This window comes from Streptomyces sp. P5F9 (assembly GCF_057961495.1).
This window is the reverse complement of the sequence record NZ_JBXVPZ010000021.1, coordinates 1-49609: the sequence shown is the minus strand read 5'-3', so window position 1 is coordinate 49609 and position 49609 is coordinate 1. Positions and strand designations below refer to the sequence as shown.

The window sequence follows — 49609 nt, the reverse complement described above, 5'->3', positions numbered from 1 at the left end:
GGCGCCTGCTGGGGAGGCTGGCCGTAGGGGCCCGGCTGTCCGTACGGACCGGGCTGCTGAGGCTGCCCGCCGTACGGGCCCGGCTGGTTGTAGCTCATTTCTGGGTTCCCCTCCAGATGCTTATGTGATCCCGACATCCTGGCCCAGTCACAGGAAGCGCAGAGCGTCGGGGGGCGCACCGTTACAGAACAAACGCGTTTCGGGACACCCCCGCGACACCCCTAAACTGGGCCCGTGACCGAGAACGCTCAGCAGCAGCCACCAGCGCCCGACTCCGAACTGCCGACCCAGTACGCGCCGGCCGATGTAGAGGGGCCGCTGTACGAGCGCTGGGTGGAGCGGGGTTACTTCGAAGCGGACGCGAAGAGCGAGAAGCCGCCGTACACGATCGTCATCCCGCCGCCGAACGTGACCGGCAGCCTGCACCTTGGGCACGCCTTCGAGCACACGCTCATCGACGCCCTCACGCGCCGCAAGCGCATGCAGGGCTACGAGACGCTGTGGCAGCCCGGCATGGACCACGCCGGCATCGCCACGCAGAACGTCGTCGAGCGCGAGCTGGGCAAGGAGGGCAAGTCCCGCCACGACCTGGGCCGGGAGGCCTTCGTCGAGCGGGTCTGGCAGTGGAAGGGCGAGTCCGGCGGGCAGATCTCCGGCCAGATGCGCCGCCTCGGCGACGGTGTCGCCTGGTCCCGCGAGCGCTTCACCATGGACGAGGGTCTCTCCCAGTCCGTCCAGACCATCTTCAAGCGGCTCTACGACGACGAGTTGATCTACCGCGCCGAGCGCATCATCAACTGGTGCCCGCGCTGTCTCACCGCGATCTCCGACATCGAGGTCGAGTACCAGGACGACGACGGCGAGCTCGTCTCCATGAAGTACGGCGACGGGGACGAGACCATCGTCGTCGCCACAACTCGCGCCGAGACCATGCTCGGTGACACGGCCGTCGCCGTTCACCCCTCGGACGAGCGCTACAAGCACCTCGTCGGCAAGCTCATCAAGCTGCCGCTGACCGACCGTTCCATCCCGGTCGTCGCGGACGAGCACGTCGACCCCGAGTTCGGCACGGGTGCCGTCAAGGTCACCCCGGCCCACGACCCGAACGACTTCGAGATCGGCCAGCGGCACGACCTCCCGGCCATCACGGTCATGGACGAGCACGCCGTCATCACCGTCCCCGGCCCCTTCCAGGGCCAGGACCGCCTCGAAGCCCGCTCCGCGATCGTCGCCGCCCTGCGCGCCGAGGGCCGGATCGTCGCCGAGAAGCGGCCCTACGTCCACTCCGTCGGCCACTGCTCGCGCTGCAAGACGACCATCGAGCCGCGGCTGTCCATGCAGTGGTGGGTCAAGGTCGCCCCGCTCGCGAAGGCGGCCGGCGACGCGGTCCGTGACGGCCGCGTCAAGATCCACCCGCAGGAGATGGAGAAGCGCTACTTCGACTGGGTCGACAACCTCCACGACTGGTGCATCTCACGGCAGTTGTGGTGGGGCCACCGCATCCCGGTCTGGTACGGCCCGAACGGCGAGGTCGTCTGTGTCGGCCCCGACGACGAGGCCCCGACCGGCGAGGGCTGGCACCAGGACACCGACGTCCTCGACACCTGGTTCTCCTCCGGCCTGTGGCCCTTCTCCACCCTCGGCTGGCCCGAACAGACCGAGTCGCTCGCGAAGTTCTACCCGAACTCCGTCCTGGTCACCGGCTACGACATCCTCTTCTTCTGGGTCGCCCGGATGATGATGTTCGGCCTCTACGCGATGGACGGCACCCCGCCGTTCCACACCATCGCCCTGCACGGCATGGTCCGCGACCAGTTCGGCAAGAAGATGTCCAAGTCCTTCGGGAACGCGGTCAATCCGCTCGACTGGATGGACAAGTACGGCTCCGACGCGCTCCGTTTCACCCTCGCGCGCGGCGCCAACCCGGGCGTCGACGTCCCGATCGGCGAGGACTGGGTCCAGGGCTCCCGCAACTTCGCCAACAAGCTCTGGAACGCGACCCGTTTCGCGCTCATGAACGGCGCGACGATCGAGGGCGAACTCCCGGACGCCGACCGGCTGTCGGCGACCGACCGCTGGATCCTGTCCCGCCTGAACTCCACCGTCGCCGAAGTCGACGCGCTCTACGAGGACTACCAGTTCGCGAAGCTCTCCGACGCGCTGTTCCACTTCGCGTGGGACGAAGTCTTCGACTGGTACGTCGAGTTGTCCAAGACGACGTTCATGGCGGGCGGCGAACCGGCCGAGGTCTCCAAGCGCGTCCTGGGCGAAGTCCTCGACGTCACCCTCAAGCTCCTCCACCCGATCGTCCCGTTCGTCACGGAAACCCTCTGGACGACACTGACGGGCGGCGAGTCGATCGTCATCGCGGACTGGCCGAAGGACAGTGCATTCCGGGACCCGGCCGCCGAGAAGGAGATCGAGACCCTCCAGCAGGTCATCACCGAGGTCCGCCGTTTCCGCGCCGACCAGGGCCTCCAGCCCGGCCAGCGCGTCCCGGCCCGCCTCACCCTGGACGGCACGGCCCTGGCGCCCCACGAGGCGGCCATCCGCCAGCTCCTCCGCCTCCAGCCGGAGGGCGACGCCTTCGCGGCGACGGCCACCCTCCCGGTCGGCGGCGCCACGGTCGCCCTCGACCTCTCCGGCACGATCGACATCGCGGCGGAACGGAAGCGCCTCGCGAAGGACCTCGCCGCCGCCGAGAAGGAGAAGGCCCAGGCAACGGCCAAACTCGGCAACGAGGCGTTCCTGGCCAAGGCCCCGGACAACGTCGTCGACAAGATCCGCGGCCGCCTCTCCAAGGCCGACGAGGACATCACCCGCATCAAGGCCCAGCTGGACGGCTTGCCGGAGGCGTAAGGGTCTGTAGTCAGGTGGGGCCCCGGTGCGTATTCAGCACCGGAGCCCTGTCCCACCTAGGGGCGCGGGGAACTGCGCGACCAGCCCCCACCGGGCCCGCAGACGAAAGAACACGCCTACCTCCGTAGACTGACCCCTGTGACTGACAGCGACCCGTTCGAAGAGATCGTCGCCGCCGAGACAGACCGCGACCCGGATCTCGCGGTGATCGAGGCCGGCAGCCGCACCCTACGAGCCCAAGGCACCGGCGCCCCCCAGGCAGACGTCCCCGGCCGCCCCGAAGACCCCGCCCTGGACAAGGCCCTCCGCACCGTAGAGGCCGAGCTCGCCACCCGCTGGGGCGAGACCAAGCTGGAGCCGTCGGTCAGCCGCATCGCCGCGCTGATGGACGTCCTGGGCGACCCCCAGCGCTCGTACCCCTCGATCCACATCACCGGCACGAACGGAAAGACCTCCACGGCCCGCATGATCGAGGCGCTCCTCGGCGCCTTCGAACTGCGCACCGGCCGCTACACGTCCCCGCACGTCCAGTCGATCACCGAGCGCATCAGCCTCGACGGCGCCCCGATCTCCGCCGAACGCTTCATTGAGACGTACGAAGACATCAAGCCGTACGTCGAGATGGTGGACGCGCGGCAGGAGTTCCGCCTGTCGTTCTTCGAGGTGCTGACGGGCATGGCGTACGCCGCGTTCGCGGACGCGCCCGTCGACGTGGCCGTCGTGGAGGTCGGCATGGGCGGCAGCTGGGACGCCACCAACGTCATCGACGCCGCCGTCGCCGTAGTGACCCCCATCGATCTCGACCACACCGACCGCCTCGGGGAGACGACCGGCGAGATCGCCACGGAGAAGGCCGGCATCGTCAAGCAGGACGCGACCGTGATCCTGGCGCAGCAGCCGGTGGACGCGGCGCAGGTGCTGCTGAAGAAGGCCGTCGAGGTGGACGCGACCGTGGCCCGGGAGGGTCTCGAATTCGGGGTCGTGTCCCGGCAGGTCGCCGTCGGCGGACAGCTCGTCAACCTGCGCGGGCTGGGCGGCGAGTACGAGGAGATCTACCTCCCCCTGCACGGCCCGTACCAAGCGCACAACGCCGCCGTGGCGCTCGCCGCCGTAGAGGCGTTCTTCGGGGTGGGTGCGCAGCGGCCCGATCCGCTCGCCATCGACACGGTGCGGAAGGCGTTCGCGTCCGTGACCTCGCCGGGGCGGCTGGAGGTGGTGCGGCGGTCGCCGACCGTCGTGCTGGACGCGGCGCACAACCCGGCGGGCGCCCGTGCGACCGCCGAGGCCGTGGCGGAGGCCTTCGACTTCAGCAAGCTGATCGGGGTCGTGGGCGCCAGCGCTGACAAGAACGTGCGCGGGCTGCTCGAAGCGTTCGAGCCGATGTTCGCCGAGGTCGTCGTCACGCAGAACTCCAGCCATCGCGCGATGGACGTGGACGAGCTGGCCGGGATCGCCGTCGAGGTGTTCGGCGACGAGCGCGTGCAGGTCGAGCCGCGGCTGCCCGACGCCCTGGAGGCCGCGATCACGCTGGCCGAGGAGGACGGCGAGTTCGCGGGCGGCGGTGTGCTCGTCACCGGTTCCGTCATCACCGTGGGTGAGGCCCGACTGCTCCTGGGGAGGGGCTGACTTTCCGTGCGTACGCTCTGTTCTTCCACGCTGATCGGCGAGTTCTTCGTGATCGGCTTCGCCGGGCTCGTGGCCATGAAGGACCCGGACCTGGCCACCTCCACCGTGTGGACGGTGTGCGGGATCGCGATGTTCCTGTCCATCGCGCTGTGCGGCGTGGTGACCCGGCCGGGCGGCATCGCGCTCGGCTGGGCGCTGCAGATCGCGCTGATCGCGTCGGGCCTGGTCGTGCCGTCCATGTTCTTCCTCGGGGCGATCTTCGCGGCCCTGTGGTGGGCCTCGGTCCACTACGGCCGGAAGATCGACGAGGCGAAGGCGAGGTTCGCGGCACAGGCCGCGCAGGCCGACTCCCCTACACCTGACGCTGCGTAATGGACGCATGGACACGCCCTGTAGCCTCGGCCTTGTCGTGAGACGACCGTGACACGACCTTGAGCCGCCCCGCATCATCATGATCCGAAGGAGTCCCGTCGTGACCCAGCGCACCCTCGTCCTGCTCAAGCCCGACGCCGTACGTCGTGGCCTGACCGGCGAGATCATCAGCCGGATCGAGCGCAAGGCCGGCTGGCAGATCACCGCGCTGGAGCTGCGCACCCTGGACCAGGACACCCTGGAGCAGCACTACGGCGAGCACAAGGGCAAGCCGTTCTACGAGCCGCTGGTGGAGTTCATGGCCTCCGGTCCCGTCGTCGCCCTGATCGTCGAGGGCGAGCGGGTCATCGAGGGCGTACGCCAGCTGGCCGGTCCGACCGACCCGATCGCCGCCGCGCCGGGATCGATCCGCGGCGACTTCGGTGTCATCGTGCGGGAGAACCTGATCCACGCCTCGGACTCGGAGGAGTCCGCCGAACGCGAGGTGAAGATCTTCTTCCCCGGGCGCGGCTGAATCTCCATCAGTAACCCACATGCCTGACCAGGGGCGGCCGTGTTTTTCCGGCCGTCTCTTGGCATATGCGTGCCGATCGGGGGAACGAGTGCCCCCGTTGGGCCGTCTCCACAAGCGAGGCGGTGCCTCGCATGCTGACAATGGCGAAGACCCTCGCGCAGGGTTCGTGATGGCGCGTCTACGATGGAAGCCTTCACGTCACTGCACCCACTTCGCCGACCTGAAAAGCCCTCAGAAGCTCCCAGGAAGGCCAGACGAATCCTGATGGGGAACTCAATGTCGTTCATCGGCCGTGACATGGCTGTCGACCTCGGGACCGCCAACACGCTGGTGTACGTCAGGGGTCGCGGGATCGTACTCAACGAGCCGTCCGTCGTCGCGATCAACACCAACACCGGTGGCATTCTCGCGGTCGGCTCCGAAGCCAAGAAGATGATCGGGCGCACGCCCGGCAACATCGTTGCCGTACGTCCGCTGAAGGACGGTGTCATCGCCGACTTCGAGATCACCGAGCGCATGCTCCGCTACTTCATCCTGAAGATCCACAAGCGGCGCTATCTGGCCCGTCCCCGCGTCGTCGTCTGTGTGCCCTCGGGCATCACGGGCGTCGAGCGCCGTGCCGTCATCGAGGCGTCGTCCCAGGCCGGCGCCCGCCAGGTGCACATCATCGAGGAGCCCATGGCCGCGGCCATCGGTTCCGGCCTGCCGGTCCACGAGGCCACGGGCAACATGGTGGTGGACATCGGCGGCGGCACCACGGAGGTCGCGGTCATCTCGCTCGGTGGCATCGTCACCGCCCAGTCCATCCGCGTCGCGGGCGACGAACTGGACAACGCGATCATCCAGCACATCAAGAAGGAGTACTCGCTCCTTCTGGGTGAGCGGACGGCTGAGCAGATCAAGATCACGATCGGTTCCGCGTACGACCTCGACGACGACCAGCACACCGAAATCCGCGGCCGGGACCTGGTCTCCGGCCTGCCCAAGACCGTTGTCATCTCCGCCGGCGAAGTCCGCAAGGCGATCGAAGAGCCCGTCAACGCGATCGTCGACGCCGTGAAGACGACCCTCGACAAGTGCCCGCCGGAGCTGTCCGGCGACATCATGGACCGAGGAATCGTTCTGACCGGCGGCGGAGCCCTGCTGAAGGGTCTCGACGAGCGGCTGCGCCGGGAGACCGGCATGCCGATCCACATCGCCGAGGACCCGCTGGACAGCGTGGCGCTCGGCTCCGGCAAGTGCGTCGAGGAGTTCGAGGCGCTCCAGCAGGTTCTGGACGCCCAGCCGCGCAGATGACGTAACGCTTCGATTCCGCCGTACGGGATGATCTCCTCTCGTGCGGCGGATCGTTGATACGGAGGCATAGGCTCCGACACAAAGCCTTCGTATCCATTTGCCCGTACAACACCTGCATACCTGAACCTCTGCACATTTCTATGAGGAAGGCACGGCCGCCGCACGTGAGGGACACACGAGAGAGCCGGCTGCTCCTGGTGCTGCTGATCGCCGTAGCGTTCGCGTTGATCACGGTGGACATCCGGGGAGGGCAGGACTCGCCCGTCGACGGTGCCCGCCAGGCCGCGGCCACCGTGTTCGGCCCGATCGAGAACGGCGTGTCGTCCGCTGTGAACCCGGTCGGCGACGCGGTCTCCGCGGTCCGCGACTCCGGTGAGCGGCACGACCGGCTCGCCGTCCTGGAGAAGGAGAACGCGGCCCTCAAGGCGAAGCTCGGCAGCGACGACCGCAACCGCAGCCGCCTGACCCAGCTCGACAAGATGCTGAAGGTGGCCGGCGAGGGCCAGTACGGCATCAAGGGCGCCCAGGTCATCGCGATAGGAGCCGCGCAGAGCTTCTCCTGGACGATCACCATCGACGTCGGCGCCAACGACGGCATCAAGCGCGACATGACCGTCCTGAACGGCAACGGTCTGGTCGGCCGTGTCACGACCGTCGGCCCCGACGCCTCCACCGTGCTCCTCGCCAACGACCCCGACTTCACCGTCGGCACCCGCATGGAGGGCAACGACGAACTCGGCTTCGCCTCCGGCGAGGGCGACGGCCCGCTGCGCGTCGAACTCCTCAACGGCAAGGCCGAGGTGAAGAAGGGCGACCGGCTGGTCACCTTCGGCTCGCAGGCCGACAAGCCGTTCGTGCCCGGCGTCCCGGTCGGTGTCGTCTCCCGCGTCGACCCCTCCGGCGGCGGCCTGACCCGCACGCTGTACGTCACGCCGTACGTCGACTTCACCAAGCTCGACATCGTCGGCGTGGTCGTGGAGGCACCCAAGAAGGACCCGCGTGACACGGTCCTGCCCGCGAAGTCCAAGCCGACCCCGACCCCGACGGTGACCGTCACGGTCACCCCGTCCGCGAACGCGCCGGTCGACGGCCAGCAACAGCAGTAGGAGCCCTTCCCCATGCGTGTCAACCGGATCCTGCTCTCCGTGCCGCTGGTCGTCGTCGCCCTCGTGATCCAGGTGAGCGTCCTCGCCCGCCTCCACCTCCCGGGCGCCGTCCCCGACCTGCTGCTCCTCACGGTCCTCGGCCTCGCCATGGTCTACGGCCATGTCGCGGGCGCCCTCATCGGCTTCGGCGCGGGCCTCCTCGCCGACCTGGCCCCGCCCGCCGACCACGCGGCCGGCCGCTACGCCCTCGTCCTGTGCGTCATCGGCTACCTCGCGGGCCTGGCGAAACCGGAGAACGGCCGCCTGAAGTCGGCCACCGGCCCGATGGCCGTCGTGGTCGCCGCCGCGATCGGCGCCACCCTGCTCTACGCCGGTGTCGGCGCCCTCGTCGGCGACACCGCCGCCCGCCATGTCGGCCTGGGCAGCCTGCTGTTCACGGCCTCCCTGTACGACCTGCTGCTGGCCCCGTTCGTCGTCCCCGGGATCATGGCGCTGGCCCGGCGCGCCGACAACGACCCGCTCGCGGAGACCAACGCCGCCAAGTCGGCCGACATCTCCTCGGGTTGGCTCTCCTCCGGCACCGGCCTGAAGATCGGCGGCCAACGCGGTGGCCTGCGGATGAAGACCGCACGCGCCCGCGTGGCCCGTGCGGGACGCATCAAGGGGGTCAAGAGGCTTTGACCACCGGGGAGTTGGGCCACGGACTCACAGGTCCGTCGTATATGACTCATACACGCATCGTGTACGCGCACTGAGAGGGGGAGGCAGCACAAGTGACCAATATCCCGGAGACCGGTCGGACTCCACGGGTTCAGATCAGGCTCGTCGTCATCCAGATCCTTGTCCTCTCCCTCCTCGGCACCCTCGGCGGGCGCCTCTGGTACCTGCAGATCCGTGAGGGCGCCGCGTACCAGAAGGAAGCATCCGGCAACCACGTCCAGCAGGTCGTCGACCCCGCGGTGCGCGGTTCGATACTGGACGCGCGCGGTGTGCCCCTCGCCGACAACGAGACCCGGCTCGTGGTCTCCGCCTCCCGTACCGACCTGCTGAAGCAGGCGGACGACGGCAAGGCCGTCCTCACCAAGCTGGCCGGCGTGCTGGGCCTGAAGCCCGCGGACGTCATCCAGAAGGTCCGGCTGTGCGACGCGAAGACCCCGCAGCCCTGCTGGAACGGCTCGCCCTACCAGCCCATCCCGATCACCGACGAGGCCACCGCCAAGCAGGCCCTGCAGATCCGTGAGCGCGCCGAGGACTTCCCCGGCATCACCGCCGAGCCCGAGGCCGTACGGCGCTACGCGGCCCCCGGCGACGCCAACGCGGCCCAGGTACTCGGCTACCTCTCGCCGGTCACCGACGACGAGATCACCCAGGCCAAGGACAGCGACTCGCCGTATCTGCGCTCCGACCAGGTCGGCCGCTCCGGCCTGGAGCGCGAGTACGACAAGGAGCTGCGCGGCAAGGCCGGCGTCACCCGCTACGAGGTCGACAACCTCGGCCGCGTGATCGGCAAGGCCAAGTCCGACGCACCGCAGCCCGGTTCGAACCTCGTCACCAGCATCGACGCCCGCGTGCAGCGCGTCGCCGAGTATCAGCTCGACAAGGCGATGAAGACCGCTCGCACGCAGTTCGACAAGATCACCGGCGAGAACTACAAGGCCGACTCCGGTGCCGTGGTCGTGATGGAGGCCAAGACCGGCCGGATCGTCGCCATGGCGTCCGCGCCGACGTACGACCCGAACGTCTGGGTCGGCGGCATCTCCGCCAAGGACTACAAGCAGCTCACCGGCAAGAACTCCGACTACCCGCTCCTCAACCGGGCCATACAGGGTCAGTCGGCGCCCGGTTCGACGTTCAAGGTGGTCTCCACGGCCGCCGCGGTCGAGGCCGGCTACCAGTGGGACGGCGGGTACCCCTGCACCAGTTCGTACTCGGTGGGCGGCCAGGTCTTCAAGAACTTCGAGGGCGAGAACTTCGGCCCCATCTCGCTGGGCCGCGCCCTTGAGGTCTCCTGCGACACCGTCTTCTACGGCCTTGCCGACGCCCAGTGGAAGAAGGACGGCGGCATCAACCCGAAGAAGGGTGAGCCGAAGGACTACTTCTACAAGGCGGCCCACCAGTTCGGCCTCGGCAAGACGACGGGCGTCGACCTCCCCAACGAGGTCACCGGCCGCGTCCCGGACCGCAAGTGGAAGCAGGAGACCTGGGAGGCCAACAAGGCCTACTGGTGCAAGACCGGCAAGAAGGGCGGCACGTACGTCCAGCAGATCGCGTACGAGAACTGCCTCGAAGGCAACAAGATGCGCGAGGGCGACTCGATCAACTACTCCATCGGCCAGGGCGACACCCTCGTCACGCCGATCCAGGAGGCCATGATCTACGGCGCGCTCGCCAACGGCGGCACCGAGTACGTCCCCACCATCGGCAAGGCGATCGTCAGCGCCGACGGCAAGACGGTCCAGGAGATCAAGCCCAAGGTGAAGGCGAAGCTGCCGATCAGCGCGGCCACCCACAAGGGCATCGACAAGGCCCTCGCGGGCGTGGTCACCAGCGGTACCGCCGCCTGGAAGTTCCAGGGCTGGCCGCAGGACAAGATCGAGCTGCACGCCAAGACGGGTACGGCGGAGGTCTACGGCAAGCAGACCACCTCCTGGTTCGCCACGTATACCAAGGACTACACGGTCGTCATGACGATCGCGCAGGCCGGTACGGGTTCCGGCGCCTCCGGTGAGGCCGTGCGCAACATCTACAACGCGATGTACGGCGTCCAGGCCGACGGCTCCATCGACAAGAAGAAGGCGATGCTGCCCACGCCGCAGACGAGCCTCCCGAAGGTCCGCGCCGACGGCACGATCGCCTCCCCGAAGATCACCGCCGACCCGGCCAAGGAGCTGGAGAAGCAGCAGGAGAAGGCGACCGAGGGCGGGGTCACGCCCGCCGACGACACCCAGCAGCCGGCCGTCTCGCCCTCGCCGTCCACCACCAACAGCAACACCCGCAGGCGTCCGCGCAGAAGGGGAAACCGGAGGATGCTCACATGACCGGCAACAGCTTCTCCGTCTCCGGATACGGGCCCGACCGGGCCGGCTGGACACGGGTCTTCGCCCGTGACTCGCTGGCCCGCCGGCTGGACTGGCCGATACTGCTGTCGGCGATCGGCCTGTCCCTGATCGGCTCGCTGCTGGTCTTCTCGGCGACCCGCAACCGCACCGAGATCAACCAGGGCGACCAGTACTACTTCCTGATCCGGCACCTGATGAACACCGGCATCGGCATCGCCCTGATGATCGGCGTCATCTGGGTCGGCCACCGCACCCTGCGCGTCGTCGTCCCGTTCCTCTACGGCGCCTCGGTGTTCGGCATCCTGCTGGTGCTCACCCCACTGGGCTCCACGGTCAACGGCGCGCACTCCTGGATCGTGCTCGGCGGCGGCTTCTCGCTCCAGCCCTCGGAGTTCGTGAAGATCACGATCATCCTGGGCATGGCGATGATCCTCGCCGCCCGGGTCGACGCGGGCGACAAGCCCCACCCCGACCACCGCACGGTCCTCCAGGCCCTGGGCCTCGCCTCGGTCCCGATGATGATCGTCATGCTGATGCCCGACCTCGGCTCGGTCATGGTCATGGTCATCATCGTGCTCGGCGTCCTGCTGGCCTCCGGCGCCTCCAACCGCTGGATCTTCGGCCTGCTCGGCGCGGGCACCCTGGGCGCGATCGCCGTCTGGCAGCTGCACTTCCTGGACGAGTACCAGATCGCCCGCTTCGCCGCCTTCGCCAACCCGAGCCTCGACCCGGCAGGCGTCGGCTACAACACCAACCAGGCCCGCATCGCGATCGGCTCCGGCGGCCTCACCGGCGAGGGCCTCTTCCACGGCTCCCAGACGACAGGCCAGTTCGTCCCCGAACAACAAACAGACTTCGTCTTCACCGTCGCGGGCGAGGAGCTGGGCTTCGTCGGCGCGGGCCTGATCCTCGTCCTCCTCGGCGTCGTCCTGTGGCGCGCCTGCCGCATCGCCCGCGACTCGACCGAGCTCTACGGCACGATCGTCGCCGCCGGAATCGTCGCCTGGTTCGCCTTCCAGGCCTTCGAGAACGTCGGCATGACCCTCGGCATCATGCCGGTCACCGGTCTGCCACTGCCGTTCGTGTCGTACGGAGGTACGTCGATGTTCGCGGTGTGGCTCGCGGTGGGGCTGCTTCAGTCGATCCGGGTGCAGCGCCCGATGTCCGCCTGACCGCCGCCGTTGTGCGGGGTGCTACCTGCGTGTTCGCCCGGGTTTCCCTCGGGTTCATATGGGACGCCCCCTGCCGTTCCGCCCTGCGGGCAACTAGATTCAGGTCATGGCGGACACAAAGCGCGAGATCGAGCGTAAGTACGAGTCCGACGAGAGCGGTCTGCCCGACCTGACCGGCGTCGCCGGCGTGGAGACCGTCATCGACAAGGGCGTCGCGCATCTGGACGCCGTGTACTACGACACGGCCGACGAGCGCCTCGCCGCCGCCTCACTGACCCTGCGCCGCCGAACCGGCGGTTCCGACGCGGGCTGGCACCTGAAGGTGCCGGTCGCGCCCGGTGTCCGCGACGAGATCCGGGAACCGCTCTCCGACACCGTGCCGCGCACCCTCGCCGGCCTGGTCCGCTCCCGGGTGCGCGAGGCCGAGCTGCTGCCCGCCGTCCGCCTGCGCTCCGACCGCGACGTACGCCACCTCGTGGACGCCCAGGGCAAGCTCCTCGCCGAGGTCAGCGTGGACGCCGTACACGCGGAACGCCTCACCGACGGCGGCGGCACCGCCCAGTGGACTGAGATCGAGGTCGAACTCGCCGACGACGGCGACCCGGCGTTCCTCGACAAGGTGGAGAAACGGCTGCGCAAAGCGGGGGTGCGGCCGTCCTCGTCGGCATCCAAGCTGGCGCGGGCGCTGGCGGAGACGCGCCCGTCGGGGCCGGGAAAGAAGAAGCGCAAGGCGCCGCCCGTGCCCGAGGAGCCCGCGGACCCGGTCACGGCCGGCGACCACGTCCTCGCCTACGTCCGCGCCCAGCGCGACGCGATCCTCGAACTCGACCCGGCCGTACGGCAGGACGCGTACGACTCCGTGCACCGCATGCGCGTCGCCACCCGCCGGATGCGCAGCACGTTCCGCTCCTACGGCAAGGTCCTCGACCGTACGGTCACCGACCCGATCGGCGAGGAACTGAGGTGGCTGGCAGGTGAGTTGGGGGTGGACCGCGACCGGGAAGTCATGACCGAGCGGCTGGCGACGGTCCTCGGGGAACTGCCCCGCACCCTGATCTCCGGCCCGATCCGCACCCGCCTGCGCACCTGGGCCAACGCCCGGCGCGGCGGATCGCGCAGTCGGCTGATCGGCGTCCTGGACTCCAAGCGGTATCTCGCGCTCCTCGACACCCTGGACGCGCTGGTCGCCGAACCGCCCCTGCTGCCGGACGCCACCGGCAAGCCGGAGAAGGTGATCGGCAAGGCCGTACGCAAGGACTTCGGAAAGGTCTCCGCGCTCGTCGAGGAGGCGACGGAGGCGCCGCCCGGCCCGGACCGCGACCTCGCGCTGCACGAGGCCCGCAAGAAGGCCAAGCGCACCCGGTACGCGGCGGAGGCGGCGACGCCGGCCCTCGGCGCCTCGGCCCGCGCCCTTGCCAAGTCGATGAAGTCCCTGACCGGCCTGCTCGGTGAGCACCAGGACAGCGTGATGGTCCGTGTGACCCTGCGGGAGCTGTCCGCGGTGGCGCACGCGGCGGGGGAGAGCTCGTTCACGTACGGGGTGCTGTACGGGCGCGAGGAGCAGCGGGCGGCGGCTGTGGAGGCCGCGCTGCCGGGGATGTGGGAGGAGATCGGGTCCGGGGTGCCCGTCTGAGCCGTACGGGGGACCTCCGGGATCGCGTTAGTCTGGATGGTCACCCGTCCGTTCAGTACCGCTCACGAAGGTTCGCGAGATGCCTGCCGAAGTCGCTGCGGCCGCAGAGTCCGTGTTTCCGCAGCTCGAAGCCCTGCTCCCGCATGTGCAGAAGCCGATCCAGTACGTCGGCGGCGAGCTCAACTCCACGGTCAAGCCGTGGGAGTCGTGCGATGTCCGCTGGGCGCTGATGTACCCGGACGCGTACGAGGTCGGCCTGCCCAACCAGGGCGTCATGATCCTCTACGAGGTCCTGAACGAGCAGGAGGGCGTCCTCGCCGAGCGCACGTACAGCGTGTGGCCGGACCTGGAGGCGCTGATGCGGGAGCACAAGGTCCCGCAGTTCACGGTCGACAGCCACCGCCCAGTGGGCGCGTTCGACGTGTTCGGCCTGAGCTTCTCCACCGAGCTCGGCTACACCAACATGCTCACGGCCCTGGACCTGGCGGGCATCCCGCTGGAGTCGAAGGACCGGACGCTCGACGACCCGATCGTGCTGGCCGGCGGCCACGCGGCCTTCAACCCCGAGCCGATCGCGGAGTTCATCGACGCGGTGATCATCGGCGACGGCGAACAGGCCGTACTCGACATGACGAAGATCATCCGCGGCTGGAAGGCGGAGGGCCGCCCCGGCGGCCGCGAGGAGGTCCTCTTCCGCCTGGCGAAGACGGGTTCCGTGTACATCCCGGCGTTCTACGACGTCGAGTACCTGCCGGACGCCCGTATCGCACGCGTGGTCCCGAACAAGTCGGGTGTCCCGTGGCGGGTGAGCAAGCACACCGTCATGGACCTCGACGAATGGCCGTACCCGAAGCAGCCGTTGGTCCCGCTCGCCGAGACGGTCCATGAACGCATGTCGGTCGAGATCTTCCGCGGCTGCACGCGCGGCTGCCGTTTCTGCCAGGCGGGCATGATCACGCGCCCGGTGCGGGAGCGGTCGATCACGGGCATCGGCGAGATGGTCGAGAAGGGCCTCAAGGCGACGGGCTTCGAGGAGGTCGGCCTGCTGTCGCTCTCCTCGGCGGACCACTCCGAGATCGGCGAGATCGCGAAGGGCCTGGCGGACCGCTACACGGACGACAAGGTCGGCCTGTCCCTCCCGTCGACCCGCGTGGACGCGTTCAACGTGGACCTGGCGAACGAACTGACGAGGAACGGCCGGCGCTCGGGCCTCACCTTCGCGCCGGAGGGCGGCTCGGAGCGCCTCCGCAAGGTCATCAACAAGATGGTCTCGGAGGACGACCTCATCCGGACCGTCTCCACGGCGTACGGCAACGGCTGGCGCCAGGTGAAGCTGTACTTCATGTGCGGCCTGCCGACCGAGACCGACGAGGACGTCCTCCAGATCGCCGACATGGCGATGAAGGTGATCGCCGAGGGCCGCAAGGTCTCCGGCCAGAACGACATCCGCTGCACGGTCTCGATCGGCGGCTTCGTCCCCAAGCCCCACACGCCGTTCCAGTGGGCACCGCAGCTCTCGGCGGCGGAGACGGACGCCCGCCTCACGAAGCTCCGCGACAAGATCCGCGGCGACAAGAAGTACGGCCGCTCCATCGGCTTCCGCTACCACGACGGCAAGCCGGGCATCGTGGAGGGCCTGCTGTCGCGGGGTGACAGGCGGGTGGGCGCGGTGATCCGCGCCGTGTACGAGGACGGCGGCCGCTTCGACGGCTGGCGCGAGCACTTCTCCTACGACCGCTGGATGCGCTGCGCCGAGAAGACACTGCCCGCCTTCGGCGTCGACGTCGACTGGTACACCACCCGCGAGAAGACCTACGAGGAGGTCCTCCCCTGGGACCACCTCGACTCCGGCCTCGACAAGGACTGGCTCTGGGAGGACTGGCAGGACGCCCTCGACGAGACAGAGGTCGAGGACTGCCGGTGGACGCCGTGCTTCGACTGCGGGGTGTGCCCGCAGTTCGATACATGGCCACAACTGAGCGACAGCGGGAAGAAGTTGCTGCCGCTGACGGTCAAGAAGGACGCTCCGACCAGCGGACACACGCATTGACGTGAGTGAGGCGTTGGGGCGGATCGCGGAGGCTCTGGAGGGCAGCGGGGAGGAAGAGGCCGCTGCCGTTCTGAGAGCGCTCGGTGCTCAGCGCGGGCGGCAGGGGATCGCGCGGGAGATGCCGAGAACGCCTCTGCCGCCTTCTGTAAGCTCTTCGGCTGTTCACTCCGAGGTGGTGTGGGTCTGAGGATCTGCCAGCTCCGGAGATGGCCGTATGCGGCGGCCGTCGCCCGGGGTGGCAGATCCCTGTTCGGGAGGTGCCCCCTGGCTTCCTTGTCGCCAGGGGTGAGCTTCGACAGCCGCAGACCCAATTTCGCGCTTCAACAGGGTAGGTCCTGATGCCCGATGCGCCGGGAGCTTGAAGGGTCATGGTCGCTCACCGCCAAAGTCGTTGCGCCTACCTCGCTGTTTACCTCACGATTAGATCCAGCCAATGGCTGGTGAGCGACGTGGTGGGTCCTATCTCTTGCACGTATGATCTAGCCCTTCAAAAATATGATGCAGACGTGGGGGCGGGCCGGGACGATGAGCACCATGAAACAGACCAGCATGCACATCGGATCCCTGACCCTCGACGAGACCAACCCGAGGCTCATAAAGCGGACGGCCACCTTGGAAGAAGCCGTTGCTGCCCTCCTGGGCGACAGCCCGGAGAAGATGCTGAAGCTTGCAAGGGATATCTGTCAGCACGGAGTCAATCCGACCGAACTTCCTATTGTCGTCGTCGAAAACGATCAGAATGTCGTGGTCGAGGGCAACAGAAGGCTCGCAGTCCTGAAGCTTCTGACCCAGCCGAGCTTGGCGCCCACAGAGAAACTCAAGAGGCAGTTTGCCGCTATCGCGAAGAACAACGATGTCCCGCGGCGGATGGCTGTTGTGATTGCCGAAAACCGAATGCAAGCCGAGCATTGGATTCGGATCCGGCACACCGGGGAAAATGGCGGCGTAGGGATCGTCCGGTGGAGTCCAGGAGAGGCTAGCAGGTTCAGTGGGCGGTCCACTCCCACTGAGAAAGCTCGGCTTTTCATCGATGCAGCAAGTGCTTGGTTCTCAGATGACTCCGAGTTGGTGGAGAATGCCGCACTCGTACGGGATGGCCGAATTACAAACCTCGGCCGGATGATTGCCGACCCGGAAGTGAGGAACCGGCTAGGCATCTCGTTCGACGGTGATGTGGTGCTCAGTAGCTACGGAAAAGAGAAACTCAAGCCGGTACTGGCGCGACTGCTTCAAGACCTCGCCGGCCCAGTTTCGGTCGATCAGATCAAGTCCAAAGAGCAGAGAAAAGATTATCTACAGCAAGTAGAGGATCAACTGCCCCGGCTGGCCGATAGGCTCGAAGAGCCCGAAAAGTACTCGAAAGCTGTTGAAGACGAAGCTTCGCTCGCCGCATCCGATGAACCGGGAGATTCTGGCCTCTCAAAGCCACCTCGGCGGAGGCGGCCAGATTACGAGAAGAGGTTGTTTCAAGGGGTCACACTTCGGTATGTGAGCCTACGGACCACTGAGGTTCTTGGAGAGGTGCAGCGGATCAAAATTGACGACATGCCAAGCGTTGCTGCTGTCATGATTCGGGCAGTCGTAGACATCGTCGTTACAGAAGTCGCCCAGCAGTTGGGCTGGCGGCGGAACCAAGACACGCTCAAAGGTAGGATCGGTTCCGTGTTGAGCCAGGTGGACCCGAACAAGGATGATCCCAACCTGAGTAACGCCTGGCGGTTCTCGCAGCAGGATGACGGAGCGTTGGTCCTCAAATCTCTTCACTCCTTCGTTCACTCTTGGGAAAGTAGCCCCCTCTCGTCTGAGGTTCGGAAACTGAGCCTTGCTTACGGCCCTGTATTGATGAAGGCTGACGAGCTACTCGAAAAGAAGGGTCGATGAGATATATTAGCCCCCTTCGATACCCTGGAGGCAAGGCGCGACTTGCCCCATATATCGCAGGGTTGATTGCACGACAACGCCCGCGTCCCCGATCGTATGCGGAAGCTTTCGCAGGGGGCGCGGGTGCTGCATTGCGCCTGCTTGTCAATGGCGAGGTCGACCATATCTATATTAACGATCTAGACCCTGGGATTTCTGCCTTGTGGCGGTGCATTTTTCAGGATTCCGAGTATCTCGCCAAAATGGCGGAAGATGAAGAAGTTAGTGTGGAGGCATGGCATCACCATGCCGCTGTTTATAGAAACCCGGCAGGGAAGTCTGACAGGGAGCTAGGGTTTTCTACCTTTTTCCTTAATAGATGTAACCGATCGGGTATTTTGCGAGCTAGGCCGATTGGTGGGCTCGATCAAAATGGCACTTGGAAAATCGACGCTCGATTCAACCGAGATGCTCTAGCAGAGCGAATTCGATTCCTCGGGGAATATCGGGATAAGGTGACGCTTGCTCAGCAGGATGCGCGATCGTTCATCCAGTCTCTGGAGCCGAAGAGCACGGATGTTTTGCTTTATGTAGATCCTCCATATCTGGTTCAGGGCGATCGCCTCTATCTGGACTCGCTGGGGCGCGCAGATCATGAAGAGCTAGCCAATATTCTACGCGATACTAACCTGCGATGGCTTCTCACGTATGACGCGGATAAGAGGATCACTGAGGAGCTTTACAAAGGATTTCGGTGCGTTGAGTTTGACATTTTCCACACAGCTCAGATACAGCGTACAGGTGTCGAGTATGCGATTTTCGGCAACCGATTGATCCTTCCTGAAGTAAGTGGAATCATCGGTGAGGGAAACTTCCGCTGGATGACCTCCAAACGGAAGAAGAAGGTGGACGGCTAACAACGCTCCCAATGAGACTTGGCTTCTTGTGGCTTGCCCTCGCTCCGATCGTCTGCGGATGGGTACGGTCAGGGTCGTGTCTGGCGTGCGTCGGGTTAGTCACCCATGGGCGTGCGCTGGTTGATCGCGCGCGACTAGGGGAGCTGGTACGGGCATGGCTGTTGACACTGCTCGATCGGAAGAAGGGTTCACGTCGGCGAGGGCTACACGGGTGATGATCGCCGCGTGCCGGGCTGCGGGGCTCGACGATAGAGGCGCGGAGCTGATCCGTCTCGGGGAGAACGCGCTGTTTCGGTTGGCCTCCGTGCCTGTGATTGTGCGCGTGGCTCGGGGAGAAGAGTGGCTGCCCACGGCCCGCATTGAGGTGGCCGTGTCGCGGTGGTTGGACGGGGAAGGGTTCCTGGCTGCTCGCATCATCGAGGACCTTGAGCAGCCGTTCTTGATCGACGGCCACCCCGTGACCTTCTGGCATCTGATCATCGAGGGTGACCGCAAAGCGACATACGGAGAGTTGGGCGGCGTGCTGCGAGATCTGCACTCACTGACCGTGCCGGAAGGCCTTGTACTCCCGTCGTTCGATCCGTTCGACAAGCAACAGCTACGACTCGACCGCGCTGTGATCCCGGACGATGACAAGGTCTTCTTGCGGAAGCGGTGGTGGGAACTGCAAGACAGGTACGCCGAGTTGACGTTCGAGACGCCCAAGGGGCCGGTGCACGGGGATGCTCACGTGCAGAACCTCATGGTCGACGAACAGGGGCGCGTGATCCTGATCGACTTCGAGGCCTTCTGCTACGACCACCCTGAGTGGGATCTCATGGTCACCGCTGTGGAGCATTACAGCCTTGGCTGGCAGACTCACGAACAGTATGCCGACTTCGTGGCCGCGTACGGGCGCGACCTATACGACTGGCATGGGTACGGGACGCTGCGGGGCATCCAGGAGTTCGGCATGACGACATGGCTCATGCAGAACGTGCAGGAGGATGCGGAGACTGCGGCCGAGTACCGCCGGCGCATCGCCGGTCTGCGCAATGACGATGCGCCTCGGGACTGGCGGCCTCGGTAGGAATAGCTATTCCCCGTTGGGAGAGAACCCTGTCTCTACCTCTTGCCGGATATTGCTCTTCCGAAGGCGTCATTGACTCGCGCATTTACATCAGGTGATGAGGACACCAGCAGGGCAATTCCTGCGACAATTAGTGTCCATCGAAGACTATCTGAAGCCTGGGAATGGGCCGGAATAACTGGCAGCAGGGGGAGAAGCACGGCAAACCCTACGAAGGTTCCACCCGGCAGTGCGCGGCGCACCCAGGCTGCGACCGGATCTTGCTCATTCCCTGGTTCTGGGGCATGAGCAAGAAGCGCATCTCTGTTGCCTGCCAGCATGGCTAGAACTCCAAATTTTAGAGAGGTCGCCACTTCGTAGACATCCTCAGGCCTTCGTGCTTTAGCGATCTGCATTTTGTGTGCCCGAAATACTGCGGCAATACGTACGGCTTCGCTTCGGAATTGCTTCCACGCCTCCCAGTCGGCTCGACTTACTCGGCCTGGGAGCGTGAAATCGATGGTGGCCTGCGCTGCGATTCCCTCTAGCTCGTCTAGCCACTCGCGTACGACGCGGTTATTATCCCAATTGTTACACTCTTGCTGTAAGCGGAAGGCCAGTCGAAGTGTTCTGAGTGCCATTTCATCGTAGGGTCGACATCTAATGCTTCGGAGTCGCTGGTCGATGATTGACTTGAGTGGAATATAGCCAATGGAGACTGCCGAAAAGATGAATGCCGTCGCCGCTTTAGCCGCTGTTCCAGCTGACGGGAATGAAGTTTCGAGAAATTTCCTCGAAACCATTATTTGGTCTATGGAAATCCAGGTCAGGTAAAGGAAGTAAGCTGCAACAAGGGTCGCGAACAATCGTGGGCGAAAACGCCGTGTTGCGGTGATTAGAGGTATGCTTCCTTCGGTTGAGTTGATCGCAAGACCTAACAGCATGACGTATCCGCCGAGGAATGCGCCAAGGCTCCATGGCGTCACCTGACTTCTACTATTTCTGTAGGGGTCCAGATTTGCCCCCGTGATGAGCATTGCAGTCAGGATGACTGGAACTGGTATTTTCCAAGCGGGTGCATTTAGATAGTCAACTATGTTTCTGTATCGACCTGCCGCCCTTATTGCATCCCTAAGGTCGGAATTCGCTAGTCCTAGTTTTGCGGCCTTCCTTGCGTCATTCCTTACGAGTCCCCAGCAGTATGCCTTTGCGATATTGTGGCGATTGGCAAAGGGGTTGGGTATCGGCAATTTCTACCTCGCACTCCAAGAATGAATCAACAGGCAACCTAATCCTCGTCCAGACGGTTGAGTGCGTCGCGAACCTTCTCGTTGAAGGCGGCCACGGTGGGGTTCGTCGCGTGCAGGCTGACTTCGTTCTGGAAGTCGGTGACGTAACGCTGGAAGCGGTTGGACTGGAGGGAGTCGCCGCCGTCGACTGCGAGGCTCGCGGTGGTGACGGCGGCTTCCAACTCGCCGTTGAGTAGCTGGCTTTGGGCGAGCACCATGCGGCAGAAGCCCAGGGTTCGGGCGTACTTGGGGTCGGTGCTGTCCACCGCTCGCTGGGCCTGGGCGACGGCGTCTCGGCGCATTTTGAGATCGCGGAAGCAGTGGCAGAGTTCGCCCATCAGTTCTGCGGGGTCGAAGTAGCTGATCCAGGCGGGATCTTCGGCGGTGTCGGCACGCTCGAAGTAGCGCTCGGCCTCGTTCATGGCGCGACCCGCTGCACTGGGGTGGCCCGCGTTGGACAGGGCGCGGGCCTCCATCGCTGAACTCAAGGCCATGACGCGGGGTGTCGCCCGGCCTTTGGCGCTCTCGACTGCGGCGCGGGAAAGCTGGATGGCTTGGGCGTGGTTGCCCAGGTAGTTGGCCTGGTGGCTGAGGTTGCCGAGGATGCGGGCGCCGAACATGCGGTCGTCGATGACCTGGGACAGGCGCAGTGTTGAGGTCAGGTAGCGGTGGGCGAGTCGGTGGTTGCCGACGTCGTACGCGGTCCACGCGAGGAGCTGGGAGATCTCGGCGGCTGCGCCGAATAAGGAGGTGCCGACCTTCTCGCTGTAGCCGGCGTTCAACAGCGGCAATACGTCCTCGCGGAAGTAGTGGCGCAGTGCCTTGTGGCCGTGGCCTCCGCCGTACTTGAAGTCGAGTTGCATGAACAGGCCGGCCGCTTCTCTGATCGCGCGGACGTCGCGCATGCCGATGCGTCGGTGATCGGGTCTGTCGGCCTGGATGCCGTCGGGGCGCGCGATCATCCATGACAGGACGGCGGAGTTGAGGTCAGCGTCCGAGATGGTCAGGGGGCCCGAAGTGGGGGCGTCGGCGTGCTCGTGGGTGAGTCCGTCGAGTACAGACAGGACGTCGGGAACGGTGCTCGGGTAGCCAACAGGCTCGGGGGCCGTCGACTTGGTGTGGTCGAAGAAGCCAAGATCGCCCGGGGTGATGCGGCGGCGGAGCTTGTTCGAGAGAACGTCTGCCATGAGCGCCGCTGTCTGCGGCCTGATGCCTGCGCCTTCCCGCCAGCGCTTCACGGCAACATGCGTCGTTCCCAGGGCTATGCCACGTTGGGCGCCCTCGTCCGTCATGCGCTTCGCAAGGCCCTTGTTCGAGACCTTCGCTTCGTCCATGACTGCGATCAACTGCGCGTTTGGCTCTCGGCTCATGCTCCCCTGCCAACCCGAGAATGACGGCGAGTATTCATCGTGTCACAGGAGTAACGCCGTGGGGGGTTCAATGGCGAACCCCCTTTGCATTTGCCGGTGTTCATGTGGACCCCCTGGTGGACACTCCCTGCGGCGCGGTCCGCGTCGTTCACTGGTCGGCACAGATCGGAGGGCCAAAGGGCCCCTCAGTGCTCGGGAGGGAACGCGGTGGACGTGCAGCACAGCAAAGACTCGGCGAACGCCTCGACGACAGGTGCTCCACGTCGCTCGCCGTATGACCCGACCACCGGGCATTTCCGATCGTTGACGCTCTTCGCCGAATCGCCGGATTGCAGCAAAGCGGCCCGCGACATGGTGGCCTCCTACCTCCGGACATGGGAGTTGGGGCACGCCGTCGAGGACTCCCAGCTCATCGTGTCGGAGCTGGTCGGCAACGTCGTACATCACGCGGTGCCGGATAACTCCAGGGCGATTCCTGGGGCGGCCCGGCGAATTGATGTGTCGTTGATGACGTGGCCCGAGGTGCTCATGATCGGTGTCGCGGATGAGGACTCGGACCCGCCTGAGTTGGCGGCTGGAGAGTGGATCTCACCGGAGCTGGCGGGTGACTTCTCCGAGGCGCTGCTGGCGGAGCGAGGACGTGGGCTGTTGATCGTTCAGCGTCTGGCTGATGCGGTGTGGTGGTCGCCTGGTGTGAAGGGTGGCAAGACCGTGTGGTGTCGCCTCGACCTCGACCGGCTGTGGGCTGAGAACTCGGCCTGACAATCGCCGGGCCACCGCCTCTGTTTGCTCCCTCGCGATCGGGAGCGGGCGGCGACCCGGTTACCGGCCGGAGTTTGACCACTCCGGCCAACCAAAGGGGCGCGGTCTCTCGGACATCCGGGGGGCTCCCCTCCCGAGTGAGGGGCCGCGCTTCATATCCCCATATAGGCCGGGCCACCCACTGCCCTGGTAAGCGAACGGGTGGCCCGGCTGGGAACATGGCGGTTCCCGGTGCCTGATGGTACCGGGGCCGCCGTGCTGCGTTCTGGCCCTGACCCAAAAGAAGTTGACGATCCGTTACCTAGATCAGGGCAGAGGTGGGCAAGGTGACTGGCTCCGGTGAGGACTGGCCGAACGACGGTCTGGACGTGGCGGGCTCGGACTTCGGTTTCTGGGTGTCCGGCGTCGACTACATCGCGGGGTGGCGCGCGGCGCGCGAGGCTGCCGACCGACTGAACCGGGCGCTACTGGGCGCGGGCATCGAACTCTCTGCTGTGCGGGCTGTGGCCTCGACGACCGAGGATGGTCGCGGCGTCGTCCGCCTGGCGGGGTGGCCGGGCGCTGTGAATAGGCTCGCCGGTCTCCTGGAGGCACTCGTAGACGCCGACGGCGGTGCGCGATGAGGCGTGGTTTCGCTGGTGAGCGGTGCACGTGGGCACGTCGCCGGCCGCAGAAACTTTGGGCGGTGGCTGCCATGGGGCGAGTGAACAGGGGGCCTTACGCTCGCCGGCGGATCGGGCAGTCTCTTGGAGCCTGCCCGCGTTTAGCCCGATCGGCCCCCTGTTCTTCGAGGCTCGCCCCATGGGAGCTGCCTAAAGTCTCGGCAGTCGGCGACCCCAAGCCCCCAACACCCCTGCCTACGGCGGCCGTTCGACGCGTCGACTCCTCCGGCGTGCTGCGGTGCGGGGCGCTTGCCGACCGGACGGGACCGGCGGCCACGCCGCATGCCCGGCCGGGGCGGCCGGGCGCCCCGGCGCGCCGCAGGCGCGCCCTTGAGGAAGTGAAGGCTGTTTCGACCGATCGCTGTTGCAGCTCAGGGGCGGGTGCGTCGGGTGGGCTGTTTGTCGGCGGTGATCCGGTAGGCGAGTTCGGCACGGTCCGCACCGACGCGCAGCTCTTCGAGGATCAGGGGGCGGTCATCGGTGCCGTGCGCGGTGCGGGCCACGTGCAGGACCGGGGTCGCGTCGGGGAGTTGGAGGGTGGTGCGCTCGTCGGGCAGCGGCATGTGGGCTCGTACCGTCTCGGTCCACTTCAGCTTGTGGCCGGCCTGGGTGAGGACCCAGTAGATCGCTGCCGGGGGCTTGCACGGCTCCTTGCCGAGCAGCGGGACGGCCTCGGCGACCTCGAAGGGGATCAGCGTGCGGTGCATGGCGCGCGTCCCGGTGGCTGGGTCGATCAGAAGGCGGTCACAGCCGAACAGGGCTTCCTCCTCGTCGAGTTGGAGGAGACGGCCGGTGGCCTTGGTGGTGTGGGTGCGGTAAGTGCTGGGCTCCTCGGTCTCCTGCCAGATGTCGCCATTGGGCATCACGAACTTGCCCTCGGTGGTGCGGCTGATGCGGCGCTCGACAGTAAGGACGGGGTGTCCGCTGGAGCGCACAAAGCTGCCCTTGCCGTGCCGGACGTCGATCAGGCCTTCAGCGCGCAGAGCTGAGATCGCGTTACGGACGGTCGGCCGCGAAACGCCATAGCGGGCCATCAGCTGGGCTTCGGACGGCAAGAGGGAGTCCGGGGCGAACTCGCCGGACAGGATCGCTTCCCGCATCACGGCGGCGACCTGCTGGTAGAGGGCTCCGGGGCGCTGGATCTCCGACATGGCGGCATCTCCGGGTCGAGGTCGTAGTCACGTCGCACGTGCGACATCACTCGTCAGCATAAGTACTTGTGCTCGTGTCGTACAGAGCCTCATAGTCGTAACTCGTAAGGACAAGTGACGTCAGCATTAGAGCTGACATTCCAACTGGCCAGGGAGGCCACAGAAATGCAGTCCATTCCCGTGGACATGGCACGGCTCGGCGTACTGCGGTGCGCAGGCGTGCCCGAAGTGAAGTTCAGCAACTCCGAGACACAGGAGGTGAAGAAGGACCGGGACGGCAACCCGGTCTACTCCGTCGCGGTCACCGTACGGCCGGACGGGCGGCGGATCTCCGTCATCGAGATCGCCGTGAGCGGAGAGCCCAAGGGCCTCGAAGCGGGCCAGGTCGTCAAGGTCACCGGACTGACCGCGTTCATGTGGTCGATGGGCGACCGGCACGGCGTCAGCTTCCGCGCGGATGCAATCACGCCCCTGCACTCAACTGGTGCGCAGGGCAAGGGCGGTGACGCGTGATGGGGCCGATTCTGCTTGCCTTCGCGCTCGCCGTGCTGGCCTGGGTGCTGGTCGTCGGCGACCTGGTACGACGGCATCGTCCAGTCTGGCACTGGTACCTGATCGGCTACCCGGTGACCGTGTGCCGAGTCCTGGCGACCTGGCGCAAGGTGGCCATGCTCAACGACCTTGCAGTCTCGCGTCGTCCGCCGCACGGTCTGCTCGGGGACCTGGTGGTCAAGGGCGATCCGCTGCGGCCGATAGCACCCCGGATCTCCTTCCCCCGTGCCACCCGCATGGGCCTGACCCTGACGGTACGGCTGCACGCGGGCCAGACGCCCATGACGTACATGAAGGCGGCCGAAGCACTCGTCCACGCATGGCGGGTGCACGCGGTGCGGGTCACCTCGCCGGAACGCGGCCTGGTGCTGCTGACGGCGACGGCCGCCGATCCGCTTCAGCGGCCCGGCTTAGCCACCGCTCCGGCCGAACTCCTCTCGGCGCTCATCGGCGTGATGGAGTCCGGCGGGGCCTGGGTGATGAACCTGCGATTGGTGCCGCACTGGCTGATCGCAGGGGCCACCCGCTCAGGAAAGTCCACCCTGCTGGTGCGGCTGATAACCCAGCTCGCGACTCAGCCGGTCGCCCTGGTCGGCATCGACTGCAAGGGCGGCATGGAACTCGGTCTGTTCACCCGGCGGTTGAGCGCGCTGGCCACGTGCCGACGCGAAGCGGTCGCGGTTCTCTCCGCCTTGGTGGCCGAGATGCAGGAGCGTATGAGCGTGTGCCGGTCGGCCGGCGTGCGCTCCATCTGGGAGCTGCCGGACAAGCTCAGGCCGGTGCCGGTCGTCGTGATCGTCGACGAGATCGCGGAACTGTACCTGTCCGACGGTACGCGTGAGAGCAAGGCGGAAGCGGAGCAGTGCTCCACGCTGCTGCTCCGTATCGGGCAGCTCGGGGCGGCGCTCGGTCTGCACCTGGTCGTGGCCGGACAGCGCGTCGGCTCTGACCTCGGCGCCGGGGTGACCGCGCTGCGGGCCCAGCTCGGCGGCCGGATCTGCCACCGCGTCAACGACCCCGGCACCGCTGAGATGACCTTGGGCGACCTGAACAAGGACGCCGTGGCCGTCGCTCAGACGATCACTGCGGAGGAACGGGGCGTGGCCGTCTGCACGGGCCCCGGCGGCGGATGGAGCCGAGCCCGTTCCCACCTCACCCCGACGGAAGAGGCCGTGTCGACGGCACGGAAGTACTCCGGCATGACCCCCGAACTGCCCGCCCTCGGCCGCGCCCTTGCGGCGCTGGAAGGAGACGACAAGTGACCAGCGGAGATGTGATCAGCGAGGGTACGGCGTTCACGTTCGCGGTGATCTTCGGGATCATCACCGTCCTCCTCGTCCGCTCCCGCGACGTGCGGGCCTGGGAAGCGGTCTGTGTCGGCCTGTTCGGCGTCTACCTCGGCCAGACGCCGGTGGTCTTCACCATCCACAGCCTCGTGATCTGGATGATCAGCGGCTTCTCCCATACCTGAGCAGAAGGGACCCACCACCATGCCCATGTCTCGCGTGAGGTGCCCGTTCTGCAAGGGCGACGGAGCCCGCAGGACCTGGACCGGACGGCTGCGGCGCTGCCGTGTCTGCCGCGGTACCGGAACCATCCGCTGACCAACCCACACCACCTCCAACCAGGCAAGGGAGCGATTCCCATGACCGACCACGCGCCACCACCCACCCGCCGTGCCGCTACGGCGGCCCACCCCGGAAGGTCACCACCATCACCCCGGAGTACACCCCGGCTGACAGGCGCGCCGCCCTCGACCGCGCGGCGCGCCTGCGTCAGCTCACCGAAGCAGACCGCGACGCAATCCACATCGCCCAAGACCCTCAATTCCCGCGCTGGTTGGAGCAGATCACCGCAACCGGCGGCTGCGCCCACCCCGTCCACCTCTCCGGCTCGACCACCACCCTCGACGGCACGACCGGCGAAATCCTGCACCACTACGACACCCGCACCGAGCCCGGCGAACGCCTGATGGTCCGCTGCCGCAACAGACGCGCCACCGTCTGCCCGGCCTGCTCCCGCCTCCACGCTGGAGACACCTACCACCTCGTCCGCGCCGGTCTCCTCGGCGGCAAGAACATCCCCGCCACGATCCGCAACCGGCCCCGGCTCTTCGTCACCCTGACTGCCCCGTCCTTCGGACCGGTCCACCGCGCTGGGGAGATCTGCCGACCGCGCCGCGAAGGTGGAACCTGCGAACACGGGCGCTCCCTGAGCTGCGGCATTGTCCACACCCCGGACGCATCGGTTGTCGGTCAACCGCTGTGCGCTGATTGCTACGACTACCCCGGCCACGTGCTGTGGCACGCGCACGCCTCCAAGCTGTGGGACCGGTTCGTCATCGACGTAAGGCGGCGCCTGGCCTCCTCGGTCGGCATCGTTCAGTCCCGCTTCGCGGCGCACGCCCGGCTGTCCTTCGCCCGAGTTGCCGAGTACCAGAAACGGGCGGCCGTCCACGTCCATGCCGTCGTCCGCCTCGACGGTCCCAACGGGCCCGACGACGAACCCCCGGTATGGGGCACTGCGGACCTGCTCACGGATGTCGTACGCGCCTCGGCCCGACGGGTCCAGGTCCACACCCTCTACAGCCCGGCCGTGGGGGAACTGGCCCTGCGCTGGGGAGCCCAGGTCGACGCCCGGCCTCTGCATGCCAACGGTGATGGGCCCGACGATGACGCGGTCGCCGCGTACGTGGCCAAGTACGTCACCAAGGGAGCCAGAGAGACAGGCGCCGGCACCGACCACAGGGTCACCACCTGGTCCGACATCGACACGGCACCCGTCAGCGCGCACGTCCGCACCCTCATGCGCACCTGCTGGCGCCTCGGCAGCCTGGCCGAGTACAAGCCGCTGAACCTGCGCACCTGGACCCACACCCTCGGCTACCGAGGCCACATCCTCACCAAATCCCGTGCCTACTCGACGACGTACGCGGCCCTGCGCGCCGAACGCGCCCACCACATGGGCCATGCCGACATGCCCGACGCGATCACCGAACGGAACTGGCGCTACGTCGACTCCGGCCACACACCCGGCGCTGCCCTCATTGCAGCTGGAATCGCCGAAGATCTCGAACACTCCCGGCGGTTCTGCGCAGAGGCGGCTGAAGCGGGGAGGCGGAGCCAATAGCTGCCGCGTTCGAGCATGGTGCCCGAATTCCGGGTGCGACGCCAGAACATCGCTCTTCGTCTACCGAGACGAAAGGCATGATCGAGAGCGAGATCGTGATTGTTGACGACGACGGAAATGAAGAACCGTTCGATCCTTTGAAATGGTTCGACGGCGATCGGGATGGCTACGTCTGATTGCGCACGGAGTTCGGTGATTTTGCGTATCAAATTCCCATCCCGCTTTGTTGGGTTGCAAGGCGTTTCGGGCGGGCAGGGTTATCCCGTCTTGAATACCGGAGTTCTAAGTCATGGTTGCGTACGGGCTAGCCAAATGACTCAACCAAGCGGCTGCGTGGAGGTCTTCGCATGAGTCCTGATGGTGGCGGACCAGGGCCTGTTGGATCTTTGCCCTCTTCGAGTGGGGTGGAAATCGATGCGGAGTATGTTCGACGCGTGTACGAGCGCGCAATGGATTGGTATAAGGTTGCTGAATCGAAGGCGCAGTTGATTCTTACTGTAAACGGCGTATTGGTGACCGTGACTTTCAGTACCGGCGCCGGTCATATTTCGAACGGTCGAGATTTGGCTAAAGTAGCGGGTATTGAAACGTGGTGCTTCTTCGCTGTCGTCGTAGCAGCGCTCCTCGGGGCGGTAGCGTGTGCAGCCGCGTGCATGTGGTCGCGGCACGGTACGAACTACAAGGGGACGTTTGATCTCCTCGACGTGAATCCGGAGGATCCCGCTTCTTATCGGCCAGAGGTGTTGTGGTACTTCGGGGACTTGGCTCATCTGCAAATGGGGCCAGCTGCCTTGTTGATTAGTCAAGCGGATCGCAAGTTCGAGATAACGTCCCTCTCTTACAACGTGGTCCACCTAGCGCGAATTGTGCTCCGTAAGCATAAGTTCATAAATGCCGGATGGGCGTTGACTGCTTTAGGTATTGCTAGCCTAATTCTTGGCGGAGCTAGCATCTTTGTGCGTGCTCAAATCTAGTGGGATCCTCTGATTAATTCGATGGCTCCTGTATGTCGTTGACGGCCCCTCCTTTTCAGAGGGCGTCCGCGAAGTCGTCCTCTCGAATCACAAGCCGCTCGCGCACGTCCTTCGGGATCAGTAGGCGGAGATGAACCTTCGGGGCCCTTACCTTCGGCACCTTCGTGCGGGTGACCTCGCAACGGATGCCGACCCGGTACAAGTCAGCGCCCATGGCCTCCATACCGCCTTCCTGCCAGTGCTCACGGAAAGTCTTTCCGTCGTGGACGTTGACCCACCGGTCTTTCGCCGTCTCGGGGTCGATGGTTTCCAACTCTCCGATGAGCCTGTCGAGTGTCGCCTCTGCCTGTTCCTTCGCGAATCGGGTCTTCGTGTAGCGACCTCCGGGTTCAAGCTGCTTCATGTACAGCGCGATGGCCTCTTGAAGGCGCTTGATCTCCCGCCGTACCTCCGCACCCTCGGTGTACTGACGTACCTGTACGGGAAAGTCTCCGAGAACCTTGAGCACGTCCTCTACGAGGCGCTCGTAGACCTGGTTGGGGTTGGGTGCGCCCAGTCCGCCGCTCTTGCAGTTGCGGCACCGTAGGTAGTGGTAGGTCCCGTGCCCGTTGTTGGTGATCTGCACGGTCAAGTTCGTCTTGCAGTCGGCGCACAAGAGGACGCCAAGGAACTGAGTCGCTCCGCCAACACGGCGCGGAGGTTGGTTCTTGCTGCGCTTGTCGAGAGCTGCGCCGAGGGTCTCGAACTCCTCCTCCGTGAAGATCGGGGGAGCCACCTTGATTGGCCTGCCGTCCTTGCCGAGGACCGGCTTCGAGCGCCGTTGCCCTCCTTGCTTGTCCTCTTCTACTCGGTAGCCGAGTAGCGCAGGGTTGCGGAGCCGGCGGTGGAGCGTTGCCACTGTGAGGCCCTCGGTCATGAGGCCGGACCGCTTCAGGCAGCGCACCATGAACCGGGCGGAGCGGCCTCGAAGCGCCATGCGTCGAGCCCAGTGCAACGCCCTGTGTGCCTCGGTGTCGATGACGAGACCGAACTTCCCTGAGTCGTCCTCGCCCGTGACGTATCCGTACGTCGGCTTGCCGATGATCCAGTCTTCTTGGGTCTTCGCGTAGTCCCACAGACTCGTGACTCGGGTAGAGGTGTTGGCGGCCTCGATCTCGGCGATGCCGCCGATGATCGTGACCATGATCTTGCCGGCCGTCGTCGTGAGGTCGAGGCTGTCGTTCTTCGAGACGAGGTTCTTCCCGCGCTTCAGGCTCCACTCGATCATCGTGGAGAGGTCGGAGAGGCGGCGTACGAAGCGGTCGAGTTTCCAGAACAGAAGCTCATCGAACTCGGGGGAGCGGTTGTTCAGCCAGTCCCCGAGTGCCTTCCGCTTCCATGGTGGAACCTTCGTCGCTGACACGTTGAGATCCGAGGCGACGCCGACGACACGAGAGCCGCGCTCCCTTGCCAGGATGCGAAGGTCAAGCTCCTGCCGCACCGGTGACGTTGTTTCGTCCGTCAGTACAGAGAGGCGGATGGATAAGAGGGCCCGAGGGGCGTCCTCGGGTAGCAAGGCTTCTGCTTGCCTCAGCTCCTCCAGGAGCGCGCGGTCTGCGTCAGTCCACTCAGCCTCAACTGAGTACTGCCGCTGGTCAGTTGCTGTGTGCTTCCGTGTGCGTGTTCCCATGCGTACAACGGTAGGGACAGATATAAGCGTGTGTCCATATGCCCGCAGATGGACACGTCCATCCAGATCGGCCCCACGGGCAAGAAGTTGCTCCCGCTGACGGTGAAGCAGCCTGCGGGGAGCGGGCACACCCACTGAGGGTGTCGGTCAGCTGACGGGGTCCGAGGGGCCGTAGAGCGCGGCGATGTCCTTGGACCCCGCCCACCTGCTGTAGGTGGGCGACTGGGGCCAGCCCTCGGGGGAGTTCTGCCATTCCTCCTGGCGGCCGTACGGCAGGACGTCGATCAGGGCGAAGCTGTGGCTGAGCTGCTCGGTGCCCCGGCCGTTGGTGTGCCAGGTGCGGTAGACGGTGTCGCCGTCGCGCAGGAACACGTTGACCGCGAATCCGCCGTCGGGCGGTGCGCCGACATCGGCGCCGAACGAGCTGTTCGCGGTCGAGTACCACGGCATCCGGTTGCCGACCCGCTCCTTGTAGGCGAGCGCCTCGTCGATCGGGCCCTGGGTGACGATGACGAACCGGGCGTCGTAGTTGTCCAGGAACTCCAGGCGCGTGTACTGCGAGGTGAACCCGGTGCACCCCGGGCACTGCCATTCCTTCCCGGCGAACCACATGTGGTTGTACACGATCAACTGCCGCTTGCCGTCGAAGACTTCCGCCAGGCGGACGGGGCCGTTCTCGCCGTCCAGCGTGTAGTCGGGCATCTTCACCATCGGCAGGCGGCGCCGCTCGGCGGCGATGGCGTCCAGCTCCCGGGTCGCGGCCTTTTCGCGGGCGCGGAGGGAGGCGAGCTGGTTCTCCCAGGTCGTGGTGTCAACGACGGGCGGCAGTGCGTCGGCGGTCATGGTCCCTCGCTGAGCTCGTGGGCGTGGCTGTGCCTTGTACGGGGGTAGACCTCGCCGGGCTCCGGAACTCATCGGTCGGCGTGCCGCGGGGTGCCCGGAGGTCGGTCGGTGGACCTCCGGGCACCCTGATGAGGGGTCGGTCACGCCCCGCTGTTGATGACCCCCGGCGACGGCTGGAGTGTCACCTTGGTCCAGGGGATGGCGACCCCCATGGCGTCGTTGCAGTTCAGGGTGGCGTCGGGATTGCTGTTGTTGACGGCCACGCAGGTGGTCTCCCAGACCTGGCCCGTGGTCGTCATCACGTCGAACTTGATGGGGTTCCCGGCGTTGGCGCTGTGCCCGTTGACGGCGACTCCGCACACGAAGCCGACGTTGCGTCCTTGGGCGTCCAGGCCGCCCGCCGGGTAGTTGGCGTGGGTGCTGAGGTCGGTCCACAGGAAGGGGTGGGTGGTGGTGCCCGTGAAGTCGTGGATGCCCGCGTAGGTGCGTCCGCCGGTCAGGGCGACCCGCAGCTCGAAGTTGTTCGAGTCCTGCTGGGCGTCGATGTCGGCGCACGGCCCGGTGGCTCCGGTGGCTCCGGTGGCGCCCGTGGGCCCGGTGGGTCCGGTCTGGCCGTTGGTGCCCGCCGTGCCTGTTGCGCCGGTCGGCCCGGTGGCGCCGGTGGCTCCGGTCGGACCCGTCGGTCCGGTCGCACCCGTCACGCCCTGCCCACCCTGGGAGCCCGTCGCGCCGGTGGGGCCTGTGGGTCCTGTCGGTCCCGTCGGGCCGGTCGCGCCGGTGGCTCCCTTGTCGCCCTTCGGGCCCTTCGGACCGGTCGGGCCGGTCGGACCCGTCGGTCCCTTGCAGTCGCCGTTGCCGCCGGCCTCGGTCGCCTGGGACTTGTGGTGGTGGTTCGGCTTGCAGTGATCGCCGCCGCGACCGGTGGCCGCCTCCGCTCGGTCGGTCACGCTCCGCGCCGCCGCGGCGGCCGGACTGGCCACGCCGGCCGCCAGGACCAGGGCGAGCGAGGCCAGCGTGCCCGCCTTCCGGAATCTGTCCCGGGCGAGGGGACCGAGTGGCGAGGACGTCGGGAACTCAGGGTTCATCTGTGTGCTCCTTGGGGGACCGGTCCGGGTGATGTCCCGAATCCGAGTGCGAACGCGAGCTTGGCCTGAGGTAGCCCGGGTGACCGGTGTAGCGGTACGGAACGCGCCCGTATGTCGTCATATCGGACTAACTGGTGCGCTCTGATGGGGCGTTTTTTACCCGCGTTCACCCGTACGGCCTCGGCCGCCGCTGTTCGGGGGCTCTCGGCGCGGGCTTCCGCGTGGGTGGGCGGTCGAGAGGCGGACGCGTGCCACTGTGGCGCGCGTGATTCCGACGGGACGTCAGCGGGCCGGGACGGGTGAGGCCGTGAAGGAGCAGACCCTCTGTCTGTGCATGATCGTCAAGAACGAGTCGCTCGTGATCGAGCGCTGTCTGGAGGCCGTCCGCCCACTCGTCGACTACTGGGTGATCTCCGACACCGGCTCGACGGACGGCACGCAGGACCTGATCCGCAAGGTGCTGGACGGCGTTCCCGGCGAACTCCACGAGGACCCCTGGGTCGACTTCGGGCACAACCGGACCCGGAACATCCAGCACGCCCGCGGCAAGGCCGACTACCTGCTCACTCTCGACGCCGACCACGTCATGCGGCAGGACGCCCCGCTGCCCCGGCTGACGGCCGGCTCATACATGCTGCGCTACGACACCCCGGGCACCCAGCACCGGTTCAAGCACCTGATGCGGGGCGACTGGCCGTGGCGCTACGAGGGTGTGACGCACGAGTACCCGTGCACCGACGAGTCCGACACCCAGGAGAACCTGGACGCGCTCGTCATCGAGGACCAGGCCGACGGCGGTTGCCGCAGCGACAAGTTCGAGCGCGACGCACGGCTGTTGAGGCGCGAGATCGAGCGCGACCCGGACAACCCCCGCACGGTCTTCTACCTGGCCAACACCGAACGCGACCTCGGGCACGCCGAGTCGGCGATCGCTCTCTACGAGCGGCGCGCGGGGATGGGCGGTTGGGGCGAGGAGGTCTACTGCTCCCTCCTGGAAGCCGGAATCCTGAGGGCGGAGAAGGCCGACGACTGGCCGGGGGCGATGGACGCGTTCTCCCGGGCCTGGGACGGGCGTCCCGAACGGCTGGAGGCCTGCTACGAGTTGGCGTCCCGCCTGCGGGTCGCGGGCCGCTACCGCACCGCGTACGCCCTTCTCCGCGACGCCGTCGGCAGGCCGGAACCGGGTGACCTGCTCTTCACCAAGCCCTGGGTGTACCGATGGGGGCTCCTCTTCGAGTTCTCGATCAGCGCCTACTGGGTGGGCGAGTTCGCGGCCTCGGTCGAAGCGTGCGACCGGTTGCTGGCCTTGCCGGACCTGCCCGCCGCCGTCCGCCGTCAGACCATGACCAACCGGGAGTTCTCCGCCCCGCGTGCCGCCGCGGTCCCCCGGCCGTCGAACCTCGCACGCAGGCCGAAGGCCTCCCGGGCGGGCAAGGCGGCCAGGGGCAGGAAGAAGTAGAGGCGGGTACGCCGACGCGTTCGGCGCGGGGGTCAGTCCGAAGCCAGCCACACACCGACCCCCGCCAACGTCCCCTCCCCGGAGTCCGATTCCACGTCGCGTGCCAGGTCGGCGATCGTGACGGAGCGGAGGGCTTCCCGGCGGGCCGACTCGGCCGCGGCCATCGTGCGGGCGATCGCGCACGGCGTCGTACAGGCCTCGGGCGGGGTGGCCATCGGGCCGCGTCGGCGGATCTCCGTGCAGACGAAGGCCGGGTCGGGGCCGTCGATCGCCTCGACGACGTCGAGCACCGTGATCGACGCGGGGGAGCGGGTCAGGACGTAGCCGCCCGACTTTCCCTGGACCGATCGGACCAGGCCGGAGCGGGAGAGGGCCTGGAGCTGTTTGGCGAGGTAGGTCGGGGACACGTCGTGGAACTGGGCCAGGCGTGCGGCCGGGACCGGAGCCTGGGTCGAGGTCAGGACGACGCAGCAGTGCAGGGCCCACTCGACTCCGCCGGACATCTTCACTCGCTCATTTTACTCAGACGCCGATTGACTCGGACATCTGTTGTCCGGGTATTATCTCGGATAGAAAGTGTCCGAGTTTGGTCTCGGGGTGCCGTCGCGATCGGTCGGCGGTACATGTCGGACATCAGTCATCTACGGAAGGCATAGGCCATGAAGATCGCAGTCATCGGCGGTACCGGGCTGATCGGGTCGCAGGTCGTGAAGAACCTGAACGCGGCCGGGCATCAGGCCGTGCCGCACTCGCAGTCCACCGGTGTGGACATCATCAGTGGCGAGGGGCTGGAGGCGGCCGTCGCGGGCGCCGACGCCGTCGTCAACCTGACGAACTCACCGACCTTCGACGACGCCTCGATCGGCTTCTTCCAAGTGTCCATGGACAACCTGCTCGCCGCGAGCGAGAAGGGCGGGGTCGGGCACTTCGTCATCCTGTCCATCGTCGGCGTGGACCAGGTCCCCGGGCTGGACTACTACCGGGCGAAGGTCCTCCAGGAGGATCTCCTCAAGGGCGGGGCGGTCCCGTACTCCATCGTCCGCGCCACGCAGTTCATGGAGTTCATGGACGCGACCCTCGCCATGACCACCGACGGCGACACCGTCCGGCTGCCGCGTACGCCGATCCAGCCGATCGCCGCCGCGGAGGTCGCCGCCGTCGTCGCCGAGGTCGCCGCGGGCGCCCCGCTGAACGGCGTCCTCGACATCGCGGGCCCGGACGTCTACCCCCTCGACGAACTCGGCCGGCTCACCCTGACCGCCAAGGGCAGCGCGGGTTCCGTGGTCACCGACGACGCGGCGGGCATGTTCGCCGCCGCCCCCGGTGACGTCCTCACCGCTCCGGACGGCGCCCGCATCACCGCCACCCACTACACGGACTGGCTCGCCGGGCACTGACTCGCCTACGGCACCGGTGCCTTCGGGGTTCCGGCCGCGTGCAGGGACCCCAGCCGGGCCAGCGCCGCCGCGTCCTCGGTGTCCGGCTCCGCCGTGCCGACCAGCAGGCACTGGCCGGGGGCGCTCTGCACATCGAACGTCTGGTACGTGAGCGTGATGCGGCCCACGTCCGGGTGGTTGAAGGTCTTGGACTGGCGGCCGGGGCGGCTGACGCTGTGGTCCTGCCACAACATCGCGAACTCCTCGCTCCCGCCGAGGAGTTCGGCGATCAGTGAGCCGAGTTCACGGTCGTCCCGGTCGTGTCCCGTGGCCAGTCGCAGCGCCTCGGCGGAGCAGCGGGCGACGTGCTCCCAGTCGGCGAACAGGTCCCGGGCCGCGGGGTCCAGGAACAGCGAGCGGACCATCCTGCGGCGGTCGCCCAGGGGTGCCAGAAGCGCGTCGGCCAGCGCGTTCGACGCGAGCACCTCCAGGCGCCGGTTGATGACGTACGCCGCCGCCGTCGGGAACGCCTGCATGAGGTGGAGCAGCGCCGGGTCCACCTCGTCGGACGGTTCGGCGGGGACGGGCCTCGGGACCAGGCCGGCCAGGCGGTACGCGTGCCAGCGGGCGTCCGTGTCGAGGCGCAGGGCGCGGGCGATGGCGTCGACCACCTGGCCGGAGGGGCTGCGCTCCCGGCCCTGCTCCAGCCGGGCGTAGTAGTCGGCGCTGACCCCGGCCAGCACGGCGACCTCCTCGCGCCGCAGCCCGGCCACCCGGCGCGCCCCGGAACTGGGAAAACCCACCTCCGCCGGCGTCAGCCGGGACCGCCGCGCCCGCAGGAACTCACCGAGCGCGTAGCCGTCCGTACCGTCCATGCCGTCCATTCCAAAAGCCTACGGCGCCGCTGCCTCCTGCTCCCCGCTTCCTAGGAGTGGCACACCCAGGAAGCCTTGTCCTGCCTCATCGGGGCGATCCAGCCGATGCTCGGAAGGCACGGAAGCGCGCGATGGATCACCGCCGCGCGTTCGGGTTCGTTCGAAGGGCTCCCCATGACCGCCTCCACCTCGTCCACCGCCACCGTCCAGTCCACCTCCACCTCCCCTACCGGCAAGGTCGTCCTGATCACCGGCGCGAGCAGTGGTATCGGCGAGGCCGCGGCCCGGCTGCTGGCCGCGGCGGGGCACCGGGTGTTCCTCGGGGCCCGGCGCGCCGACCGTCTCGCCGCCGTCGTCAAGGAGATCCGGGCGGACGGCGGTACGGCCGACCACCGCGAGCTGGACGTGACCGGCCTGGAGAGCGTGCGGGACTTCGTCCGGGCCGCGCGGGAGTCGTACGGGCGGGTCGACGTGCTCGTCAACAACGCGGGCGTGATGCCCGTCGCGCTGCTGGAGGCCCTGAAGGTCGACGAGTGGAACCGCATGATCGACGTGAACATCCGCGGTGTGCTGCACGGCATCGCCGCGGTGCTGCCCGTCATGCGCGAACAGGGCGCCGGGCACATCGTGAACGTCGCCTCCGTCGCCGGGCACCGCGTCGATCCCACCGCGGCCGTCTACTGCGCCACCAAGTTCGCCGTCCGCGCCATCTCCGAAGGGCTACGGCAGGAGAGCCGCGACCTGCGCGTCACCGTGGTCAGCCCCGGCTTCACCCGTACCGAACTGACCGACAGCATCGGCGACTTGGGCATGCGCGCGGTCGCCGAGGACATGATGGGCATCGCGATCCCCGCGACGGCGATCGGCGAGGCGATCGTCTACGCCGTCAGCCAGCCCGCGGAGGTCGACGTCAACGAGATCGTCGTCAGGCCCACGGCGCAGGGCTGAAGTCCCGGCGGGAAGACGGGTGTTGGCGGAGGAGGTCAGCGCACGGCGGCCACCCAGTCCGCCACCGTCGTCACCTCCGCCTGCATCGGGAACACCTTCTCCGTGAGGACGCGGTGGACCTCCGGGTCGTTGTCGAGGCAGGCGTCGGACAGGACGGTGAGGGTGAAGTCCAGGTCGGCGGCCTGGCGGAGGGTGGACAGGACGACGCCGCTGGTGGCGATGCCCGTCAGGACCAGGTGGTCGATGTCGTTCGCCCGCAGGACCATGTCGAGGTCGCTGCCCGCGAACGCGCTGACGCGGCGCTTGGTGACGAGGATGTCGCCGGGTTCGGGGGCCACGTCCGGGTGAATCTCGTTGGCCTGGGTCGCGGCGGCCGACGCGGGGGCGCCCGCGAGCCTGCCGAACAGCTTGTTGCGGGGGCTGATCTCCGGGGCGCCGGGGCGGAATCCGACGGTCACGTAGATCACGCGGACGCCGTTCGCACGGGCCGCCTCGATCGCCTTGCGCAGGCTCGGCAGGTAGGCCGGCCCGGGGTAGCGGTCCACGATCACGCGCTGGACGTCCATGACGAGGAGAGCTTCGGACATGGCTGTCCCTCCGCGAGCTGAGTGCTCGGTCGCTAAGTCATCAGGTGATTACTTGCCTAACGTAACCATGCCCTGTAGTCATGTCAACGAGTGATTACTTGAGCTGGTGGAGGGAGGTTGCCTGGTGGCGGGTGACGTGGATGAGGCCGATGGACCCCGGCGACGGGACGCGGCGGCGACCCGGCAGGCGCTCCTTGAGGCCGCGAGCAGCCGGTTCACCCGGCTCGGGTACGACCGCACTACGTTGCGGGACGTCGCCGCCGACGTCGGGGTCAACTTGGCGCTCATCAAGCGGTACTTCGACTCGAAGGAGGGGCTGTTCAAGGCGGCCCTTGCTTCAACTCCCCGCTTCCTGGGCCGCGATGAGGAGTTTCCGCACGACCGGGCCGGCCTCGCCGAGGCGCTCAGTCGCCAACTGTCCGCCGGTGCCTGGCCGGAGTTCGGCGAGCACCCCGTCCTGATGCTGCTGCGCGGCTCCGGCGACGAACGCGTGGACGCCCTGCGCCGCAAGGCCCTCGACGAGTTCAGCCGCCAGATCCTCGAAGCGTCCGGCGAGGGCCCGGCGGGGGAGGACGACGAACGGCTGCTGCGCGCGGAACTCCTCGTCGCGCTCGGCGTCGGCGACGCCGACGTACGGTCCGCCGTAGGCCTGCGCCCGCTGCGGGACGCGACCGCCGGCCAACTGGCCGCGCCCCTGCGGGAGATCGTCGACGCACTCCTGGCGCCCCCTGCCGACGACCGTTGAACTGCCGCACAACGCACGGGTGGACGACATCACGATCCGCCCCGCCGAACCCGCCGAGCTGGACGTCGTCGCGGGACTCCGGTGGCGCTGGATTCTTGAGAACGGAGACCAACCCGTCACGACCCGCGAGGAGTTCGTCCGACACTTCGTCAACTGGGCTGCGGAGAACGGGAGTTCACACCGGTGCATGGTCGTCGTACGGGACGGCGCGCTCATCGGGATGGCCTGGCCGGCCCGCGCTCGGGACCTCGGGCTCGAACGCGTCACCGTCCACTCCTCACCCCGGGCGATCCCCGCCTGCGCCCGCCGCGGCTTCGCCTCCTCGCCCCGGCTCCCGCACGCCCCCGTCGGCCGCACCGACCCCTACCCTTGACCGATGCCTGAACTGATCCTGCCCGACGCCCGGTTCCGGGTCTCCTTCCTGGAGGCCGTGGACGAGCACATCGTCGAGGACGACTTCTTCGGCGGCACCCTCGCGCGCGAACTGCGGGAACACGGCAGCACCTGGCGGCAGCCGGCCGGGTTCGAGCGGTACGTCGAGGCGGTGCGCGAGGAGGAGTCGGAGGACGGGCGCCGGCCCGAAGGTTTCGTGCCGAACACCTGGTACTGGTACGTCGACGGCGACACCTACCTCGGCCGCATCCAGATACGGCACCGCCTCACCCAGTGGCTCCTCGACTACGGCGGCCACATCGGCTACGGCGTCCGGCCGGGCGCCCGGCGCCGCGGGCACGCGACCGCGATGCTCCGCGATGTCCTGCCGTACGCTCAGGCGCTCGGCCTGGATCCGGTCCTCGTGACCTGTGATGCCACCAACATCGCGTCCCGCAAGGTGATCGAGGCCGGTGGCGGGAAGTTCGAGGACGAGCGGGACGGGAAATTGCGGTACTGGATCCGGACAGGGAGCTGAGGCGTCTTGCCCGGTATGGACGCCCCCAGGAAATTCGAGAAGCCGCCCGTACGGCCGTCGCCGCAGCCGCCCGAGGGGTGTCTCGCCGTCGCGATCCGCGTCCCCGTGCGGATCGTCGTGCTCGTGCTGGTCGTGCCGGTGCGGCTGGTGTGGGACGGGCTGGTGGTCGGCGGGCGGTTCCTCTACCGGACCGTGCTGCGGCCGCTGGCACGCGCGGTGTTCGTGTGGCCGTGGGTGGCGCTGTGGCGGTACGTCGTCGTACCGCTCGCCAAGGCGCTCGGCCGGCTCGTCAACCTTCTTGTCCTTGTGCCGCTCGTCTGGCTGTACCGGTATGTGCTCACCCCGGTCGGGCACGGCCTCGCCTGGGCCGCCCGGCAGATCGGGAGCGGGCTGGCGTGGGCCTACGCGCGCGTGCTCACTCCCGTCGGGCACGCGTGCGCGTGGGTGCTGAACGGGCTGGCCGCCGGTGTGGCGTGGGTCGTCGGCGGGGTGGCCGCCGGCGTGGCCCGGCTCGGGCGGTATCTGCTCGTCGTGCCCGCCGGGTGGCTGTATGCCCGGGTCCTCACGCCGATCGGGCACGCGGTCGCCTGGTGCGGGCGGGGACTGGTGTGGCTCGTGCGGGCTGTCGGTACCGGGGTCGGGTTCGTCCTGTACTGGGCGGCCCGGATTCTGCTCGTGCTGCCCGCGATCGGCCTCTGGCGCTGGGTGCTGACACCCGTCGGGCGCGTGCTCGCCGTCGTCGGGCGGGAGGTGTGGGACGCCCTCGGGCACGCCTGGCGGATCGCCGGGCACATCTCGCTCGCCGTGGGGCGGGTGCTCGGGACCCTCTTCCGGTGGATCTTCGTCGAGCCCGTGAGCTGGGTGTACCGGGCTGTTCTCACCCCGGTCGGACACGTCGTACGGGACCTGGTGCTGCGGCCCGCCGCCGAGGCCGCGCGCGCTGTGGGACGGGTCACCCGGCAGGTGCTGGCCGCCGCGCGCGAGTCCGCCCGGCAGGCTCGCGCCGACTTCCGGCGGATGGTTTTCGGCGAGCCTCGGCAGCCCGAGCCGGTGGAGCGACGGGAACCGATGGGCGACGAGACACGTACTCTTGGTAGAAGTACGGCCGTTCTCACGAAGGACTAGGACACTGGGCAAGCGACAGCCCGAAGGCCCGCCGCCCGCACCCGCGGTGCAGCGCATCCGACTGCGCTACACCAAGCGCGGCCGCCTCCGGTTCACCAGCCACCGTGACTTCCAGCGCGCCTTCGAGCGTGCGCTGCGCCGAGCCGAGGTGCCGATGGCGTACTCGGCGGGGTTCACGCCGCATCCGAAGGTGTCGTACGCCAATGCCGCACCCACCGGCACGGGCAGTGAGGCGGAATACCTGGAGATCGCGCTGACCGCCGAGCGCGACCCCGACAAGCTGCGCGAGCTGCTCGACGAGTCCATGCCCGTCGGGCTCGACATCGTCGACGCGGTCGAGGCCCGGACCTCCGGGCTCGCCGACCGGCTCACGGCTTCCGTGTGGGAGCTGCGGCTCGACGGGGTGGCGCCCGAGGATGCCGAGCGCGCGGTGGCCGCGTTCAACGCGGCCGAGAGCGTCGAGGTCCAGCGCATGGCCAAGAACGGCATGCGGACGTTCGACGCCCGCTCCGCCGTAGCGCATCTTGAGACGGTCGGTCCACAGGCTGATAGGCCTACCGACCAGGCCTGTGCGATACTGCGGCTGGTTGTTCGGCACGTGACGCCTGCCGTTCGACCCGACGACGTCCTGTCCGGTCTTCGCGCCGTGGCCGACCTGGCGCCGCCGGTCGCCGCAGCGGTGACCAGGCTGGCGCAGGGGCTGTTCGATGAAGAGACCGGCACGGTGACCGACCCGCTCGCGCCCGACCGCGAGGCAGCAGTGACCAGAAATTCCACGGTCGCCGAAGCTGCCGCCGCGAAGGCGCCGGCGTAGGGAAGGTTCCGCGTAGGGACCGATGTCGTAGCGCCGCCCTCGGACTCGGGAGCCACCTGGGTCGGGCAGCGCACCGACCACAAGACTTTCGCCAGGCCGTCCGCATCTGGGCGTACGGAACCGGCGAGACAGGACACAGAGAGCTCCCGTGCGGCGCCCGCGCCCCGGACGGCGGCACCGCGCAACGCGCGAGCCGCGGACGTCACCGGCATCCCTGCCGGACCAGGCGCGGCGCCCGGGAGCCTGACGGGAGAAACGCCCGCATGCTCGAACCGACCGAACCCGCAGAGGGTTCCGAACTGAACACCCCGAGCGACACGCTGCCGCCGCGCCGTAGGCGCCGCGCCGCGTCTCGCCCAGCGGGACCGCCGACCGCCGCCGAGGGCGCGGTCGAGAACAGCGCTCCGGCCATACCGGCCGAGGAGAGCGACGAGAAGCAGGACGAGAGCGTCCAGGTCACCGCGCCCGTTGAGGCCGATGTGACCGAGGTGACTGCCGAGGCTCCTGCTGCCCCAGAGGAAGCCGCGCCTGCCGGGCGTCCGCGTCGGCGTGCCACCCGGCGGGTGTCCGCGCCCGCCGGTGCGCCCGAGGCGAATGAGGCCCCCGAGACGGCCGAGATCGTGGTGCCGGCCGTGGCCGCCGCCGCGCCCGCCGCCGTCGAGGAGACCGCGCCGCCCGTCGAGTCCGACGAGGACGCCGCGCCGCGGCGCGGCCGTCGTCGGGCCACGCGCCGGGTGACCGCGCCCGAGAGCGTGGCGCCCGCGGCCGTGGAAGAGCCTGAGGTGGCTGTTGTCGCCGAGGCGCCCGCCGCCGAAGAGCCCGTCGTAGAGGAAGAGGCTGCCGCGCCCGCTGGGCGTACGCGTCGGCGTGCTACCCGGCGGGTGTCCGCGCCTGCCGGTGTGCCCGAGACCGCTGAGGTCGTCGAGAGTGCCGAAGCCACCGCAGTGACCGAAGAAGTGACCGAAGGTTCCGCGGCTGCCGCGTCCGATGAGGATGCCGCGCCGCGCCGGAGCCGTCGTCGCGCCACGCGCCGTGTGTCCGCGCCTGCCGGGACGCCCGTGGGCGAGGAGGCCCCTGTGAACGACGAGACCGCCGCGGACGCCGCGGAGACGAACACCCCTGCCGAGGCTCCCGCCGAGGACTCCGGGCCGCGACGTCGGCGCCGGGCCGTGCGGACCGCCGCCGGCGGGTTCTCCGCGCCCGCGCCCAAGAACGGGAACAGTGCCGAGGAGGAGGACGGACCGCGTCGTCCGAGGCGGCCCGCAGTGGCCGTGTTCCAGGCGCCCGTCTTCACCGAGCCGATGTTCCAGACCCCGGAGCGGGCCGCCGCTGCCGCAGCCGCCGAGGCCGTGGAGGACGACGAGGAAGAGGTCGTCGTAGCGGAGCCCGCCGCCGTAGAGGTTGTCGAGGAAGAGACCGGCGGGCGTCGTCGGCGTCGTCGTCGCGGTGCCGCCTTCGAGGCCGAGCCCGAGGCGCCCGCCGCCGTCGAGGCCGACGTGGTGGAGGAGGAGCCCGAAGAGGCCGACGAGGCCGAGGACTCCGCCGACGGTGACGAGGCCGAGGAGACCGGTTCGCGCCGCCGCCGTCGCCGTGGTGGTCGGCGTCGTCGCCGTGGCGAGTCCGCCACCGAGGACGAGGGCGAGGACGGCGAGGAGTACGCCGCCGAGCAGGCCGCGCAGGACTCCGAGGACACCGCCGAGCAGGTCGAGGAGGACGCCGAGGAGGCGGACGAGGACCAGGGCGGTTCCGGGTCGAGCAGCAGCCGTCGCCGGCGCCGTCGGCGTCGTCGCGCCGGTGACTCGGGCGGCGAGAGCGAGTCGCCCTCGTCGTCGGACGACCCCGAGCGCACCGTCGTCAAGGTCCGCGAGCCGCGTGCCAAGAAGGACGACCACCCCAGCGACGAGGTGCAGTCCATCAAGGGCTCCACGCGTCTTGAGGCCAAGAAGCAGCGCCGCCGTGAAGGCCGCGAGCAGGGGCGCCGGCGCGTCCCGATCATCACCGAGGCGGAGTTCCTGGCCCGCCGCGAGGCCGTCGAGCGTGTGATGGTCGTCCGGCAGAGCGGTGAGCGCACGCAGATCGGCGTCCTGGAGGACGGGGTGCTCGTCGAGCACTACGTCAACAAGGAGCAGTCGACCTCGTACGTCGGCAACGTCTACCTGGGCAAGGTCCAGAACGTGCTGCCCTCCATGGAGGCCGCCTTCATCGACATCGGCAAGGGGCGCAACGCCGTCCTGTACGCCGGTGAGGTCAACTTCGAGGCGCTCGGCATGGCCAACGGGCCGCGCCGCATCGAGTCCGCCCTGAAGTCCGGCCAGTCGGTCCTCGTGCAGGTCACCAAGGACCCGATCGGGCACAAGGGCGCGCGTCTGACCAGCCAGGTCTCCCTGCCGGGGCGCTACCTCGTGTACGTCCCCGAGGGCTCCATGACCGGCATCAGCCGCAAGCTTCCCGACACCGAGCGGGCCCGGCTGAAGACCATCCTCAAGAAGATCGTCCCCGAGGACGCGGGCGTCATCGTGCGCACCGCCGCCGAGGGCGCGAGCGAGGACGAGCTGCGCCGTGACGTCGAGCGGCTCCAGGCGCAGTGGGAGGACATCCAGAAGAAGGCGAAGAGCGGCGGCGGCTCGAACGCGCCGTCCCTGCTGTACGGCGAGCCGGACATGACCGTCCGCGTCGTGCGCGACATCTTCAACGAGGACTTCACCAAGGTCATCGTCAGCGGCGACGAGGCGTGGGACACCATCCACGGCTACGTCGCGCACGTCGCCCCCGACCTCGCCGACCGGCTCTCCCGCTGGACCTCCGAGGTCGACGTCTTCGCGACGTACCGCATCGACGAGCAGCTGATGAAGGCGCTGGACCGCAAGGTCTGGCTGCCCAGCGGCGGCTCGCTGGTCATCGACAAGACCGAAGCGATGATCGTGATCGACGTCAACACCGGCAAGTTCACCGGTCAGGGCGGCAACCTCGAAGAGACCGTGACCAGGAACAACCTGGAGGCGGCCGAGGAGATCGTGCGCCAGCTGCGGCTGCGCGACCTGGGCGGCATCGTCGTCATCGACTTCATCGACATGGTCCTGGAGTCCAACCGGGACCTGGTCCTGCGGCGCCTGCTCGAATGCCTGGGCCGTGACCGTACGAAGCACCAGGTCGCCGAGGTCACCTCGCTGGGCCTGGTCCAGATGACCCGCAAGCGCGTCGGACAGGGCCTGTTGGAGTCCTTCTCCGAGACCTGCGTCCACTGCAACGGCCGCGGTGTCATCGTGCACATGGAGCAGCCGACCTCGGTCGGTGGCGGCGGCAAGCGCAAGCGGCGCGGGCGCGGTGGTGACGGCAGCGGGCAGGACGTCCACGACACGCACGAGCACGACCACGAGCACGATGTGGCCGACGACGAGGTCGAGACCGAGGCGGAGGTGGCCGCCGAGGTCGCCATGCCGGTCCCGTTCGCCGAGACCGAGTTCAGGCCCGACGAGGATCTGTACAGCAGTGCCGCCGAGGCGGAGGCCGCGGCCACCCGTGGTGGGCGTTCGCGGCGCCGGACGAGCCGGCGGGCGTCGGCTCCGGCCGGTGCGCCGCGAGGCGAGTCGCGACAGGCGCGCGAGGTGCGTGAGGAGGCCGAGCCGGCCGCCGTCGCGCAGGCCGAGCCCGTCGCCGTGGAGGACCCGGTCGTCGAGGCTCCGGTGGTTGAGGAGACCCCGGCGCCGGTCGTCGACGATGCCGCGCCCAAGGGGCGTACGCGCCGTCGGGCGACCCGTAAGGCGACCGCGCCCGCCGGTTCGCCGGCCGGGTCCGAGGAGGCCGCCGTGACGGTCACCGAGGCCGCCGCGCCGGTCGTCGCCGAGACGCCCGCCCCCGTCGAGCAGCCCGAGGCGCCCGCCGAGAGCGCGGCTCCGGCTCGCCCCCGGCGTCGTGCCGTGCGCAAGGCGACCGCGCCCACCGCGTCGGAGGAGGCGGCCGTCGTGGTCGTACCGTCGACCGTGGTGGAAGAGGCACCGGCCGCCGAGGTCGAGGCCGAGGCTCCGGCCAAGAAGACGGCCGCGCGCAAGGCCGCCAAGAAGGCCCCGGCGAAGAAGGCGGCAGCCAAGAAGACGGCGGCCACCAAGACCGCGGCCAAGAAGACGGCCGCGAAGAAGACGACGGCCAAGAAGGCCGCCAAGACCACGTCGAAGAAGACCGCGGCGGCGGAGCGGACGACCCCGTCCTCCGTCACCGCCTCCACCGACGAGGGCTGAACCCCGGACGGGTGCGGCTGGTCCATGTGACCAGTCGCACTCCCCACCGGGCCCGGTTTGACCCGTTCGGCTGCGGCCCCGTAACCTTGACTGTCGGCGTGTCCACTGGTGACACGCCACATCCCCGTAAACCTCTTCCTCCCGGGCGTGTTCCGCCGGGAGAGGCCGTCTGCTCCGCAGGGCGGCTGGACTGCGGGGGTGCCGTCCCTGAGCTAGAGAGTGAGATCCGCGTGTACGCCATCGTGCGCAGCGGTGGTCGCCAGCACAAGGTTGCTGTCGGCGACATCGTTGAGGTTGACAAGATTTCCACTGCCAAGGTTGGCGACACGGTCGAGCTCTCGACCCTGCTCGTTGTCGACGGCGACGCTGTGACCAGCGACCCGTGGGTGCTGGCCGGCATCAAGGTCCAGGCCGAGATCGTGGACCACCACAAGGGCGTCAAGATCGACATCCTTCGCTACAAGAACAAGACCGGCTACCGCCGTCGTCAGGGCCACCGCCAGCAGTACACGGCGATCAAGGTCACTGAGATCCCCGCGGCTGCGAAGTAAGGGACTGAGGAGAGATGGCACACAAGAAGGGCGCATCGTCCACCCGGAACGGTCGCGACTCCAATGCCCAGCGGCTCGGCGTGAAGCGCTTCGGCGGTCAGGTCGTCAACGCTGGTGAGATCCTGGTCCGCCAGCGCGGCACCCACTTCCACCCCGGTTCGGGCGTCGGCCGTGGCGGCGACGACACGCTGTTCGCGCTGAACGCCGGTGCGGTGGAGTTCGGTACGCACCGTGGCCGCAAGGTCGTGAACATCGTTCCGGTCGCCTGAAGCATCAGGTAACTGATTCGGGCAACTGATTCAGGCAGCTGATCGGAAGCTTTCGCGAGGCGGACCTCACTTCCCGTACGGGAAGCGGGTCCGCCTTTCGCGTGTTTCTACTGGTTGGGCAACACCTGGCTGACAGCACCTGGCTGTAGCCACAAGACTTTCCTGTACGTAACTGGAGGCACATCCCATGACCACCTTCGTGGACCGCGTCGAGCTGCATGTCGCCGCGGGTAACGGAGGCCACGGCTGTGCCTCCGTCCACCGTGAGAAGTTCAAGCCGCTCGGCGGCCCGGACGGCGGCAACGGCGGAAGGGGTGGGGATGTCATCCTCATCGTCGACCAGTCCGTGACCACGCTGCTCGACTACCACCACTCCCCGCACCGCAAGGCCACCAACGGCAAGCCCGGCGAGGGCGGCAACCGCTCCGGCAAGGACGGCACGGACCTGGTCCTGCCGGTGCCGGACGGCACGGTCGTGATGGACGGCGCGGGCAACGTGCTCGCCGACCTGGTCGGCCACGGCACGTCGTACATCGCCGCGCAGGGCGGCCGGGGCGGCCTCGGCAACGCGGCGCTGGCCTCGGCCCGCCGCAAGGCGCCGGGCTTCGCACTCCTCGGCGTCCCCGGCGACCTCCAGGACATCGTCCTGGAGCTGAAGACGGTCGCCGACGTGGCCCTGGTCGGCTACCCGAGCGCCGGCAAGTCCTCGCTGATCTCCGTGCTGAGCGCGGCGAAGCCGAAGATCGCCGACTACCCCTTCACGACCCTCGTCCCGAACCTCGGCGTGGTGACGGCCGGCGAGACGGTCTACACGATCGCCGACGTGCCCGGCCTCATCCCCGGCGCCAGCCAGGGCAAGGGCCTGGGCCTGGAGTTCCTGCGCCACGTCGAACGCTGCAGCGTTCTCGTCCACGTCCTGGACACGGCGACGCTGGAGTCCGAACGCGACCCGGTCTCCGACCTCGACATGATCGAGGAGGAGCTGAAGCAGTACGGCGGCCTCGACCGGCGTCCGCGCATGGTCGTCCTGAACAAGATCGACGTACCGGACGGCAAGGACCTGGCCGAGATGGTGCGGCCCGACCTGGAGGCGCGCGGCTACCGCGTCTTCGAGGTGTCGGCGGTCGCGCACACGGGACTGCGTGAACTCTCCTTCGCGCTCGCGGAGTTGATCGCCGCGTCGCGTGCGGCGAAGCCGCAGGAGGAGGCGACCCGGATCGTCATCCGCCCGAAGGCGGTCGACGACAGCGGCTTCACCGTCGTACAGGAGGAGGACGGTCTCTTCCGCGTGCGCGGCGAGAAGCCCGAACGCTGGGTCCGCCAGACCGACTTCAGCAACGACGAGGCCGTCGGCTACCTCGCCGACCGCCTCAACCGCCTCGGCGTGGAGCAGTCCCTGATGAAGGCCGGCGCCCGCTCCGGCGACGGCGTCGCGATCGGCCCCGAGGACAACGCGGTCGTCTTCGACTGGGAGCCGACGGTGATGGCCGGCGCGGAGATGCTGGGCCGCCGCGGCGAGGACCACCGCTTCGAGGCCCCGCGCCCGGCGGCCCAGCGCCGCCGCGACAACCAGGCCGAACGGGACGAGGCGACCCAGGAGTTCAACGACTTCAAGCCGTTCTGAGGGGGGCGCTGCGCGGCTTCCGGGTGACTGGAGCTGTGCGGTGACTGTCTGGCGGGCGGGATGATCGCGCGGTTCGGCGGGGTGAGTGTCCGTCGGGCGGGGTGATCGCGCGGTTTGTCGGGGTGACTGTTCGCCGGGCGGGATGATTGCGAGGCCGGCGAGGCGACTGTCTGTCGAGTGCGGTGATCGGTCGTCCGGCCGGATGGTCACGTGTTGGCCGTGGTGACCGGCCGTCCGGTGCGGTGGCCGGTCGTCGGCCGTGGTGGTTGCCTGTTCGGTGAGGTGTCCGTCCGTCCGGTGTGGCGACTGCCTGTCCGGCGCGACCGCCTTCGGCTTTGGCGAGGTGACTGTCGGTTGGGTGCGGTGGCCTGTTGGCCGGCGGGTGGGCGCTTGTCCGGTGCGGTCGCTGTTCGCTCGCCTGGCCGCTGCCTGTTTCTGGTGCGGTGGCTGTCCGGCGCGGTGAGTTGACCGTTCGCCAGTCGTGCCGGCTGTCCGGCTCGGTGTGACGGCTGCTCACCCGGCACGCCGGCTGCTTGCTCCGCGCGGTGGTTGTCCATCCGGTGTGAGTGAACTGCCTGTCCGGCTCGGTGGGATTGCCGTCCGGCGGATGCGATGAGCTGTCGACACGCGGGGCGAACTACGCGTCCGGTGCCGGTGGTTGTTCGTTCGGTGTGGTGGTCGCTTGCCCGGCGTGGTGGCCGCTCGTCCGGTGTGGTGTCTGCCTGGCTGGTGTGCTGGTCGTCTGGCTTGGCGAGGTGACTGTCGGTCGGGTGCGGTGACTTGTCGTCCGGCGGGATGAACTGCACGTCGGGTGTCGGTGGTTGTTCGTTCAGCGTGGTGGCGGGTCGTCCGGTGTGGCGAGCCTGCCCGTCAGGCGCGGTGCCTTGTCGTCCGGCGGGGCGAACTACGCATCCGGTGTCGGTGGTTGTCCGTTCAGCGCGGCGGTTGCTCGCCCGGCATGACGGCTGCCTGTCAGGCGCGCTGCCCGTCCGCCCCGGCGAGTTGACCGCCCGTCAGGCGCGCTGGCCGTCCGGCTCGGCATGGCGACCGCTCGCCCCGCGCATCGCCCCCGGTGTCGCTCCCCGTGCCGCCC

Annotated in this window: 42 protein-coding genes; 33 read left to right on the top strand and 9 right to left on the bottom strand. The window is 67.9% G+C overall.

The features are described 5' to 3' along the window. Positions 1-234: 234 nt before the first annotated feature. From AC31A1_RS06595 to AC31A1_RS06530, 14 genes are all read left to right on the top strand, one after another. The gene (locus tag AC31A1_RS06595; protein WP_489652300.1) at positions 235-2859 is read left to right on the top strand and encodes a valine--tRNA ligase; all 2625 of its coding nucleotides are present in this window, start codon (positions 235-237) and stop codon (positions 2857-2859) included. A 138-nt stretch (positions 2860-2997) separates the two neighbouring features. Next, the gene (gene folC, locus AC31A1_RS06590; protein WP_489652299.1) at positions 2998-4485 is read left to right on the top strand and encodes a bifunctional tetrahydrofolate synthase/dihydrofolate synthase; all 1488 of its coding nucleotides are present in this window, start codon (positions 2998-3000) and stop codon (positions 4483-4485) included. Between the two features lie 6 nt (positions 4486-4491). Next, positions 4492-4857 (top strand): DUF4233 domain-containing protein, encoded by a 366-nt coding sequence (locus AC31A1_RS06585; RefSeq protein WP_489652298.1) that lies wholly within the window; start codon positions 4492-4494, stop codon positions 4855-4857. Between the two features lie 100 nt (positions 4858-4957). Beyond that, positions 4958-5371, top strand: coding sequence for a nucleoside-diphosphate kinase (ndk, locus tag AC31A1_RS06580; RefSeq protein ID WP_393755551.1), 414 nt, complete (start codon positions 4958-4960; stop codon positions 5369-5371). A gap of 276 nt (positions 5372-5647) precedes the next feature. Beyond that, positions 5648-6667 carry a rod shape-determining protein gene (locus tag AC31A1_RS06575; RefSeq protein ID WP_019065566.1) on the top strand — a complete coding sequence of 340 codons (1020 nt, stop codon included), beginning with the start codon at positions 5648-5650 and terminating at the stop codon, positions 6665-6667. A 164-nt stretch (positions 6668-6831) separates the two neighbouring features. Continuing rightward, entirely contained in the window at positions 6832-7773 is a 942-nt protein-coding gene (gene mreC / locus AC31A1_RS06570; RefSeq protein WP_489652297.1) for a rod shape-determining protein MreC, read from the top strand. A gap of 12 nt (positions 7774-7785) precedes the next feature. After that, positions 7786-8454, top strand: a complete 669-nt coding sequence (gene mreD / locus AC31A1_RS06565) for a rod shape-determining protein MreD (RefSeq protein WP_405972036.1) — start codon at positions 7786-7788, stop codon at positions 8452-8454. A 92-nt stretch (positions 8455-8546) separates the two neighbouring features. Next, positions 8547-10811 carry a penicillin-binding protein 2 gene (gene mrdA, locus AC31A1_RS06560; protein WP_489652296.1) on the top strand — a complete coding sequence of 755 codons (2265 nt, stop codon included), beginning with the start codon at positions 8547-8549 and terminating at the stop codon, positions 10809-10811. Continuing rightward, positions 10808-12004 carry a rod shape-determining protein RodA gene (gene rodA / locus AC31A1_RS06555; protein WP_489652295.1) on the top strand — a complete coding sequence of 399 codons (1197 nt, stop codon included), beginning with the start codon at positions 10808-10810 and terminating at the stop codon, positions 12002-12004. The genes mrdA and rodA overlap by 4 nt, the downstream gene beginning before the upstream one ends. Before the next feature lie 106 nt (positions 12005-12110). Next, entirely contained in the window at positions 12111-13637 is a 1527-nt protein-coding gene (locus tag AC31A1_RS06550) for a CYTH and CHAD domain-containing protein (RefSeq protein WP_489652294.1), read from the top strand. A gap of 79 nt (positions 13638-13716) precedes the next feature. After that, a complete protein-coding gene (locus AC31A1_RS06545; RefSeq protein ID WP_489652293.1) occupies positions 13717-15687 on the top strand; it encodes a TIGR03960 family B12-binding radical SAM protein in 1971 nt (656 codons plus the stop codon). 534 nt (positions 15688-16221) lie between these two features. After that, on the top strand, positions 16222-17568 hold the full coding sequence (locus tag AC31A1_RS06540) for a hypothetical protein (RefSeq protein WP_489652292.1): 1347 nt from the start codon (positions 16222-16224) through the stop codon (positions 17566-17568). Continuing rightward, the gene (locus AC31A1_RS06535) at positions 17565-18464 is read left to right on the top strand and encodes a DNA adenine methylase (RefSeq protein ID WP_489652291.1); all 900 of its coding nucleotides are present in this window, start codon (positions 17565-17567) and stop codon (positions 18462-18464) included. Before AC31A1_RS06540 ends, AC31A1_RS06535 begins: the two co-directional genes overlap by 4 nt. A 154-nt stretch (positions 18465-18618) precedes the next feature. After that, positions 18619-19533 carry an aminoglycoside phosphotransferase family protein gene (locus AC31A1_RS06530; protein WP_489652290.1) on the top strand — a complete coding sequence of 305 codons (915 nt, stop codon included), beginning with the start codon at positions 18619-18621 and terminating at the stop codon, positions 19531-19533. Positions 19534-19568: 35 nt separating this feature from the next. Here the strand turns inward: AC31A1_RS06530 and AC31A1_RS06525 are convergent, their stop codons facing one another. Beyond that, on the bottom strand, positions 19569-20549 hold the full coding sequence (locus AC31A1_RS06525) for a hypothetical protein (RefSeq protein ID WP_489652289.1): 981 nt from the start codon (positions 20547-20549) through the stop codon (positions 19569-19571). A gap of 251 nt (positions 20550-20800) precedes the next feature. Then, a complete protein-coding gene (locus AC31A1_RS06520; protein WP_489652288.1) occupies positions 20801-22171 on the bottom strand; it encodes an NsdA family TPR-like regulatory protein in 1371 nt (456 codons plus the stop codon). A gap of 207 nt (positions 22172-22378) precedes the next feature. Here AC31A1_RS06520 and AC31A1_RS06515 point away from each other — a divergent pair, with 207 nt between their 5' ends. Then, on the top strand, positions 22379-22933 hold the full coding sequence (locus AC31A1_RS06515) for an ATP-binding protein (protein WP_489652287.1): 555 nt from the start codon (positions 22379-22381) through the stop codon (positions 22931-22933). Between the two features lie 326 nt (positions 22934-23259). Continuing rightward, positions 23260-23556, top strand: a complete 297-nt coding sequence (locus tag AC31A1_RS06510) for a hypothetical protein (RefSeq protein WP_489652286.1) — start codon at positions 23260-23262, stop codon at positions 23554-23556. 410 nt (positions 23557-23966) lie between these two features. Here AC31A1_RS06510 and AC31A1_RS06505 read toward each other — a convergent pair whose 3' ends face one another. Beyond that, entirely contained in the window at positions 23967-24746 is a 780-nt protein-coding gene (locus AC31A1_RS06505; RefSeq protein ID WP_489652285.1) for a GntR family transcriptional regulator, read from the bottom strand. 165 nt (positions 24747-24911) lie between these two features. Between AC31A1_RS06505 and AC31A1_RS06500 the strand changes: the two genes are divergently transcribed. The 5 genes from AC31A1_RS06500 to AC31A1_RS06480 all read left to right on the top strand — a co-directional run bounded on the left by AC31A1_RS06500 (position 24912) and on the right by AC31A1_RS06480 (position 29401). Then, positions 24912-25259, top strand: coding sequence for an SCO3933 family regulatory protein (locus AC31A1_RS06500; RefSeq protein WP_489652284.1), 348 nt, complete (start codon positions 24912-24914; stop codon positions 25257-25259). Next, positions 25259-26560, top strand: coding sequence for an FtsK/SpoIIIE domain-containing protein (locus tag AC31A1_RS06495; protein WP_489652283.1), 1302 nt, complete (start codon positions 25259-25261; stop codon positions 26558-26560). Before AC31A1_RS06500 ends, AC31A1_RS06495 begins: the two co-directional genes overlap by 1 nt. An 11-nt stretch (positions 26561-26571) precedes the next feature. Further along, positions 26572-26769: a hypothetical protein gene (locus tag AC31A1_RS06490; RefSeq protein WP_266776706.1), complete on the top strand. Its 198-nt coding sequence runs from the start codon at positions 26572-26574 to the stop codon at positions 26767-26769. 299 nt (positions 26770-27068) lie between these two features. Continuing rightward, positions 27069-28427, top strand: coding sequence for a replication initiator (locus tag AC31A1_RS06485; RefSeq protein ID WP_489652303.1), 1359 nt, complete (start codon positions 27069-27071; stop codon positions 28425-28427). A 434-nt stretch (positions 28428-28861) separates the two neighbouring features. Next, positions 28862-29401 carry a Pycsar system effector family protein gene (locus tag AC31A1_RS06480; RefSeq protein WP_489652282.1) on the top strand — a complete coding sequence of 180 codons (540 nt, stop codon included), beginning with the start codon at positions 28862-28864 and terminating at the stop codon, positions 29399-29401. Positions 29402-29456: 55 nt separating this feature from the next. Here the strand turns inward: AC31A1_RS06480 and AC31A1_RS06475 are convergent, their stop codons facing one another. The 3 genes from AC31A1_RS06475 to AC31A1_RS06465 all read right to left on the bottom strand — a co-directional run bounded on the left by AC31A1_RS06475 (position 29457) and on the right by AC31A1_RS06465 (position 32998). Continuing rightward, positions 29457-31070, bottom strand: coding sequence for a recombinase family protein (locus tag AC31A1_RS06475; protein ID WP_489652281.1), 1614 nt, complete (start codon positions 31068-31070; stop codon positions 29457-29459). Positions 31071-31217: 147 nt separating this feature from the next. Beyond that, positions 31218-31913, bottom strand: a complete 696-nt coding sequence (locus tag AC31A1_RS06470; RefSeq protein WP_489652280.1) for a DUF899 domain-containing protein — start codon at positions 31911-31913, stop codon at positions 31218-31220. Between the two features lie 140 nt (positions 31914-32053). Next, positions 32054-32998 carry a hypothetical protein gene (locus tag AC31A1_RS06465; protein ID WP_489652279.1) on the bottom strand — a complete coding sequence of 315 codons (945 nt, stop codon included), beginning with the start codon at positions 32996-32998 and terminating at the stop codon, positions 32054-32056. A gap of 307 nt (positions 32999-33305) precedes the next feature. Here AC31A1_RS06465 and AC31A1_RS06460 point away from each other — a divergent pair, with 307 nt between their 5' ends. After that, the gene (locus AC31A1_RS06460; protein ID WP_489652278.1) at positions 33306-34457 is read left to right on the top strand and encodes a glycosyltransferase; all 1152 of its coding nucleotides are present in this window, start codon (positions 33306-33308) and stop codon (positions 34455-34457) included. A 32-nt stretch (positions 34458-34489) separates the two neighbouring features. Here AC31A1_RS06460 and AC31A1_RS06455 read toward each other — a convergent pair whose 3' ends face one another. Beyond that, the gene (locus tag AC31A1_RS06455) at positions 34490-34960 is read right to left on the bottom strand and encodes an RrF2 family transcriptional regulator (RefSeq protein ID WP_489652277.1); all 471 of its coding nucleotides are present in this window, start codon (positions 34958-34960) and stop codon (positions 34490-34492) included. A 156-nt stretch (positions 34961-35116) separates the two neighbouring features. On the opposite strand from AC31A1_RS06455, the gene AC31A1_RS06450 reads away from it, so the two are divergent. After that, positions 35117-35854, top strand: a complete 738-nt coding sequence (locus AC31A1_RS06450) for an SDR family oxidoreductase (RefSeq protein WP_489652276.1) — start codon at positions 35117-35119, stop codon at positions 35852-35854. Positions 35855-35859: 5 nt separating this feature from the next. On the opposite strand, the gene AC31A1_RS06445 is transcribed toward AC31A1_RS06450, so the two are convergent. Beyond that, positions 35860-36708, bottom strand: a complete 849-nt coding sequence (locus AC31A1_RS06445; RefSeq protein WP_489652302.1) for a helix-turn-helix domain-containing protein — start codon at positions 36706-36708, stop codon at positions 35860-35862. Between the two features lie 174 nt (positions 36709-36882). On the opposite strand from AC31A1_RS06445, the gene AC31A1_RS06440 reads away from it, so the two are divergent. Then, positions 36883-37656, top strand: coding sequence for an SDR family oxidoreductase (locus AC31A1_RS06440; protein ID WP_489652275.1), 774 nt, complete (start codon positions 36883-36885; stop codon positions 37654-37656). 35 nt (positions 37657-37691) lie between these two features. Here the strand turns inward: AC31A1_RS06440 and AC31A1_RS06435 are convergent, their stop codons facing one another. Next, positions 37692-38243 (bottom strand): cysteine hydrolase family protein, encoded by a 552-nt coding sequence (locus AC31A1_RS06435; RefSeq protein ID WP_489652274.1) that lies wholly within the window; start codon positions 38241-38243, stop codon positions 37692-37694. 124 nt (positions 38244-38367) lie between these two features. Between AC31A1_RS06435 and AC31A1_RS06430 the strand changes: the two genes are divergently transcribed. The 9 genes from AC31A1_RS06430 (at position 38368) to obgE (ending at position 48516) form a co-directional block, all read left to right on the top strand. After that, the gene (locus AC31A1_RS06430; protein ID WP_489652273.1) at positions 38368-38988 is read left to right on the top strand and encodes a TetR/AcrR family transcriptional regulator; all 621 of its coding nucleotides are present in this window, start codon (positions 38368-38370) and stop codon (positions 38986-38988) included. Positions 38989-39007: 19 nt separating this feature from the next. Beyond that, positions 39008-39361: a GNAT family N-acetyltransferase gene (locus AC31A1_RS06425; RefSeq protein ID WP_489652272.1), complete on the top strand. Its 354-nt coding sequence runs from the start codon at positions 39008-39010 to the stop codon at positions 39359-39361. Between the two features lie 3 nt (positions 39362-39364). Continuing rightward, positions 39365-39898, top strand: coding sequence for a GNAT family N-acetyltransferase (locus AC31A1_RS06420; RefSeq protein WP_489652271.1), 534 nt, complete (start codon positions 39365-39367; stop codon positions 39896-39898). 15 nt (positions 39899-39913) lie between these two features. Further along, positions 39914-41023 carry a hypothetical protein gene (locus tag AC31A1_RS06415; protein WP_489652301.1) on the top strand — a complete coding sequence of 370 codons (1110 nt, stop codon included), beginning with the start codon at positions 39914-39916 and terminating at the stop codon, positions 41021-41023. Between the two features lie 46 nt (positions 41024-41069). Next, entirely contained in the window at positions 41070-41837 is a 768-nt protein-coding gene (locus tag AC31A1_RS06410) for a TIGR03936 family radical SAM-associated protein (RefSeq protein WP_489652270.1), read from the top strand. Between the two features lie 263 nt (positions 41838-42100). Further along, positions 42101-46072, top strand: a complete 3972-nt coding sequence (locus tag AC31A1_RS06405; protein ID WP_489652269.1) for an Rne/Rng family ribonuclease — start codon at positions 42101-42103, stop codon at positions 46070-46072. Between the two features lie 230 nt (positions 46073-46302). Next, positions 46303-46623, top strand: a complete 321-nt coding sequence (gene rplU / locus AC31A1_RS06400; RefSeq protein ID WP_006374708.1) for a 50S ribosomal protein L21 — start codon at positions 46303-46305, stop codon at positions 46621-46623. Positions 46624-46637: 14 nt separating this feature from the next. Further along, positions 46638-46892 (top strand): 50S ribosomal protein L27, encoded by a 255-nt coding sequence (rpmA, locus tag AC31A1_RS06395; RefSeq protein WP_019063244.1) that lies wholly within the window; start codon positions 46638-46640, stop codon positions 46890-46892. Between the two features lie 187 nt (positions 46893-47079). Next, complete coding sequence (gene obgE, locus AC31A1_RS06390; protein WP_489652268.1) at positions 47080-48516, top strand: GTPase ObgE; 1437 nt, start codon at positions 47080-47082, stop codon at positions 48514-48516. Positions 48517-49609 lie beyond the last annotated feature (1093 nt).

Excerpts from the sequence above, each read along its gene's own strand:
- AC31A1_RS06495 (WP_489652283.1), top strand. The coding sequence starts at position 25,259 with ATGGGGCCGATTCTGCTTGCCTTCGCGCTCGCCGTGCTGGCCTGGGTG.
- AC31A1_RS06405 (WP_489652269.1), top strand. The coding sequence starts at position 42,101 with ATGCTCGAACCGACCGAACCCGCAGAGGGTTCCGAACTGAACACCCCG.
- AC31A1_RS06500 (WP_489652284.1), top strand. The coding sequence starts at position 24,912 with ATGCAGTCCATTCCCGTGGACATGGCACGGCTCGGCGTACTGCGGTGC.
- AC31A1_RS06435 (WP_489652274.1), bottom strand. The coding sequence starts at position 38,243 with ATGTCCGAAGCTCTCCTCGTCATGGACGTCCAGCGCGTGATCGTGGAC.
- AC31A1_RS06575 (WP_019065566.1), top strand. The coding sequence starts at position 5,648 with ATGTCGTTCATCGGCCGTGACATGGCTGTCGACCTCGGGACCGCCAAC.
- obgE (WP_489652268.1), top strand. The coding sequence starts at position 47,080 with ATGACCACCTTCGTGGACCGCGTCGAGCTGCATGTCGCCGCGGGTAAC.
- AC31A1_RS06445 (WP_489652302.1), bottom strand. The coding sequence starts at position 36,708 with ATGGACGGTACGGACGGCTACGCGCTCGGTGAGTTCCTGCGGGCGCGG.
- rodA (WP_489652295.1), top strand. The coding sequence starts at position 10,808 with ATGACCGGCAACAGCTTCTCCGTCTCCGGATACGGGCCCGACCGGGCC.
- AC31A1_RS06455 (WP_489652277.1), bottom strand. The coding sequence starts at position 34,960 with ATGTCCGGCGGAGTCGAGTGGGCCCTGCACTGCTGCGTCGTCCTGACC.
- AC31A1_RS06530 (WP_489652290.1), top strand. The coding sequence starts at position 18,619 with ATGGCTGTTGACACTGCTCGATCGGAAGAAGGGTTCACGTCGGCGAGG.
- AC31A1_RS06525 (WP_489652289.1), bottom strand. The coding sequence starts at position 20,549 with ATGCTCATCACGGGGGCAAATCTGGACCCCTACAGAAATAGTAGAAGT.
- AC31A1_RS06470 (WP_489652280.1), bottom strand. The coding sequence starts at position 31,913 with ATGACCGCCGACGCACTGCCGCCCGTCGTTGACACCACGACCTGGGAG.
- AC31A1_RS06520 (WP_489652288.1), bottom strand. The coding sequence starts at position 22,171 with ATGAGCCGAGAGCCAAACGCGCAGTTGATCGCAGTCATGGACGAAGCG.
- AC31A1_RS06550 (WP_489652294.1), top strand. The coding sequence starts at position 12,111 with ATGGCGGACACAAAGCGCGAGATCGAGCGTAAGTACGAGTCCGACGAG.
- AC31A1_RS06505 (WP_489652285.1), bottom strand. The coding sequence starts at position 24,746 with ATGTCGGAGATCCAGCGCCCCGGAGCCCTCTACCAGCAGGTCGCCGCC.
- AC31A1_RS06450 (WP_489652276.1), top strand. The coding sequence starts at position 35,117 with ATGAAGATCGCAGTCATCGGCGGTACCGGGCTGATCGGGTCGCAGGTC.
- AC31A1_RS06540 (WP_489652292.1), top strand. The coding sequence starts at position 16,222 with ATGAAACAGACCAGCATGCACATCGGATCCCTGACCCTCGACGAGACC.
- mreD (WP_405972036.1), top strand. The coding sequence starts at position 7,786 with ATGCGTGTCAACCGGATCCTGCTCTCCGTGCCGCTGGTCGTCGTCGCC.
- AC31A1_RS06440 (WP_489652275.1), top strand. The coding sequence starts at position 36,883 with ATGACCGCCTCCACCTCGTCCACCGCCACCGTCCAGTCCACCTCCACC.
- AC31A1_RS06415 (WP_489652301.1), top strand. The coding sequence starts at position 39,914 with ATGGACGCCCCCAGGAAATTCGAGAAGCCGCCCGTACGGCCGTCGCCG.
- AC31A1_RS06420 (WP_489652271.1), top strand. The coding sequence starts at position 39,365 with ATGCCTGAACTGATCCTGCCCGACGCCCGGTTCCGGGTCTCCTTCCTG.
- rpmA (WP_019063244.1), top strand. The coding sequence starts at position 46,638 with ATGGCACACAAGAAGGGCGCATCGTCCACCCGGAACGGTCGCGACTCC.
- AC31A1_RS06535 (WP_489652291.1), top strand. The coding sequence starts at position 17,565 with ATGAGATATATTAGCCCCCTTCGATACCCTGGAGGCAAGGCGCGACTT.
- AC31A1_RS06465 (WP_489652279.1), bottom strand. The coding sequence starts at position 32,998 with ATGAACCCTGAGTTCCCGACGTCCTCGCCACTCGGTCCCCTCGCCCGG.
- AC31A1_RS06475 (WP_489652281.1), bottom strand. The coding sequence starts at position 31,070 with ATGGGAACACGCACACGGAAGCACACAGCAACTGACCAGCGGCAGTAC.
- AC31A1_RS06545 (WP_489652293.1), top strand. The coding sequence starts at position 13,717 with ATGCCTGCCGAAGTCGCTGCGGCCGCAGAGTCCGTGTTTCCGCAGCTC.